This window comes from Rhodonellum psychrophilum GCM71 = DSM 17998 (assembly GCF_000381545.1).
GTDB classification, from domain to species: domain Bacteria; phylum Bacteroidota; class Bacteroidia; order Cytophagales; family Cyclobacteriaceae; genus Rhodonellum; species Rhodonellum psychrophilum.
Window position 1 is genome coordinate 57,672 of record NZ_KB906687.1, and the last position, 57,671, is coordinate 115,342.

Below are 57,671 nucleotides of genomic sequence, written 5' to 3' on the forward strand. Positions count from 1 at the left end.
TGGTGTGGAAAAAGCAATCAATAAACCAAAAAAAAGGCCTGTCAGCGTAAGGTATACCATCACCTTTTTCTCTTTAAGAACCATATTCAACAGTTCTAAATAATCCAGGTAGTCCTCCTTTTTTTTCTGATTTTTCATACTTTATCTCCTATATAATTTAGGGAAAGGTGTACAATGCGAACATTCATCGTACACCTTTCCCTAGAAAATTCAATAGCAATTGTTTTTCAATTTATAGCAACCATAATTGTTTCTTATTCATGAATACTGGTCAATTGACGCCAATTCCATAACTCTGAAATCCCAATTCCTTTAAGTATTCCCTGTCGTAGATGTTTCTTCCGTCAAAAACCACTTTATTGGTCAAAAGTTTACCTAAAACTTCCCAGCTTGGAATCCTGAATTCAGACCATTCGGTCACCAACAGCAAAGCATCGGCATCCACACAAGCATCGTAGGCATCCTTACAATAAGTCACCTTGTCCCCTACATAATGCGCCTTGGCTTCCTTCATGGCTACGGGGTCATAGGCTTTCACCTTTGCACCTGCCGCTATCAATTCTTCGATTATCACCACTGCGGGTGCTTCTCTCATGTCATCGGTATTGGGCTTGAAACTCAATCCCCACATTGCAAAAGTCATCCCCGACAAATCTTCCCCAAAATGCTTTTTGATCTTATTGACCAATACATGTTTTTGGGCTTCATTCACTTCTTCAACAGCCTGAAGTACTTTCAATTCGTATCCGTATTGTTTCCCAGTTTTCACGATGGCCTTTACATCTTTTGGGAAGCAAGAACCACCATACCCGACTCCCGGGTAGATGAATTTATTCCCAATTCTTTGATCCGTTCCAATCCCTTTTCTTACCATATTGACATTGGCGCCCACCAATTCACAAAGATTGGCTATGTCGTTCATAAAAGAAATTTTGGTAGCCAACATGGCATTGGATGCGTATTTGGTCATTTCTGCTGAAGGGATATCCATGTAGATCAAACGATCTCCGCTGAGCTGAAAAGGCTTATAGAGTCTTTTCATGATTTCTTCGGCTTTTTCATCGTCTACGCCAATCACTATTCTATCCGGTTTCAAAAAATCCTCAATGGCCGCTCCTTCTTTCAAAAATTCTGGATTGGAAGCCACTGCAAAGGGTAAATCCACCCCTCTTTTTTCGAGACTTGCTTTAATGGCAGCCCTTACTTTTTCACCTGTGGTCACCGGAACAGTGCTTTTGGTAGCCACTACGATGTAATCGGTCATGTGTCGGCCAATTTCCTCGGCCACTCCAAGTACAAATTTCAAATCTGCAGAACCATCCTCGCCTGGAGGTGTTCCTACGGCTATGAAAGCAACATCGGAACCTTGAATGGCTTCTGCCAAATTGGTGGAAAACTGCAATCTCCCACTTTTATAATTTCTGTTGACCAATCCTTCCAATCCCGGCTCGTAAATAGGCATGATCCCATTTCTCAAACCCTCAATTTTTTTTTGGTCGATATCAACACAAACTACTTCAATTCCGACATCCGAAAAACAAGCGCCTGATACCAACCCAACATATCCTGTTCCTACTACAGTTATTTTCATACCATTCGATATTTAAGACTTTTTTATTCTGTGAAACTATTTAAAAAAAACCATATTCCATTTTGTATTGACTGTTATTGCGTGAGATTCACTATCTGGGTGATGACCAATCCCAGCGTAGCCAATCCCGTACCTATAGAAACCCACTGCTGAGGACCTAGGGGCGTTCTTTCCGGCTTTTGAGGCACTATTATTTCTGCCCCCGGTTCAATCTGGGGATAAAATTTTACAAACATAAATCTTCTTGTCCTTTTTACATCACCATTGGCATATACCACGTAGGACTTGCTCCTTCTTGCCTCCTCGCTAAAACCTCCGGATTTTGAAATATAGGCTTTGAAACCCCTACCGGTCATGTACCTTGCTGTGGTCGGAAAAAGCACCTGCCCCCTCATTCTTACAGTCTGCAGTTCCTTGGGAATGCTGATGATATCCCCTTCTTGCAAAATCAAATCATTGGACGAGCCAGGATTGGCCAAAATAAATTCAAGGTTGATTCCTACCAGTTCCTGTTCTTTCAATTCAATCTTGATCCCTGAGGTTTCGTTTGTGGAAAGATCCTGCAACCTGTCCGCCCTAAAATCAGTAGAAATAATTTGTTGATCGATTTTCTTCTGCTCTTTCAATCTTTCCAATTCTTGCGCATCAAGCTTTTTTGAAATTCTTTCCAAAAGTATCTTCTCCGCCTCATTTATTTTGATATCCTCATTCTCCAGTCTCTCCCTGACAGCAGTGAGATTTTCTTCCTTTATTTCATTCTCCGTACTCCCCTTGTAATATTCGGTCCTTCTGATCAGGGTGGCACCTTTTGAATAGGCAAATTGATTGATTCCACCTGCCCTCTTGATAAGATCAGAAATTCGCTCATTGGCATTACTCAAGGCAAAATCTCCGGGAAAAAAGACCTCCCCCTCCACCTTAATTATTTTTTCCCTCTGAAATCCCGGGCTTCTCCTTATAAATACGTGATCAAAGGGCTGCAATAAATATTGACTGTCCTCAGGTTTAATTTTCAAGTTGGAATCAATTTGAAGGTTGATGATTTCTGCTACCTTTCCAGTAATGTCATTCCTGACTCTTCTTGCTATTTCAATGTAGGAATTGGAAGCAGACTCTTTAAAGCCCCCCGCTTTCATCACCAAATCCGCAACAGTCATGTTTTCGCCATAGGCAAATGCCCCTGTTTGGTTGACCTCTCCACTGATTTTAATATAGTAATCCTCTTTGAGATCATAGCGACTCGGTATGCTCAATACATCCTCTCTCCGCAATTGAATATCCTCAGCACTTCCTTCAATGATTCCCTGAATGTCAACGGACGTGGCCTCTAGGGTGAGGTCATCTTTGGTCCTATATAAAATCGCTCTATTCAAAAAAGCATCCCCCATCAAGCCTTCAGCTTTAGACACCAATTCCTTGACGCCCATACCTCCTTTGGGGATAGAGTATTCTCCGGGGCGATAGACCGCTCCTGAAATCTGGACCCTATTGTCAAATCGATTTAAAATCTCTCCCACAGTGAATTCGTCTCCATCTTTTGGATAAAACCCTCTGTATTTATCAGAGGAAATATCTTCCACCGACATTTGGTCTTTGGTGGTCCTTCTCACTGTAATGCGTTCTTTATAAGCCAAACTGGAAAACCCTCCGGAGAACCTCAGCAGATCTTCTATATTTTCACCCTGCTTGATTTCAAAAAGCCCTTCTCTTCTGACAGGCCCCTTTATTTCGACCCTGTGCTGGATGGGCTGGACGATCACCACATCATTGTCCTTCAGCATTACCTTGCTCGAATTTCCCTTTGTCAAAAAATCGTAAACATCCACCTCCGCTAAAAGTTTGTTGTTTCTGTACACTTGAATCTTTCGGAAAGAACCATTTTCATTGGGGCCGCCCGCGGCAAACAAGGCATTGAAAACCGAAGCAAAAGAAGGCAAAATATAGTTTCCAGGTTTGGACAATTCTCCCACCATTGAAACAGAAATAGACCTGATATTCCCCAGTCGGATGTCTACAAAGGTATTGGGATTGCTCCCTCCCATGCCCGAATAAATTCTGGTTAGGGACGTTTTTATTCTTGCGGTTGCTGCCTGAATCGTTGCGCCACCGACTTCAATTGGCCCCACGTTGGCGATCAAGATTTTCCCTTCGGGCCCAACCGTCGCATCATAGGACTCTTGAGATGCGCCATACACGTCGATCAACAATTGATCTCCCGCCCCAATAACATACGTCTGTGGAGTTGGGATATTGAGGCTTGGATTAAAAGTTAAATCCCTGTTATGAAACAATTTAAAGCCAAAAATTTTCTTTTGTGTGGGCGTCAAGTCATAATAGGGATCGGAATACCTCAAGGAGTCAAAGATTGACTGGTCCATATTGAAACCCTCCGCATTTCTGAGTTGAACACTTCCTGCTTGGGTTTCTTTCCCAGTTCTTTTCCCACTTCGCAATTCCTCAATTCTTCTCCTCAACTTGGTCACTTCTGAAATCGGCATGCCTCTTTCCGCTGCGGCTGCTGTGAGCTGCATTTCATTCATTCCAGAAGCTTCTGCCCTTTTGATCAATTGCTCTATTTGTGCATCTGAAAGGTTGTCCACTTTTAAATTCTGAATATCTGATAGGGACTGGCCCATAGACAATTGAAAAAATAAAATGAAAATCAAAGTGGTAAATAATTGTTTAAAGGTCATACTGGTTCTTATTCTAATGGATTCTTTCCATTATTTCACAAAATAAAAAAGAATTTCATCATTATTGTTTCGCGACGAGTTTTATTGTGTTTAAAATGTAATTACAGCTTCGCCCTTTCAGTCACAATATTGTGCCTATTAAAGTGGTCGAATTACAATAAAATCAATGTCAATTACAAAATTTAATACATTACTCTGGCTTTTTGAATAAAACCAGACCCTTTGGATCGGGATCTCCAGATTTGATACTGAACTCAACTTTTTTATGGATGATCGTCTCGATTTTAAGACTTAGGTTTTTTAAATATTCAATATTCAGGTTTTCCCCGAAAATATCGATCATAATCGTTCCCGAATCTTTCCCCATCGCATAATCTCCCGTAAGGACGACCAAGGACACATTTCCCAATCTTTCCAATACAGTCTCTACCAATTGGTCCAAGCCAATATATTTCCTGATGATATTCTGAATGTTGGAGTAATAAGGGTGAAGCGTGTTGACTTTGTATTCGATCTTGTTTTTTTCAGCCTGTTTAATCAAAAACCCTGCCTCAGTCAGATTATTCAATTCTTTCCGTATTGCATTGGTGGATTCACCAAATTCCTCCGCCAAGCCACGCAAATGACTATGATTGTTTTCGTTGATAAAAAATTTTATCAACAATCTCAATCTGGTTTTAGATGTGATCAATGAATCCAACATAAAATAGACGCTTCAAAATGAGCAACAAAAGTACTCGATACCTTATATAAAGCAAAATTTAATCAATGGTTTTTAATCTAAACTTATCTTAGAGGGCATATTGAATTAAAACAATAAAAATTTGTGCCTTTACATATTTTGCTGGATCACTGATGACCATGGTTTTGTGGTTAGTAACGTGGTCGTTTTTCCAATCTTTTGGAATGAATGGTTTTTTTGAACAGATTACCGGTAAGGGCACTGAATCCCCCCAACAAAAACCCGAGAATGGTGGTAACAAGCCACAACAGCTGGGGATTGGTCAGGCCCATGAGAGCAGCCATTTTATCGGGAAGTCCTGAATTGGTCTGGATGGAAATCATCAAAACCATCACCAGCCAAACTCCCCCAAACGCAATCCCACCTCCCAAAAAGGAGGTTCCTGAATTTCCTCCAACAAAAAACGAGAGCCCAGCAATCAAAATCATCAAGGCCCAAAAGGGTAGAAATTGTCCTAAAAAATAAACGATCAAAGCAGTAATCAGTAAAAGCAAGAAAAACTTGGCCATGTGTTATTTATTGAATGTAGTGGTAAACAATATATTTTCTTTGTGTTCAGGTTTTCGGAGATTGAAATCCACGTATTCTCCATTCGCCCATTTTTTCAAGAAATTGTCATAATACTTGCTTCCTGGATTTCCGGATTGTCCGCCAGGGTAGATCCCGAAAGCGGTTATTTCCTCCCCCATTTCGACGACAAATCGCCAGCTTGCACCATGTCGTTCCGAAGTAGCGTTTACAATGCCCCTCCCTCCACCTGTGTACACATTTTCGGCGCTGAAGGATTTGAAGTCCGGAACCAAATGTTGGATGGAGGTTCCTTTGAAACTGGCCCAATTGTATTCACCGTTTTCCTTTTCCCAAGCCTCGATTTCAGCGACCATTGCTTCAAAACTCTTTGTCGCCACGTCAGTGGCAACTTCCACATCTGGGGTTTCTGGATCATCAAAAAGCAGGTCAAGTGGTTCATTTTTCAATAATTTGGTGGTTTCGTAATTATTGGGCAAGACAATAGAAATCCCTTCCCTCTCCCATTTTGACCAGATTCCTTTGTGCAAATGTTCCCACCAAACCTGGAAAAGCGCTGGCTCGGTTTGGTTTGGATGTGTGTAGAAATTCCAGTTTTTCAATTGATCCAAATATTTATTTGCTTTAGGATTTTCTACATCTTGATTTTTTATTTCCAAAAGGTTTAGCATCACCGGCAATGCCTCGGAGGCATGGAGATAATAGTTGTCAAATTGAAGCGCTTTCATATCCTCCAACGTGATGTCGGACAGCTCCGTCAATCTTGAATTTATCCTTCTGTTTCTGTATTGTTCAAATCCGTTGTCAAAAACATAGTAGGGATAGGAAGGGTCCACAGAGTTTTGGTTCGCCGAGGAAACAAAACCCCTGATAGGATTGAGGGTGGAAGGATTTTGTTCGTTCGGGATAAAACCCTGCCATTCAAACCTGGGGTCGTTCCCATCCATCAGGAACTTGCCCTGTCCTTTCCATTTCAAGGGAAATTTGCCCTGGACCTTCATGGCGATATCTCCTGACTTTGAAGCGAAGACAAAATTTTGGGCAGGAGCGGTATAATGGCTCAGTGCTTTTTCGTAATCTGAGTGATCAATGGCTTTGTTCAGAAGCAAAAAGGTTTTTTGCTCATTGGATTCCATGTGAAGGGTCCATTTGAGGGCGAAATTCACGTCCAATCTCCCAGACCTGAAGGATTTATCATAAACCACAGGGCCATGGTGGGTGTATATCACCGAATCCATAAAGGGATTTTGCCCTTTTATTTTGATTTCTTCAATTCTTAGAGTACTGGCAATCCATTCATCCTTATAGAGATATTCCGTTCTTTTCTCATTTTTGAATTGGATGGCATACCAATCCCTTACATCTCTGGTGGCATTGGTTACTCCCCAAGCGATATTTTCATTGAAACCCGAAATCACACCCAAAGCCCCTGGTAATGTTGCCCCTTTTGTGCTTTGAGAGGGAGTGGTCAGTTGCATCGCAAACCATAGTGATGGAAGATTAAGTCCCAAATGCGGATCATTGGCTAATATCGGATGACCGATTTTTGTCTTTTTGCCGGAGACAGCCCAGTTATTGGAACCAATTCCCGGCTCGGGATTGGGCATTGTTTTCAAAAAAATACTGGCATCTGGATAAACCATGTCCTCAGGGACTTTTACTTCCAAAGGCACAAAATCCCATTTTCTATCCTGTTCGATCACAGGGTCATTGCTGTCAGGATATTCCGGAAAAAGCCTATTGATCAAATCTTCACCGATTAGCTCCCTCAGATTCGTGTATTGCAAATCTTGGTCACCTACCAACATATCCGTCATGTACTTCAAAAGCAAAATTGACTTATAAGCAGTCCATGGTTCTGGTCGGTAATTTAAGATTTTGTATTCCAATGGCATTCTTGCATCCGTCATTTGGGCAATATATTGATTCACCCCGTCAGCATATGCCTCTAAAAGCCTGAATGTGGCAATGTCTTTCTCTTGGATAAATTTCATCCCCAGATCGGCCCCATATGTCAAGCCCTTTCTCCTTGTCATTCTGTCCAATTCCAAAGCTCTCTCTCCCACGATTTCAGACAGCCGTCCAGCTGCGGCCATGGTCTGGAATTCCATTTGCCAAAGTCGGTGCTGTGCGGTGACATAACCTTGGGTCCTAAAAAGGTCTTCCTCATTTTGAGCGAAAATATGGGGAATCAAATTTTCATCATAAATCACTTCAACCGATTCCTTGAGGTTTACCAGCCTTATTTCAGAATCTGAAATTTCATCCTCACTGTATGCATTTTGCCAAAAACCGTGATGGGGATCCAATAATTTCCCCAACGGTGGAATGGATCCAAATTGAAAAGAAATGGCTACTGCCAAGCAGACCGTGATCAATAAGACCAAAATGAAGACCAAATACCTCATAATAAACGTTTGGAGATTTTCAAAGACAAATTGAAATTGCTGTCAATAACTAAAAAAATCTCGACAACTCAAATCTTTATAAAAAAATGCCCTTTCCTTGGTTGGGAAAGGGCTTGGCAATGATATCATGCTGCTATTGAATGGCAATTGGTAATTTTAATTTTTCCCATCTCACCACTATTCCCGGGGTTTCGATGGCGATGGTCAATTGCTCTTGGCTACTTTCTTCCCAGATAGGTTGAGATTCCACCCTTAACACATCATTCTCCAGCTTGTACTGAAAATGTCCATGTTCCAGATCCCACTCGGAATTGAAAATAACGGTCCATTTACCTGTAGCCTTTGGGATGGTGAAAAGCGAATATTTTCCAGCAGGAAGCTCTTTCCCTTCCACTAGTACATCTTTTGAGAATTCTACAAATGTGGCCTCATTTGCCCCTGTTCTCCAAACCTCATTGTAAGGTGCGATATCTCCCCAGACAACTCTTCCTTTTACGGAAGGCGCTCCATATTGAATTTTCAAATCCTTATCTCCAATTTTGCCTGCTATTTCCCTAAGTGGACTTGCTCTTTGCTCTTGGGAGGCTTTTTTTTCTGTATCCATTCCTTCCATTTCGGTACCGGCGGATTCAGTCTCGGTGCTTTTTTCACCACCACAGCCGAAGAAAACAAGCGACCCTGTCAACAAAAATGACAACATCAATGCATTTGGTTTTTTCATATGTTCAACTATTTATTTGCCCGAATATAAAAAAAAAATTGAAATCAATTCTTATATTCAATCCAAATCCTTGATTACACAAACACTCTCCCTAAAACTTCCTTCCACTTCCAAGAACCTTTAAATGGATATTTAAAGGAATGTTATAAAAAAAGCTTTCTATTCCCAAAAGGATGTTGTTAATTTTCCATCAAATTCAAAGTTTTAAAATAAATGCATTTACAAATGTTCAAAACAAATAAATTGAAACCAGGGGCGATTTTTTTCTTGATGTTGGGACTGTTCATGGCCTGCCAGTCCAAATCGGATCACAAGACAATGGAGACCTTTGACAATCCATTTTCAGGTCCAAATCCATGGCCAGAAATCCGGAAGGAGAGAATTCAAAAGCTTCTCCCAGCAGCCATGGAAGCTGCCGGTGTGGATGCGTGGATAATCGTTTGTCGGGAAAACAACAATGATCCGATAGCACACCATGTGGGGGGAGAGAATGCTGGAGGTACTGCCCTGTTCCTTTTTTATCTCGAAAATCAAAAAGCGAAATCAATAGTTTTTTCCCCTGTGGGAGAAATGACCGCTTTGGCAGAACTCAAAATCCATGATGAAGTCCTTCCCGTGGCGCGCGGTAATTCTGCGATTTTAGATGCAGGAAATTTCATCAAAAACAAAAAATTCAATAAAATTGCCATAAACAGCTCCGAGGAAAATGAGCTGGCTGACGGATTGAGTTATACACAAAGAAAGGAACTGGAAGCCACTTTGGGTACAGAATCTTCCAAATTGGTTTCTTCAGAAGAACTTCTTTATGAATGGCTGTCCATCAAACTCCCCGCAGAAGTGGAAATCATGACTAAAGCCGCCGAACTCACCTCCAAATGGCAGTATGAGGCCTACCAGCAAGTCGTCCCCGGAAAAACCACAGATGCAGACATCGCCAAATTCCTGAAAAAGAAAATGGAACAATACGGGGTAAAAGACGGTTGGTCCCCTGCTCAAAACCCAAGCGTGAATTCAGGAATTGACCGCGGACATTCACATGCTACTGACAAAGTAATCCAGCCTGGGGACATCATTCAGACGGATTTTGGTATCCGTGTCTATGATATGTGGGTGTCAGATATCCAACGATTCGCTTATGTGTTGAGACCTGAAGAAACCACTGCGCCAGATTCTGTTACGTTTTATTTTGAATCTTCAAAGGGAGGAAACAGAATCGCATTGGCAGCCATGAAACCCGGTGTATTGGGATATGAAGTGGATAAAGCACAAAGGGTATGGATGGCCGAAAGAGGCTCCGAACCTGTCATGTGGAGTACTGGCCATCCCGTGGGATATGTGGCACATGACATCGGTCCCAATTTGGGTGGCGGCCTATTACCGGACCCTTCCGTGAGACCCGCAGCCATGAAGCCCTTAAAAGAAGGAATGCTTTTTGCATTTGACGGATTCCATGCTTGGAAACTGCCAAATGGCGGCACCAAGACCATCTCCGTGGAAGAAACGGCGGTGGTAACCAAAGATGGAGCACGTTATTTGATCAATCCTCAAGAAGAATTGATTCTGATCAAATAAAATCAACCCTCCAAAACCGATTCCCCAAAAATGAACTGGTTTTGGAGGTTTTTCCTTTTGTTGGTGCTTGAGCCTAGATCCTTTTCAATCAAGGTGGTTTGGATTAGGCAGGTTTTAAATTTAATTTCGTAAAAAATTTAGGTACGCATGATGCGATTGATAACAGGTATAATATTTTTGCTCTCTTTGGGTTTATTTTTTAGCGTCAATATTTCCCCTGAATACTTCCCGTATGTGGGATTGCTAACCCTGCTGATTCCGCCATTGATCGTCGTCAACGCAGTTTTGTTTCTTTCCTTGTTGTTGGCAAAAAGAAAATTGGCCTTACTTCCCTTGATCGCCGTGATTATCGGGTGGAAATTCATTGGCATCACTTTTCAAATACGACCACAACAGGAAAATCCTCAGGGACTTTCGGTCTTGAGTTATAATCTTCATTTGCTTTCCTATACCAGAAATGGTGAAGACCCAAATATTGTCCGTCAAAACATCATCAAATGGTTGAAAGAGAACCCCTCTGACATCAAATGCTTCCAGGAGTTTTACCAGGACTTCACTACTCCATCCAGAAATGCCATCAAGCAACTGGCAAATGATAATGGATATGAATATTCCTATCAAACAATCGAGGGAATTCCTTCCAAAAGGTCTTATGGAATGGCCATCTTCAGTAGATATCCCATCATCAATGAAGGTCGGGTGTTCGAAACCAGAAGAAACAACGGAGTGATATTCGCAGATATCAAGGTCAATAAAGATACCATCCGCATCTACAATGCCCACCTCGAATCCATGAACATCCCTTCCGAGGGTTTGAATAACATTGAAGGGATCAAAGAAAACTACAGAGAAACACTCAGCAAACTAAAAAATGGACAAGTCATCAGAGCCACGCAATTGGGGGTTTTGATGGAACACATGGAAAACAGCCCATATATAAATCTTTTGATGGGCGATTTCAATGACGTTCCGTACAGCTACACCTATTTCAGCCTGAGGAAAATAATGCGAAACGCTTTTGAAGATGCCGGTAAGGGATTTGGATTTACTTACAATAAGGTTCTTTTTTTCCTTAGAATTGACAATATCTTTTATGACTCAGATCTACAAATCGAACATTTTAAAACCCATCGAGAGGTAGATTATTCAGATCATTATCCAATATCTGCAACTTTCTCCTGGCCAAATAAATTGAGTAAAGAAATTCAATTGGAGGATTGATTGATTTTTGAATCAAAAATTTTCTTCATGGGCAAAAGCAAGATCGGAAGCAACAACAAATCCGAAAGCAAAGCAAAAACAAGGGCCATACTGATCAGAAGACCTGCCAAATAGGTGACCCCAAAATCGCTGAAAATCAAAATTGAAAAACCGGAAACAAGGATGAGCGTGGTCAATATTATAGCCTTCCCTGTTTCCAAATACGTCCTTTTGATCGCATAGAGCAATGACTTCCCCTTTTTCAATTCACTCTGAAGTTTTGTCATAAAATGGATACTGTCATCGACAGCTATCCCAAAGGCCACCGTGAAAACGATGGCAGTGGTCAACTTGAGTTCAATCCCCAAAAGCCACATCACGCCACACATCCAAAGCAATGGTATCACATTGGGCAGGAGCACCAGTAAGGAGATTCTCCAGGACCTGAACAGAAAACCAATGACCAAACCGACCAAAACAAAAGCAATTCCCAAGCCCTTTGCCATCTGATAGGTGATCGTCTCATGACTTTTGTCTATAAGAATCGAGGTTCCGGTAAGTTTGACTTTCAGTAAATCGCTGTTGATTTCAGATTTCAAAAAATCTTCCAATTCTTTTTTTAAAATACTGCTCTTTAAACTTCCCTCATCGGAAGTTCTTGAAGACAAACGTCCCGATTTCCTGTCTTCAGACAATAATTTTAGGCCCGCCTTTTCCAACGCCATCTCCACATTGGACGATATCAGCAACATTTGACCCGGACTGGGCAAGCGGAATGCATTCACATTCCCACCATTTAGGGCTTTGTTTATGTTTTTGACAAGCGTAAGTGGGGAAATTATGGTTCTCACAGAAAATTTATCGTGCAAAAAGGTTTCCAACACCACAATCTCCTCCAAAACTTCCCGATCCAAAAGAGTTTTTGCCTTTTCGCCAACTTCAAGGGAAATCTCCAAAGGTTTGGATCCACCAAACTGGCGGTCAAAAAAATTAAACTCCTCCACCAATTTATGGTCTCGGGGAAGATTATCCAAGAGATAGCCATTGATTTGAAGCTGGGAAATGCCAATCAGAGAGAGGACCGAAACCAGCCCAAATCCGATCACCACCAATTTCCTGTTGGCAAGGGTCAGGAGTAAACTTATCCTAAGACCAATTCTCCAATTTTCAACCCACTTGTCCCTGGACACCGAAGAAAGGGGACCCAACAGATACAACAATCCAGGAGTGATCAAGACCACACTCAAAAACATCAGTAAAACCCCAAGGCCCGAAAATAGCCCAAACATCTTCAGACTCACGGCAGAGGTGGCATACAAAGAAAAAAAGCCAAGTGAAGTCGTTAAAAATGTCAAGAAAATTGCCAAGAAAAGACCAGAAAAAGTGGCGTGAATGGCTTTGTCTTTGGGTAAGCCATTCCGCAATTGGGTCAAGTAGAAAGTGAGATAATGCACCATTGCGCTCAATCCTACGACTAACAATATTGTGGGCTGCATAACTGACATGATGTCAAGTGGTTTTCCGAGCAACATCATGATGGCAATGGTCCAGGCAATTCCCGTCGCCAAGACAAAAACAGGCACAAGTATTCCCCACCATGTCCTAAAGATAAGGTATAAAACCACGATGATGAGGAGGAATGAAATCCCGAGAAAAAAAGCAAATTCGGCTTGGAGAAGGCTCACAAACTCCCCTTGCGCCTTGATTTTACCTGCTGAATAGTACGTTTCAATACCGGAATTTTCAAGTAATTGCTTGACCGAGCCATATAGCTGATCCCCCTCTTCTTTGGTGATCAACTGTTTGTTTTTTAAAATTATCAGCAAGTAGTCCCCTTCCTTACTAATTAAGTTTTCGGAAAATTGCGGATCTTTCAATACCCTTTCAGAAGTGGTGCTCAGCGTCAGTGCGTCGGACCAGTCCAGCACCTTTCTTTTCACTATCCCAAAAGGATTGATAATGGATTCTTCCAGATCTAAAATAGAGATGACCCTTTCTGCAAATTCAAGTTTTTTGAGTTCGGATTGAAACCGAGAGGCATTCTCCAAAAAACCCTTTTCAAAAATGCCGGAAGAATTGCCGAGGGCAATCAGTAAATAGTCATTGTCATTTTCAAACCGCTCCCTGAAATCCTGGTAAAAGGCAAGCTCAGGATCATCCGAAGGGAAAAAACTCTCAAAATCATAATCAAAAAGCAGTTGAGGCCTGAGAAGCAACAGCATCAGCGAAATAACCGCCGATAATCCCAATCCCCAAAAAGCCGACTTTTTTTCAAACATACTTTTTTGTGGAAATATACTGGAAAATAAAGAAATTGTTTTGCCACATCTACGACAATGCATTTCAATAGTGAAATTTGAAGCAATGTTTTAAGTCGGTATATCCTGAAAATCCCCAAAGTCGGAATTCCCTCTTTTCCAAATCGTACTTATTGACCAATATGTGAAAATCATCTTCCATTTGAACGCCAAACTTTTTATCTTTCGCCCTTCAAAAACCCAATCGCTATGAAGCAATACCATGATTTGATGCAGCACATTTTGGAAAATGGTGTGAAGAAAGAAGACCGTACCGGAACGGGGACAATCAGTGTCTTCGGATACCAGATGCGGTTCAACCTTCAAGATGGATTTCCGCTGATCACCACCAAAAAATGCCATCTGAGGTCCATCATCCATGAATTGCTGTGGTTTCTGAGCGGTGATACCAATATTCAGTACCTCACCGATAACAAGGTCTCGATTTGGAACGAGTGGGCAGATGAAAATGGGGATTTGGGTCCCGTTTACGGCTATCAGTGGAGACATTGGCCAGATGGAAAGGGAGGGGAAATCGACCAAATCAAAAACCTGATCCACCAAATCAAGACCAAACCCGATAGCAGAAGATTAATTGTCAGTGCTTGGAATGTTGCTGACGTCGACCAAATGGCACTTCCACCCTGCCATTTGTTGTTTCAGTTTTATGTGGCAGAGGGTAAACTTTCCTGTCAGCTTTACCAAAGAAGTGCGGACGTATTTCTTGGGGTCCCTTTTAACATCGCCTCTTATGCGCTATTCACGATGATGGTCGCCCAGGTTTGTGGTCTGGAAGCAGGTGAGTTTGTCCATACTTTTGGAGATGCCCACCTTTACAGCAACCATTTGGAGCAAACAAATCTACAACTCAGCCGGGAACCGAAGCCTTTGCCTACAATGAAAATAAATCCTGAGGTGAAAGACATTTTATCTTTCAAAATAGAAGATTTCGAGTTGACCAATTACGACCCGCATCCACATATCAAAGCCGCCGTTGCCGTGTAATCCTCAGTGGTTTTTAAAATTCAAAATCAAAAAAGCCAATGGATCCATTGGCTTTTTTGATTTTGATAACCTGAGTTAATCCAAGAAATACATTCACAATATCCAAATTTCAAAATTTAAACCCTCTTATGCATTCACAATTCAATTTCAGTCTCATTAAGAAACGGAATCCATATTTCGGGTTTAAGGCTGGCCAAATAAGCTTTCCAAAAAATCGATAGGACTTACCTCAAACACGGAATCTCCAATCCTCTCCAAATAACTTATTCCAGTTACATTGCTGGTGAATACTTTATCAGCTTCCAGGATCGCTTCAGGCCTAAATGCGTCCACAACAATGGGGATTTGAAGTGCATTCAACTTATTCAGGATGATTTTTCTCGCGACCCCTGCAATACCCCCACAGGCAAGGGATGGTGTATAAAACCGGTGATTTTTCAGCCAAAAAACATTGGCAGCACCAGCTTCTGAAACGAATCCATCGGTGGAGAGTAAAATCACTTCATCCATTTCTTTCTGCCGCCGTTCCCTGTTGGCCATTACATAAGTGAGCGCATTCAGGGTTTTGCAATGACTCCAAGGGGAAAAGGGTACCTGGATGGAATCGCTGATGTATCCATTTTTTTTGATTTTAACCGGAAGGGCGAAGGCCTGAATCTGGAGAATCTCAGAAATCATGTCGGTTTCAGGCGTGTATTTTCCCAAACCATTTCTAAACACATTCCATCGAATTCTTAAATCGGTGACCGTACCAAATTTTTCGGCAAGTCGTTTTTCCAATTCAGGAATGGAAGTGAGTGTGGAGCCGTCCAATCCCAAAGTCCCACAGCCTTCTGTCAACCTTTCCCAGTGCATTTCGGAAAACCGGATTTTCCCTCTCAAAAAAGCCATGGTCTCAAACAATCCATCCCCAAATAAAAATCCCCGATTCACCATCTGGGGAGTTTCTTCAATCCAAGGATTCCCATTTTCTTTAAACCAAACGATTGACTCAAAACCGAACATTGTATTGTTCATTATTGAACATAAATTAAATATGTATTCTTATCATGCATTTAAATTTACTTAAATTATCTAAATAATAGTCCTTAATTTGCAAATCAAGGGCTAAAAACTAATCTGTTGATATTAAAATTGTTACTTTAGCACCATAATTGAAATAATTTTAAGCTATGGGCGGAAAAAGCAGTGTATTTGATATGATAGGACCTATTATGATAGGACCCTCTTCTTCTCACACTGCTGGTGTAGTCAGGATAGCAAGGTCGGCCATAAGGGTTCTCGGGGGAAGGCCGGATCATGCCGAAATCACTTTCTACAATTCTTTTGCGAGAACTTATGAGGGCCATAGCAGTGACAGGGCCATTATCGGGGGATTGCTGGATTTCAAAACCGATGACCCAAGGATCAAACAAGCTTTGGACCTGGCCAAAGAGTTTGGTTTGACTTATAATTTTAAGTCAATTGGAAATGCCTCGGTCTATCACCCCAACACCATTAAATTATCCCTGACCAAAGGGGAACAGAAAGTAGAAATCATTGGCGAAAGTTTGGGCGGGGGACTGATCAATATCGCAGAATTGGATGGATTTTCGGCTAATTTTTCGGCACAGTCCCATACCTTGATCATCAAGGCCAAAGATGAGTCCGGTGCGATTGCCTTTATCTCCAGTGTGATTGCCCAAGAAAAAACAAACATCGCCACGATGTCGGTGTCCCGGAAAGGAAAACATGATGTGGCTTGTCATGTTATCGAAATGGATTCTGGTCTTAATCCCATCACGATCACTTACCTTAAAAGCTTGCCCTGGATCAAAGAATTGATTTACATTCCTGAAATTGATTTATAAAAATGAAGAAAAATTACTTTTATTGTACACTCTTATTTCTTTTTTTTGGCATCAAGTCCGAAGCGCAAGAAATAAATATCACAGCATTGGACCTCGAAACCTGCATCGAGGTAGCTTTGGAAAACAACCTTACGCTGAAGCGAAGTCAGATTAATTTAGGTATTTCTGAAGCCAATCTTTTGGAAAGTCAAGGTCAAAGGCTGCCTTCACTGAATACCGGGGCAAGCTCAGGTTACCGATGGGGAAGATCCATCAACCCTGTGACCAACCTTTTTGAAAACAACAGGATTGGTAACATTAACTTATTCGCCAATTCCAATCTAACGCTTTTTGCTGGCCAACAGATCAACAACAGTGTCAGGCAATCCAAAGTAAACATTGAAGCTGCCAAGTTCGATGTTTTGGCAACAGAAAACGACATTTCCCTGAACGTAATCAATCTGTTCATCAATGTGGTTTTTGGAAAAGAACAGTTGAAAATCGCTGAAAACCAATTGAATTCTACAAAGGAGCAGTTGTCGATCACTTCCAAATTGGTGGATGCGGGCTCACTTCCCTTGGCAAATAGATTGGATCTGGAATCGCAGAATGCGACCAATCAATTGGAAGTCATCAATGCGACGAATAACCTTAGGATCTCCAAACTGAACTTGGCCCAAGCCCTACAGATCCCCTTTGATGAAGACCTAGATGTCATCTCCCCGGAATTGGAGGCCGAGTCCTTCGATGTTCCAGAAAATAATGTGAATGAGATTTTCTCTGTTGCATTGGAAACCATGCCACAAATTAAGGCTGCCGAGTTAAACTTGGAAAGTGCAGAATATGGAATCAGAATTGCAAAGGGTGCTTTTTTACCTACATTAGGAATCGGTGCCAATATCTTCTCCAACTATGTAGATCAGGCAATTCCAGGATTTGATATCCCTTCTTTCAGTACCCAAATCGAAAATAATCTTTCACAGGCGGCAAACATCCAGCTCAATATCCCTTTATTTTCAAACTTTAGAAACAGAGCAGGATTACAGCGCGCCAGATTGCAAAAGAACCTAAGCGAAATCCAACAAACAGAGACCAAAAACTTATTGCGTCAGGACATTGAAACTGCTTACACCGGTGCATATGCCTCTAGGCAGTCTTACCAAGCCTCACAGGTAAGAGTTTCCTCTTTACAGGAATCGTTCCGTATTGCGCAACAGAGATTTGATGCCGGCGCTATCAATTCCGTGGATTTCCAGATTGCCCAAAACAATTTGTTCAATGCACAGGCAGATTTGATCACATCAAAATACACGTATATCTTTAGAGTAAAAGTTCTAGATTTTTACCTGGGTAATCCCCTTAATTTATAATTTACAATCATGGCTAAGAAAAAGTCCAACAAACTCATTTACATCCTTTTAGGGGTAGTAGTAATTGTCATCCTTTTTGCGGTTATCGGAAGATCAGCCGGTTGGATAGGTGGAGAAAAAGAGATCAGTGTAGAAACCGCAAAAGCGAAGAAAGCAAGTATCATCGAAAAAGTCAGTGCCTCGGGAGTGGTAGAACCAGAAACCGAAGTAAAAATGAGTCCAGATGTGGCGGGTGAAATCATCACCCTCAATGTAATGGAAGGCGATTCGGTGAAGGCCGGAGACCTTTTGGTGAAAATCCGACCAGACAATTTTATCTCTGCCTTGGACAGAAGCCGGGCAAACCTCAACCAACAAATGGCTAACATGGCGCAGGCCAAAGCCAACCTAAAGCGGTCTGAAGCTCAATTCACAAGAGCCGATTTGGAGTTCAAAAGAAACGATAAACTGCACAAGGACAAGGTTATTTCAGACTCGGATTTTGAACAAATCCAGTCAAATTTCCTTACTGCTCAAAACGACCTCGATGCTGCCCAGCAATCTGTTTTGGCGGCAGAATACATTGTGAAAAGTTCACAGGCAACCGTAAACGAGGCATCAGAAAATCTTCGACTTACCAATGTTTATGCTCCTATGAATGGTGTGGTTTCAAAACTTTTGGTTGAAAAAGGAGAAAGGGTAGTTGGAACACAACAGATGGCCGGAACAGAAATGTTGAGATTGGCTGACCTTACCAGAATGGAAGTACGGGTAAATGTCAATGAAAACGACATTATCAGAATAAGCTTGGGGGATACCACTGTCATTGATGTGGACTCCTATTCTTCTTCTGCCAAGAAATTCACGGGAATTGTAACATCCATAGCCAATTCGGCAAACACAAAAGCCAGCCAGGATGCTGTAACTGAGTTTGAGGTAAAAATCAGAATTCTTAATGAGTCCTACACAGACCTCATCACTGAAAAAAACAAATACCCGTTTAGACCAGGAATGACCGCTAGTGTCGATATCATTACACAGAAAAAGAACAATATACTTTCTGTCCCGCTTGCTGCAGTCACCACAAGAGAGGATCAAAAAACAGAGGCTGAGGGCGGTGTTACCAAATCAAAAGAATTGATTTTTGTGGTTGAAAACGGAAGAGCAAAGATGAAAGAAATCAAAACCGGAATTTCGGATTTTGACAACATTGAAGTGCTTGAAGGAATTGCGGAAGGCGAGGAAGTCATCTCAGGACCCTATTTTATTGTCAGCAAACAAATCAAAGACAATGATCCCATTAAGGTAGAAAAACCAAAGGAGGTTGAAAAGAAAGACTGATCACTGATCTAAAAAGTGGGATGAAGAGTTCAAAATCAATGTATTTTGTTGTCTTATCATTCAAAATCCAGCACAAAAAAAGAGTCCAAGACAATTGTCCTGGACTCTTTTTTTGTGCTGGATTTTGGCTTTCTATTCCTTTTTATTAAAAAAACACAAAGCTATGTTTCAAATAAACCTAAAAAAGGAAAATAAGTATCGCCAAATCCGTATTTCGGGCTTTTTAGATTCTAAATCGTCCCTGTTTTTCAGGACATGTCCAACATGGGGATTATAGAACAAATATCCACCAGCCCCCAAAGGGGATTCGGCATTCTATTGACCCCAAAGGCTAAGTTCTTTGTAAACCCTATGGACTGGCAATCCCATCACTGTGTAATAAGAACCTTCGATCTTATCAACCGCTACAAAACCAATCCACTCCTGTATGCCGTAAGCACCCGCTTTATCGAAGGGTTTGTATTTTTCGATGTAATATTGGATCTCAAGTTCCGTGATTGGCTTGAAATACACTTTTGCAATGTCCTGAAAAGTAAGAATTCTCTCCTTATCCATCAAAGTGACCCCGGTAATGACCTCATGGGTCCTGTTTGAGAGTGCTGTCAGCATCTCGAATGCTCCTTTCGCATCTGTGGGTTTACCCAAGATTTGGTTTCCCAGGACAACGATGGTGTCCGCTGCAATGACCAACTCGCCTTCCTGCAATTCTTCCGCAAAAGCCATGGCTTTTTTCTCCGACAAAAACCCAGCTACTTCCCCAACAGGCATTTCTGAAGGGAAATCTTCCTCGGTGTCCTTTGTTTTTATTTCAAACTCCAGCCCAAGCCCTCTTAAAAGCTCACTTCTTCGGGGTGATTTGGAGGCCAATATTATTTTTTTATCAATCAATGGTATCATTTTGAAATACTTGATAAGGAAATTTAAACTCAGATTCCTCAATGGATGCAAAAAGCAACCCTGAAAGAGATTTTGGATAGAAGTACGTGGATTTTTGGGGCATGGTTTGACCGCTTTTGCAGACGTCCAAAACTTGGGTCATGGCCACTTCCTTAGTGATCACGGAAAAAGAGGCCTCTCCTGAATTGACTTTACCCAAGCACCGTCTCAAATTTCTTTCGTATTCAATTTGATTGGAGTACCGCTGTTCTTCCAAAGGTATCCCAAGCACTTTATCCACCAGAAAATAATGAATGATCATCAAATCCAGTTCCCTTACGGTTGAAGGAAAGCGGTCTGGCATTTCATTTATTTTTTCGGGGATCAAGCGGATTTTATAGGCATTCTTTGAAAAAACCAAGCCAAAAGCCCATTTTTTCTGAAGGATCAATTCCTCAATTTCACCTACATCATTGAGCTTTTTGATAATAAACCAAGGGCGTAATTTTTCCAATATTTCAGTTTCCTCCATTTCAATCTGGGAAAAGATTCTGTGCGTAGGCAAAATCCTAAGATCTTTGGAATGGGCGTTGGTCAAGTACATCATGTGAAAATTATACCCTTCGCTACCCGAATGATCCGGATTGTTTGAGGCCATCTCTTTTCGATATGCTATGGCTCCTTCAAAACGGTGATGACCATCTGCGAGGATAATCTGCCTCTCTCCGATCAATTGTATAAATTCCTTGATAATTTCCGCATCATGGATCACACCTAAAACTTCCCTTACCCCTTGATAGTCATCAAAGTCATAAATGGGATCTTCTATGGCTTTGTCCATATAAGGTTCCAACTGGTGAAGTGGGTCCTCATACAAGCCATGGGTGGGACTCGCCTGAAACTGGGTGGCTTTGAGCAATTCTATCCTATCATTGACAGCTTTTGGGATGGTATCTTCGTGCCTGAGCACGATTTTCTCTTCCCAATCGCAGGCCTTGGTCTGGGCAATAAAACCCTTACGGCAACTTTCCTTTTCTTCACCAGGCAATCTGAAATACTGATAATACACATAAATACCAGGAAGCTGATCCTGGACGATTACCCCCTTTGTCTTCCAATCAAGAAGGACCTCTTTTGCATGCAAAGCGGGTTCTTCCCCCAATGGAACGGACAAGTGGATACTGTTATAGGGATTTTCATAAAGCGCCTCCCTTTGGAGTTTGGAAACCACATCAAACAAAGGAGATGTCAATTCCTCAATCCTGTCGGTAAACCTTTCATGGTATCTCCAACCTTTAATCGGTAATATCTCCGCCATCAGATCAATCTGTTTTTCCAATTCGAAGATTTCTGGACATCACCATTTTGGGAATTCACCATTCTAAGGCTTTTTTTCTTTTTTTCAAACCTATCCACAGCAAATGCCGCCAATAAGGAAAGTTCTTGATCGGAGAATATAGGATTGAGTTTTTCAGGTGTGAAATATTTTTCAACAAATTTAGTGTCGAAATCCCCGCTTTTGAATTTCTCATGCTGAAGCACAAAACTGCAAAAAGCCAAAGTCGTTTCTATTCCGGTGATTTTATATTCTTCGATCGCTCTGATCATTCTTTCAATCGCTTTCTCCCGACTCTCATCATGTGTGACGAGCTTTGCGATCATGGGATCGTAGTAGATCGGAATATCCATTCCCTGCTCAAAACCATCGTCAACCCGAATTCCAGGTCCCTGGGGACGGATATAGGTTTCAAGTCTTCCAATGTCTGGCAAGAAATTATTTCTTGGATCTTCGGCATACACCCTGACTTCTATCGCATGTCCATGGATATGGAGGTCTTCTTGGGTATAGGACAAAGGATACCCTTCGGCGATAAGGATCTGTTCTTTGACCAAGTCTTTGCCTGTGATCATCTCTGTCACTGGATGCTCGACCTGAAGACGGGTATTCATTTCAAGGAAATAGAATTTCAATTGTTCGTCAACAATGAACTCAACCGTCCCCGCACCATAATAATTACAGGATCTGGCCACTTGGACAGCAGCCTCTCCCATGGCTTTTCTCATTTCCGGAGAAACAACAGCAGAAGGTGCCTCCTCGATAATTTTCTGATGGCGCCTTTGGACAGAACACTCCCTTTCGAATAAGTGAACGATGTTCCCATGTTGATCTCCCAAAACCTGGATTTCAATATGTTTTGGAGAGGTGATGTATTTTTCGATAAATACGGCTCCGTCTCCGAAAGAAGACTGTGCTTCAGAAATGGCTCTGTTCATCTGGTCTTCGAATTCCCCTTCATTCTCGACTACACGCATTCCTTTCCCTCCACCGCCTGCGCTGGCTTTGATCAATATGGGATAACCGATTTCGAATGCACGTTCTTTGGCTGCTGGAATATCGGAAATCGCCTCGTCTGTGCCCGGCACCATGGGAATGTCATATTGGGAAACAGTGCTTTTTGCTGCCAATTTGCTCCCCATCACCTCAATGGATTCGGGAGATGGCCCAACGAAAATGATTCCTGCATTGGTCACTTTTCTGGCAAAATCCGCGTTTTCGGATAGAAATCCATACCCGGGATGAATGGCATCTACCTGGAGAGATTTGCATACCGCTATGATTTTGTCTCCCAAAAGGTAGGATTGCGCGGAAGCAGGTGGTCCCAGACAAACTGCTTCATCGGCGAATTTGACATGAGGGGCATCTCTATCGGCTTCACTGTAAACTGCAACCGTTTTAATTCCCATTTCCTTGGCCGTCCGCATGATCCTGAGGCTAATTTCACCACGGTTGGCCACCAAAAGTTTATTTATTTTTTTCATACTTGGGTTTATACCTTTCCTAAAACATTGTTTCGTACGAATTAAATAAAATTAACCCAGTATCCGAAAGAATTTCTGAAATGGACAGGGAATATTGCACCGTTGATCAAAAAGTATTACTTTTGGCTGTTTTAGTGGGAGATTTTAGTATTAAAAAAAATATAAAACATAAACGTTTTAAAGCTTTGGATTTATTCAAAAAATTGCAAACCAACCTTGGCCCATTGGGCAAGCATTCGGAATTATCAGAGGGATATTTCACTTTCCCTAAATTAGAGGGGGAAATTTCTCCAAGAATGAAGTTCAAGGGGAAAGAAGTATTGACTTGGAGTCTCAATAATTATCTTGGCCTTGCCAATCACCCCGAGGTGAGGAAAGCTGATGCTGATGCAGCCGCAAAATGGGGTGCTGCCTACCCAATGGGTGCCAGGATGATGTCTGGTCAAACAGATCTACATGAGCAACTCGAAACCGAATTGGCTGATTTTGTCGGAAAAGAAAAGTCTTACCTGCTCAATTACGGCTATCAAGGTATTATGTCAGTGATCGATTCCCTTCTTGACCGAAAGGACGTCGTCGTGTATGACAGTGAATGTCATGCTTGCATCATAGATGCCCTGAGGATGCATTTGGGCAAGCGCTATGTGTTTCCCCACAATGATATCGAAAGTTGCGAAAAGCAGCTGCAAAGAGCGACAAAACTAGCGGAAGAGACTGGCGGTGGGATTTTGGTCATCACCGAGGGTGTTTTTGGAATGACCGGAGATCAGGGCAAACTTGCCGAAATCGTAAAACTGAAAGAAAAATACGATTTTAGATTCTTGGTGGACGACGCACATGGCTTCGGTACCATGGGTAAAACGGGAGCAGGCACTGGCGAGGAACAAGAGATTCAGGATGGAATCGACCTTTATTTCTCCACCTTTGCAAAGTCAATGGCCTCTATTGGCGCCTTTATTGCAGGTGATGCCAATGTGATCCTTTATCTAAAGTACAACATGCGTTCGCAAATCTATGCAAAGTCGCTTCCCATGCTATTGGTGGAAGGTGCTTTGAAGAGACTTGAAATGCTCAGGACCCAGCCTGAATTGAAGGAAAACCTTTGGAAAATCGTAAGGGCTTTGAAGTCCGGATTGATCGAAAAGGGCTTCAGTATCGGAAAATCAAATTCTCCAGTGACTCCAGTCGTCTTAAATGGTACTGTGGGTGAAGCCGCAACCTTAAGTAAAGACCTGAGAGAAAATTACAACATATTTTGTTCTGTGGTGATTTACCCAGTAATCCCTAAGGGCATGATTATCTTAAGATTAATTCCGACCGCAGTTCATTCTTTGGAAGATGTTGCTGAAACTATTGTTGCTTTCGAAGCAGTAAAGGAAAAGTTGACCAGCGGATTTTATAGAACTTCAGAGCTTGCAGTGTCGTTTGGAGAATAAAAAAAATTGAAAAATGCCGTTATTCTGTTGTTTTATAAACATTTTAACTATATTCAACGGGAAATTAAACTTATCATCAACCTTAAAATTAATTTTTATTATGAGCAAATTCAGTGAAATTAAAGACCTTGTAATGGGCCTTGAAGATGACTTCGAGAAATTCTATGAGAAGAACAATCAAGCAGCCGGTACAAGAGTAAGAAAAGGAATGCAAGACCTTAAAAATTTGGCGCAGGAAATCCGTAAGGAAGTCCAGGACAAGAAAAATACCTAATAATAAAAAAAAAGGTGACCATCGGCCACCTTTTTTTTTATTATTTTTTGGGAATATCCACAGAAACTTCCTGTTTGTTGTTTTCCCTATTTATATCTGCCAATCTCATGCTCGGGTCTATTTCTACACTTTTGATATCCGAGATTGGTCTCCCAATACTGACTTCCGTTGAATAATCCGTCCAAGGCCACCTTTGGGTTAGGATTCTTTTTGGCTTACCGGCCTCTTCTGGCTTAGAACCCCTCTGAATCACCAATGGCATATACACCATCTCCTGACTTCCATCCTGATAGGTCACGACCACATCCAATGGCATTGGCATCAAGCCTATTCTTTCCAGTGTGATTTTGGTATTGTTCCCATCAGCTTCCACAGCTTTGACGCCGTAATCAATGGTTTTGGTAGATCCAATGAAATAATCATAAAACCAATCCAATTCCAGACCACTTTCCTTCTCCATTACGCGAACGACATCAATCCCGGTGGGATGCTTGAACTTCCATTCGTTCCAAAGTCGCAACATGGCTTTGTCAAAATTTTCTTTCCCGATCAAGTATGTCATTTGCTCTATGAAGACAGCTCCTTTTGTATAGGTGGCCGCACCGTAGGCGGAATTGAGGTTATAATGATCACCATGAGTCGTCAGTGGCTCCTCATTGCCTGACTTGGCCAATCGGAAATACGATCTATAATTGCCTTCCTGAACAAAACCAGGATCTTTTTCAAAAACCGCATCCATGACCACACTGGTACCCCAAGTCGTGAAACCTTCATCCAGCCAAGGTTCTGAAGATTCGTTGAAACCCAAAACCCCATAATACCAGCTATGGATCAATTCGTGAACAGTGACACCCACCAAGCTTCTTAAATTTCGGTTTCCTGTGATCAATGTTGCCATGGGATACTCCATCCCACCATCTCCACCTTGGATCACCGAATACTGATCATATGGGTATTTGCCCGAATGTTCACTCATGTACTGGATCGCAGCTGTGGTGTATCCTTTTAACTTGCTCCAGTTTTCTTCAGTTTTCTCACTTTTTACATAAAGAAAATGAACCATCGGACCATTTTCCATTTGCACTTTTTCGTGTGTGTATTTAGGATCTGCTGCCCATACAAAATCATGCACATTCGGGGCAATGAAATGCCATGTATGCGTAGCACCACTGACCGGCTTCACTTTTACACCCTTGTCCTCATAACCATACCCGATCTCATTTGCATTTTGTAGGTAGCCAGTTCCTCCAAGGATGTACGTTTTGTCAATTGTGATTTTCACATCAAAATCTCCGAAATTACCATAAAACTCTCGGCCGATATAAGGATTGGCATGCCAACCTCTTCTGTCGTATGCGGCCATTTTAGGATACCACTGTGCCATCGAGTAGCGAATCCCTTCCGCATTGTCCCTGCCCGATCGCCTAACCTGTAAAGGCGCCTGCCCCTCAAAATCCATATCAAAAACCACCGTACTCCCGGGAAGAATCGGATCCACCAGGTCGACCTCCAAAATGGTCTCCACGTGCTCAAATCTCACGGGTTTCCCGTTCATCTTCAAAGTAGTGATTTCTAAAGATCCAATTTCCTCGGGGCCAAGATTTTTGATCCTTTCGCCAACTCTTCTATCGGGATCAGCGATAGTCCTGGAACGCACATCCATCATGCTGTTGGGCTGGAAAGCATTGTTGAAGAGGTGATAAAAAACCCTTTCCAAGGTATCGGGAGAATTGTTGGTATAATGGAGCTTTTGGGTCCCCTTATACTGATTTTTGACCACGTCCATGGTCACATCCATTTCATAAATCACTTTTTGTTGCCATCTGTCCGCTTGTGCAGAAGCAGCAGTAAACAATCCTGTCAGGACAATCACCCATACAGGCATCCAAAATTTCTTGATCATAAATCCTTTTATTTGTGTTTTTAAAATTAAGACAAAAAACACCGCCAACCCAAACCGTTAATCAAATTAGAGGGAAGATCTCTTCAGGTATGCCAATTTCCAAAAAATACGGAGTCTAATATTTGATCGGATTGCTGTTCAACTGATGTTGCGCATTTCCAATTTTATTCAGTGCTGAAATAGTTTGCCCCATTTCATTCATTACCAATTCTATTTCTTTCAATAATTACCTGGTAATCATTCAGTTGTTCTCAATTTTTGAGTTCACCACATGGGCACTACACCTTATTTCCAATTCGTCTGATTTTCTTGCAGTTTCAACCCATTGGGAAACCCAATACCCAATTGGGGTTCAATGGGCATCTCCATTTTTATTGCGGTCATTGGCCTTGGTTTCCGCTGACTGGGAAACCCAGAAAAATCCAATCGAAATTTATCCCCAATTTTTTAGACAAAACATGGGTCCGTGCGCTCAAAAAGGCCATTATTCATTGATATTCAAAAAAGCAGGATTTGCTTTTTTGTGAAGTGAAAGGGAAATCTGGTAATAAAAAAACCAGCCAAATGGCTGGTTTTTTTATTACCTATTATCATAGTGTAATTCATAATACTTTTGATAATCACCCGAGGTGACGTTGTTCAGCCATTCCTCGTTTTCAAGGTACCAATCAATAGTTTTGGTAATTCCTTCCTCGAATTGAAGACTGGGTTCCCAACCCAGTTCTCTTTGGATTTTGGTGGCGTCGATGGCATATCGGTGATCATGACCTGCACGATCCGTTACATAGGTGATCAATTTTTCGGAACTCCCTGCTTCTCGTCCAAGTTTCTCGTCCATCTTCTGGCAGAGCAACTTTACGATATCGATGTTTTTCCATTCATTGAATCCACCCACGTTGTAGGTTTCGCCGGGTTTCCCTTCGTGAAACACCATATCAATCGCCCTTGCATGATCCACCACATAAAGCCAATCCCTGATATTCTCTCCTTTACCATAAACGGGAAGTGGTCTGTTGTTTTTGATATTGTGGATGCAAAGAGGGATCAATTTTTCCGGAAATTGATTGGCGCCGTAATTGTTGGAGCAGTTGGTGATGACAGTTTTCAATTTGTAAGTATTGGCATAGGCCCTTACAAAATGATCCGAAGATGCCTTTGAAGCAGAATATGGGGACTGGGGATCATAAGGCGTCGTTTCGGTAAAAAAGCCACCGTCTTCGAGTGAGCCGTATACTTCATCCGTGGAAACATGGTAGAATAAATGATCATCATAGTTTTTCCAATAAGCTTTGGCCACATTGAGAAGATTGACCGTACCGATCACATTTGTCCTTACAAATGCCAAAGGGTCCGTGATTGACCTGTCCACATGGGACTCGGCGGCCAAGTGGATGACATCCGTGACATTATGTTTTTCGAAAACGAACTTTAAATCCTCCTCTTTCAGGATATCTACCCTTTCAAATCGGTAATTGGGTGCATTTTCGACTTCTTTTAGATTTTCGAGATTACCCGCATAGGTCAGTAAGTCCAAATTGATAATGTTGTAATCCGGATATTTTTCAACAAAAAGTCTGACAACGTGGCAACCGATAAAACCTGCGCCACCTGTGATTAAAATTGATTTTTTCATTGTTTAATTGTTAAACCCACAGATTTTTTTGATTTATTTAAAACATGCACTTGGAAGAGATTGAATGTTTTTTTAACCAATTTCAATCTTCCGGTGAAGCCAAATGGATTTTCTGGATGAATTTATTTTATTCCCCTGATTTGTTGTAGAATTTGTTGTACCACTCCACAAATGCAGTAACACCATCTTCGACCGAGGTTGCTGGTTTGTAGCCGGTATCCCTCACCAAATCAGACACATCCGCAAAGGTCGCTGGCACATCCCCTTGCTGTAAAGGCAACATGTTTTTTTCCGCAACTTTCCCTACTGCCTTTTCCAAAGCCCCAATGTAATCCATCAATTCGACTGGATTCGAGTTTCCGATGTTGTAGATTTTATAAGGTGTGTAAGAACTTCCCGGATCTGGATTTTGACCTGTCCAATCTGGATTTGGTTTGGCTGGTCTGTCCGCTACCCTGATAATCCCCTCGACGATGTCATCGATGAAGGTAAAGTCCCTTTTCATTTTTCCATGGTTGAAAACCTGGATAGCTTCTCCTTTGTTCATCGCTTCTATGAATAAAAACAGAGCCATATCGGGTCTTCCCCAAGGTCCATAAACCGTAAAAAAACGAAGTCCCGTCGTGGGAATCTGGAAGAGATGACTATAAGTATGGGCCATCAATTCGTTGGATTTTTTGGTGGCGGCATACAAGCTTACCGGATGATCTACATTGTGTGAGGTAGAAAATGGCATATTGGTGTTTGCCCCGTACACGGAGCTGGATGATGCATACACAAGATGTGTAAGAGGATATTTCCTGCAAGCCTCCAAGATATTGAGGAATCCCTGAATATTGGCAGCGATGTAGGCATCTGGATTGGTGAGGGAATACCTCACACCAGCTTGGGCAGCAAGATGAATCACTACATCGATCTTTCCGTTTTCAAAAATATCCATAAGGACCTCCTTGTTGGCAAGATCCATTTGGACAAAAGTGTATCCTGAAAAAACAGTGGATTTAACAGGTTTGTTGAATGCCAATTCAGACCGGTCGATCCCTGCAATTTCCAAGCGTTTGTACTTAAGATCCACATCGTAGTAATCGTTGATAATATCCAAACCAATCACTTCCTCACCTCTTTTGAGCAACTGTTGTGCTACGTGAAAACCGATAAATCCGGCTGTGCCGGTCACAAGATATTTCATTTTTTATCTGATATTAAAGTCTTAATTTTTTAAAGCAAAGTAATCAAATTCACGGAAAATTTGAAACCTAATCCAATGCATCTGCATTTAGGCGTTGATAATTTTCCAAAATTAGTTGGTGTATTCTTGGCCTGGAGTATTTGTGTGTTACTTCCAGATAAAGATTATCTGCAAGTACCTGTAAATCATCTCTTTTGACAAATGAAAATTCCAATGCTTCTTTTAGGATTTCAACGTTTTTGGCCGGAAAAATCAATCCAGTCTCTCTTTGGGTGACCACATCAATATTCCCGATAATGTCGGAACAAATCACAGGCAATTGCATCGCAGCCGCTTCCAATAAAACATTGGGGAAGCCTTCACGGTGGGATGCATGGACCAACACATCAGACAAAGCCATATAATGCGCCACGTGATCGGTCCATTCTACATGAACAATTCGAGGATGGTCTTGAATCTTTCTCACTATTTCTTCATCCAAGGGATTGAGTTGTTGTTCAAAACTTCCCAAAAGAACCAATTTAGACTGATTTACGATTTTAGAATCCAAAAAAGCAGTCACTAATTGTTCAATGCCTTTGTCCCGCACCAATCTACCCACAGCAAGTATAATGAAATCATTCTCTCCTGGCATGATGCGCATAGTCGCTGCAATGAGATGGTTTTCGGCTAGCGCTCCCCTATTGAATTTCTCCAAATCCACACCATTGGAAGAACCCTCTCCTATCACCTTGATTTTTTGGGAATCCAAAAGTTTTTCCTCCAAAATAAACTTCATCAGCGATTGCGAATTCGACCAAACTTCGGTGGCCCAATGAAAAGTAAGTTTTTCCATTGCGATGAGAATCTTTTTTCTCTGCTTGTCCGCCACCATATAGGGCATTCCCGCTACGGTATGCACCCTTATCTTCACACCTGCAAACTTGGCTGCAATCATTGACAACAAGCCTGCTTTTGGGGTATGGGAATGAACAATATCAGGTTTTTCTTTTTTGAACAACCAGTACAGTAACCATAAACAATAGATATCTTGAAAAATAGTGATTTTTCTGGTGAAGGGAATTACTTGATGCGGACAACCTTCTCGTTTGACCACCTCATTGACTTCTCTTCCGTCAGCACTGACCATCAAAACGTCAAACCCGGACTCCTTCATAAACTTCATCTGTCCTGCCAACAAAAGTTTCAATGACAGTGGGACAGTTGTGACCCGAATTAATTTTGGCATTAATTTTTTTTATTTTTAAAAGTCAAAGATAACTTTTTATTGTTTCGATTGGGCTTCCTATTTGAAAAAAGCCAGAATAAAGTAACTTGAAAACAAGCAGAATTGGCTTTTTTATCCTTTCATAATTCCTTTTTGAGGATGCATGTTTTCAAGCAAACACCAAATACCTTGCCCATTTTCCCTCCCTAAACCTTAAAAAATTTAATTTAGATTGAGGATAGTTATTGGGAAAGCCCCCTTTGCCTGAAACAATTGGCAACCTGACTTATTTTTAAAACTTAATCCAAATCAAGAAGCAATTTTCTGCCATTTATTCAAAAAATCAGCAATCTTATTTACCTTTAGACAATTGTAAATCCCTTTTATTAAAAATTCACCATGTTGAAGGACATAAAAATCGCCATCATTGGATGTGGAAATCTTGGGACCTCCATTGTGAACGGCCTATTGGAGCAAGCTGATTTTCAACCACAAAACCTCCATGTTACCAAAAGGAATCCCGAGAACCTGTTATATCTCCAAGACAAGGGAGTTAGGGTTCATTCTGACAACCTGATTGCTGCCCAGGAAGCTGATTTGGTGATTTTGGGGGTCAAACCTTATAATGTATCCGCAATCCTAAGGGAAATAAAACCAGCATTGGATCCTAATAAACAAGTCATTATTTCCTTGGCAACGGGCATCACTTTGGACGAGATGTATACCGTTTTGGATCCTCAAACGACTGTTTTCAGAGCGATGCCGAATATTGCAGCGGATATACAGGAATCTGTCACCTGCATATGTGGACGCAACCAGTCCGAATCAAGTGAAGAAAAAGTGAAGCAACTTTTCAACAGCATTGGTTTTTCCATCACCATCGATGAAGGGTTGATGGAAGCGGCAACCATCCTCGGCGCCTGCGGGATTGCCTATGTCTTGCGTTTCATGCGGGCGATGATCCAAGGGGGGATACAGATCGGATTCGATGCCAAAACCGCCAGTAAGATCGTCAACCAAACCGTAAAAGGTGCCGCTGAGCTGATGATTCAGAAACAGATTCATCCCGAAGAAGCCATAGACAAAGTCACCACACCAAAGGGATGTACCATTGTCGGCCTCAATGAAATGGAGCATCAAGGTTTCAGTGCAGCCATGGTTAGGGGGATTCTGGTTTCATTTGAAAAAATCGAAAAAAAATAAGGGGAAAAGCTTGAAGATAATCCCAAAGGGGAATCTTAACAATCGACACGTTGCAGGGCTTTGACTATCTACCTGTGGAGACCCTCCAGAAGATATTCTATACTAAAACACCCTTCATTTAAGGCCATATTTAGCCAAAAATGAAGGGTGTTTTCCAATTCAGAGGAAACCAGCTCCATGATTGAACCTGGATCTATATCCCCCAGTATCCTTAAGGGAAAATCCCCAAGTCGGTATAACTGATGGCAATTCTTTCGAGTGCAAGGATAAAACCTGCTGTCCTCAAACTTTTAATGTTTTTGTCTTTGCGGGTTTTGTTCATGCTGTGGTAAGCCGCAACCATGGTGTCTTCCAGTCCAGAAATAACCAAATCCCTTTCTGAGGCACCTGAAATCAAACCTTCCTTTTCGTCATCCGTGAAACTTTCCCCTGTGGCATTTTCTATGGTAGACATCAGTTTCCTGTATTTCTCCATGTCATACCTTTTTTCCAATTTACCGAAAGAAACCCTTGAGAGATTCTTTAGCCATTCGAAATAAGAAACGGTTACACCGCCAGCATTGAGATACATGTCGGGAATGACCATTACCCCATTTTCCAAAAGGATATTGGAAGCTTCTTGTGTGACAGGTCCGTTGGCCGCTTCGCCGACGATTTTTGCCTGGATTTTAGATGCATTTTCTTTGGTAATCTGATTTTCCAAAGCTGCTGGCACCAAAATATCACATGGATAAATCAGGAGTTCTTTGCTTTCTTTTATAAATTCTCCTCTGGAATACCCCTTAAAACCCTTGTTTTTTGTTTGGTATTCTTTGAGGGATTTCACATCGATTCCTGCCTCATCCCATATCCCCCCATTCCATTCTGCGACACCGACTATTTTGGCACCTGCTTCCCGCAAATACAGCGCTGAATGGTATCCTACGTTTCCAAAACCCTGGATGATGATATTTTTACCCTTTAGCCCCGTTGTCAATCCTAGCTCTTTCATGTCTTCCTCCACTCCAACGGCTTCTCGGATACCGATATATACCCCCATACCGGTGGCTTCGTTTCTTCCCTCAATTCCATGTTGGGAAAGTGGTTTACCGGTCACGCAGCCTTTGGCATTGATCAATTCCGGATTGAAAGCTTCGAAAGTATCGACGATCCAAGCCATTTCCCTAGCACCTGTTCCATAATCGGGTGCGGGCACGTCAATGGCAGGACCTATAAATTTCTTTTTGATCAATTCCGAGGTATATCTTCTGGTGATCCGCTCCAATTGGTTGGCATTGTATTTCAAGGGGTCCATGCGTACCCCTCCTTTTGCTCCACCAAAAGGGATATTGACCAGCGCACATTTATAGGTCATCAAGGCTGCCAATCCTTTGACTTCATCCTCATTGACATGCTCACTGTATCGGATTCCTCCTTTTACAGGAAGTTTGTGATGGGAATGTTGAATCCGATAACCTGTAAGGGTTTCATAGGTTCCGTCATCATTGCGAAGTGGGAAATTAAACTTGTAAATGCTATTGCATTGCTTGATTTGATTCAAAAGGCCGGGGTGTAAATCCATGTGTCTGGCAGCCTCATCCACAAAACCACATACATCATCAAATAAGCTATACTCGGTTTTTTTGGTCATAAAAATATTCGTTTAGATTAAACGTGAATTTACTAATCATTCTCTTCAATACGAATTTTATGGTAGATTGATATTTTTTTTAACCCCTTCCAATTGGCCTTCAATCAAAAAAAATATGGACATGTAGATCAGAAGTATTTATTCACCCATTCCAACAACCAAAAAACAGAATATTATTTTGTGTTTTGGGCCGAATATCGTGTTAAAACTTAAACCAAAAAAATGAAAATCAATATATACCCTCCTTGATTAGTTTTACTGGCGTATAATTCTTCCATCCTCCATCTCGATGATTCTGTCTGTTGCTGCGGCGAAATCTTGATCATGTGTGACAATCAAGAGCGTCTGATGAAACTCCTGGGTCAATTCCTTGAAAATACTGAATACGATATCTCCATTTTTTTTATCCAAATTTCCAGAAGGTTCGTCTCCCATAATGATCAAAGGGTCATTGATCAGTGCCCGAGTGATGGCTACACGCTGCTTCTCCCCGCCCGAAAGTTGATTGGCCTTTTTCAATGCATGCCCTTGCATCCCAAAAATCTTCAGCTTTTCCATCGCCCGATGTTCCAATTCCTCTCTGGAATATTTCCCAAGTTTCAGCCCGGGGATCATCACGTTTTCCAACACGGAAAATTCATTCAACAAATAATGGAATTGAAAAACAAACCCTATCTTTTCATTTCTGATTTTCGAATGGTATTTTTGAGACTTGGTGTTCATCTCTTCCCGATCGATAAAAAGTGCCCCCTCATAATCCGTATCCATGGTGGAAAGAATATAGAGCAATGTGGACTTCCCACAGCCCGACTTCCCAACCACAGACACGAATTCTCCCTTTGAAATCTGAAAAGTCACCTCCTTTAAGACCTGCGTTTTTTCGGGACTGAAGAAATACTTATTGATTCCTTTGGCTTCAAGTACGATCTCTCCTTTCATGATTATTTGCCTCTGATGATGTCTACGGGATCGACTGAACTGGCTTTTCTTGCGGGAAAATAACCTGCAAAATAAGTAGTCACCAAGCCAAAAACCCCGCCGATTAGGTAATATTTTGGATTAAAATCAACAGGAAAAGTCTTAATGGTCGGCAACGCTTCTGTTTCAAAAGGAATCCTTTCGATGCCCAAACCTGCCAAAAACCCCAAGATCAAACCTGCGCCTCCCCCTACAAAGCCTATAGTCAAGGCAATCGCGATAAATATATTGTTCACATCCCTCCCCGAAAAACCGATTGCCTTTAGAATGGCTATCGTATCCATTTTCTCATATATCATCATGTTCAGGATATTGTAAATCCCAAATCCAGAGACGATCAACAGGGTGATTCCAACTGCATAGCTGATCAATGTCCTGATCCTTGTGCCTGTTTCAAATTGCGCATTGACAGTCTGGATATCATCCGCATCGATGCCAAAAACATCTCGATATTCCCTGGCCATGGAAGGAGCTAAAGCCAAGTCCTTTAGCTTCACCTGAACATCCGTAATATAGGAAGCTGTTTCGCCCAACATTTTTTGGGTCGTTGCGATGGAAGCATAACTTTGGACATTATCCAGATCTCCCAATCCTGATTGATAGTAGCCAACCACCTTTAATTGTATTCTGTTGCCTTGGGCGGTAGTGGCTTGGATGACATCTCCGATTTCGGCCATCATTCTATCGGCAGCTCCTTTCCCCAAAATAATGCTGTTTGCCGTGTTTTTTAGATCAATGTAATTTCCTGCCGTGACGTAATCCTGAAAGAAGAAAAGATCGGCTTCAGCTTCGACGTCAATTCCATTGATTACACCTGTAATGTTGATGGTGCCAACATTGTAAAAAACCTGTGCTGATATTTTTGGGGCTACCCCCAAAACCCGGGGATCCTCCTGGAGCGTCTTGACAATGGCTTCATTGTTATGGATACTGATGCGACTGGCACTGGGTTTTATCGACCGAATAATATTATAGTAATCCCCAAATTCCTCGGATTGGTCTATGGGTTGATTCGGGTTGGGTTTGACTTCATTGTAAAACCGGATATGGGGAGTTCTATTCAATATCAACCCGTCAAGCATGGTATTCAATCCATTCATAAACCCCAGCAATGCCACGAACATGGTAAGACTGAAGGTCACCCCTACTGCAGCTACCGTAGTTTGCTTCAACCTCGCCAACATCAGCGATTTTGCGATTTCCAATGTAAGAGAAATTTTCATTTTTCCACCTTGATTACTTGGTCATTCTCTCCCAAACCTTCCAGGATTTCCGCCTTCTGAAAATCCCTGAGCCCCAATACCACCGCAACGGTATCCCCATCTGACTTGATCGCGTAACGGTCCCGATAAATATAACTCCTGGGCAGCGTGAGTGCATTTTCTTTGGATTGGATCAATATATTTGCCTCAAGGGTAAGGTTCGGGTAAAGCACCGCTGGCTTTCTGACGAATTTCCCCTCAACTGTGAAACTTTTGCTGTTTTGATCCATAAGGGGATTGATTTGACTGATCATTGCCTCAAATGTTTCCCCACGGTAACTGTCCATACTGACAAGGATCTTTTGGCCGACTGCCACTTTCACGATATCATATTCATCCACCTGCATTTCGATAACAAATTCCCGATCACTCCCAATCACCGCCAAAGGGGTTTGAATCCCCACCATTTCCCCCTTTTCTCGGAGTAGGGCATAAATTCTACCCTTGACCTTGCTTCTCAAAATAAAATCACTTTCAAGCACTTTGGATATTGCCAAGTTTTTTGATGCGTTTTTATCATTGAAATCAATCTGCCTCTCTTGGTCCTCGTATCTTAGCAATGAAGATTGATATGCGGTTTGGCTATTGTCAAATGCTAACTTTCGTTGCTCTAGCTCTATCAAAGACCCAATGCCCCTTTCATGAAGCCGCTGCTGTCGAACCCACAGAAGCGAATCATTCTGCAGCCTGTTTTTGGCGAGTTGGATATTGATTTCCAAATCCTTCAATTTAGATTGGTTGGTTTTTCGATCTGCAAATAGCCTTGCCAATTCGGCATTTTCCCGATTTAGCTTGGCTGATTCGTTATAAATGGCAAGGATTGGAGTACCAACATCCACGCTATCCCCTTCCCGCACGAATATTTCTTGGATCAATCCACTTGCATTGGCATAAGCCTGATATTGGTTTTGGCTTCGAACAATTCCAGATGCATAAACGGATTCAGAAATATGTTCTCTCTTGGGATTGGTTTTCTGGGAGGAATTTCCACAGGACGATAAGAGAAAAATCAACAAAAAACAGGAAACTAGTGTCGGTTTCATGGGTTTTTAGTTTTACCAAAAATAATCTTAACCGTCACTAAAGTACAAGTTTTTCATGTCTAAATTGGCATTCCTCCAGAAAAATAACAGCAAGATATTGCCGATCAAAACAAATTAAACCCATCACAAAAGCAAAAATTAATTTCTGCTTTTGTGATGGGTTGAGGAATATGGATTGAAGAATTAAAGAATCAAAACGATTATTTTGAGGTATCCTTGATGAAATCCGCAAGATCTTTTTTGAATTTGACAAGTGAAGGCAAGTGGGTATACATCATGTGTCCCGCTTCATAATACGTCATGGTGATATTGTCCCTGATTTCAGGTCTCAGACCCAGATGGTCAATGGAGTTTTCCACCCCATAAAATACCGTCGCCAAATCATAATACCCGTTCATGATCAATACTTTTACATTTGGATCCTTGTTCATTGCCGAAGCCATATCGATACCGGTGTTGATGGCTGTCTGGGTACCCCAACCCATATTTCCGGCATGGCTCCAATCCCATTTGAATCCCGGTGAGGAATAGGCTGAGGTCTTGTAATTCAATTTTTTGCTTACGCCAAGTTCCCGGTGGAAGTAATCCAGAAAACCCGTGGTATATGCCGAAGAGATCGCATCGCTTTGTGGATCGGTCGTACTTGATTGATTGAGTAAGTTTTCATTGATCCCAACAAACCTTGAATCCAAGCGACCAACGGTCTTCCCTTCTTCCCGCATCAATTCATTGAAAAACTCCTCTGCTTTCACCCTGAGGTCTGCCTTCATCCAATACTCTTTGCTCAGACCGGTGTATTGCCCGAGCTTTTGTGCCATTTTGGCTTTATCCTCCAAAGAGAGTCTGCTGCCTCTGTAGAGTGCCGGCATGTACTCCTCTTCCGTAAATTTTCTCAATTCCTCGACAAAAGATTCCAAATCCGGATTTTTGTTTTCCAGTTTGTCATGGTACCAAGCCGTGGTGGCATAAGATGGAAAATGAACAAGGTAAGGGGTATCATCTCCAACAGGAAATGTCAGTGTCCTCAAATCAAAAACGGAAGACACCATCACTACGCCATTCAGCGCAATGCCTTTGTCCAACAAACTACTCATCACCCCGGCATTCCGGAAAGTACCATAACTTTCCCCTAACAAATACTTGGGAGATTGGAATCTGTCATATTCCTTTAGGAACTGGACAATAAAGAGAGAAATAGACCTGATGTCTTGATCCACTCCCCAGAAATCCTCGCCTTTTGCTTTGCCTATGGGAATACTCAATCCTGTACCCACTGGATCGATCATGACGACATCAGCCATATCAAGGATGGAGTATTCGTTGTTCACCACAGTATAGGGAGCGGCTTTGGTATAATCCGGATCATTGACAACGACCCTTTTGGGCCCCATTACTCCCATGTGTAACCAGTACGAAGAGGATCCAGGGCCTCCATTGTAAGAAAATATGATTGGCCGTTTGGAAGGCCCCTCCTCTTTGAAATAACTGGTAAAACCAAATAAGGCAATGGGCTCATTGTTTTCATCCCGAAGTTGTAGGGTTCCAGCCTTGGTTTTCAGGCTATGCGTTGTGCCCTCTATTTTCACATTTTGGATGGAAGAAAAAATTTCTCCTTGGGGAATGGTTTCCGGTGTTTTTTCTTGGGCAAATGAAAATGTAAATGTCAGGCAAATCGCCAGTATCGATAAAGAAATTTGTTTTTTCATGATGCAGTGTTTCTGTTTTGCGTCTTCATATTATCAATTCATGCCCATAGACGGCACATGTTTATAAACTTTCCCTTCTTTCATTACAAAAACCACATCTTTCATGACCTTGATGTCCTTTTCAGGATCTCCTGAGACGGCGATGATATCCGCAAATTTCCCTGATTCCAAGACACCAATTTTGTTTTCCATGCCCAATAGTTCCGCGCCACGTAGGGTTGCGGTTTGGATGGCTTCCAGGTTTGGCATGCCTACCTCCGTCATGTAAATAAATTCTCTGTAGTTTTCCCCATGAGGAAAAACACCGGCATCTGTTCCAAAAGCGATTTTCACACCTCTCTTATAAGCCTTTCCGAACGTAGTTTGAATTTGGGCTCCGATGGCTTCGGCCTTTGCTTTGACCGGAGCGGGATAGTAGCCCGGTATTCTGGCATATTCAGCCACGGACATCCCTGCGGTGATGGTAGGCACATACCAAGTACCTGCTTTTATCATCATGTCCATCGTTTTTTCTGACATCAATGTACCGTGTTCGATGGAGTGAATCCCTCCAATCACGGATCGCTGCATGCCCTCATCACCATGTGCATGAGCAGCGACATGGATCCCAAAATCCCTGGCGGTCTCTATCACAGCATTCAATTCATCTTGTTGGAATTGAGGAGCGGAACCATCTTTGGCCACACTCAATACTCCACCCGTGGCGGTTATCTTGATGACATCTGAGCCGTTTTTTACTTGTTGGCGAACTGCTTTCCTTGCGTCTGCAACGCCATTGATCACCCCGACTTCCGGCCCGGGGTCACCCATCAAGTCTCTCCTGACACCATTGGTGGGATCCGCGTGGCCGCCGGTGGGTGCGATTGATTTTCCTGCGGTGATGATCCTGGGACCGTCCACTTTTCCGGCAGCAATCGCATCCCTAAGGGAGATATTTACCCCTGATCCACCCATGTCTCTGACAGTGGTAAAACCAGCCATGAGGGTAGTCTTGGCATAGACCAGGGAATTGAAGGCCACGTCCGCTTCGTTGTTGGTAAATCTTTCCATGTACTGGCGAGGGCCTGTCTGTCCTTCCACATGAATATGCATGTCCATCAGCCCCGGCATTACTGTAGCGGATTTCAGGTCAATGATTTGATCTTCATCCGTTCCCTTTTGATATCCTTTAGCGACCGAAACGATCATCTCCCCCTCCACAACGATCGTCATTTCGGACAAGGTTTTGTTATTCCTGACATCTATCAACTTCCCAGCCTGTATATAGGTTTTTTGGGCAAACAAGTTTCCGCAGACTAATGCCAAAACAGCAGTTCCGTAAAATATTCTTTTCATTTTTATTTGGTTTTTATTGACGAAACAATCTATTAAAAAAAAACGATGAATGCGGCACGGAATGGCTTGGATCAAAAACAATGATGACTTTTGAGTTGATTTTTTTTCTTGGCATCTGCAAAACGAAAAACCCAATCCCACTATCGGAAACAATTGGATCCATCCTGGAAATCACATCCCCGATTGATTTTGTCAAGCTCCTACTTTTTGAACTGATCAGAAAGGGAGTTTTGAATTTTACAATCACTAATTAAACCCGTACTGTACATTCCCATTTCTCTTCCAGCCTACAATTCCTAATAATCATGGAGTTGTCTGTGATTTTTGTTTTCACACTATCAGTAATATGTATTACTCCCTACTTGGTTTAACCCGTTTTATGCAAGACGAACTCAATTCAAGATTTTAATTGAATCATAATCAATTAGGTGTTGATTATTTTTGACTTCACCTTATAGGTGTCAGAAAATAGTCTCATAATATTCTGATTTTCTTGCAGTTTAACTCCTTTTGAACCAAATGCATATTACGTTACAGGTTAAGTCCTGCGTCCCAATATTATCTCCCAAAACACATCCTATCCATTTTAAACGTTTATAAACGACTATAAGCGAAAAGCAACCGACTCTCTGGTTTTTGGCTCCCCATCTTTGTTCCGTTGCTTGAATGAAAGAAGCAAGTTTCCAATTCATCTATAACCATAATTTAAAAAAACATGAACAAATTGAGAAACCGGGTACAATTGATCGGGAGATTGGGTGCCAAAGCAGATGTAAAACATCTTGAAAGTGGAAAGATCGTGGCAAACTTTAATTTGGCCACCAATGAGGTGTATTACAATGCCAAGGGAGAGAAAGTGGAGGAGACCACTTGGCACCAACTGGTGGCTTGGGGAAAAACGGCCGAAACCATAGAAAAATACACCGACAAGGGATCAGAAATCGCCATCGATGGGAAATTGACCAATCGCTCTTATACAGATAAGGATGGGGTGAAAAAATATGTAACCGAAGTAAATGTTGATGAGGTGCTTCTCCTTGGAGAAAAGGTGGTAAGTGTCTAATTTATAATAAAAAAGGGTGTTTGTTGATGAAGGCAGACACCTTTTTTGGATCTTTTCCCCAAATCACAGCAAGGAGTAAATCTCTTTTTGATTCACGGTTTCTTGTCCTTCATCAGTCCTTATTTTGAGTTTATATATACGATTGGCATCCAAAAGATTTCTAGGTTTTTTAACAATTGAAGGCAATTATGAGTATTTTTGACCTCGCAAAAAACCTATTAAACAATGAAAAAAATAGCAGTTTTTACATCTGGAGGTGATGCTCCCGGTATGAATGCCTGTATTCGCGCCGTGGTCAGAACCTCGATTTTTTACGGACTGGAGATCTATGGAATCAGCTATGGTTTCGATGGCATGATTAAGGGTGGGTTCAAAAGAATGCAATCCAATTCCGTCAGCAATATCGTCCAAAGAGGTGGAACAATCCTCAAATCTGCAAGAAGTGAAGAGTTCATGACCAAAGAAGGTCGTCAAAAAGCTTATGATCAATTAAAGGAGCATGAGATAGAGGGGGTCGTGGCCATAGGAGGAGACGGCACGTTTACCGGTGCAAAGGTGTTTTTTGAAGAATTCGGAATCCCCATCATTGGTTGCCCTGGCACCATTGACAATGACATCTATGGCACGGATTATACCATCGGTTTTGACACAGCAGTCAACACAGCGCTGGAAGCCATCGACAAAATCAGGGACACGGCTGCGGCCCATGACCGGATTTTCTTTGTCGAAGTGATGGGTCGAGACAGTGGCTATATAGCCGTAGAGTGTGGCATCGGCGGTGGAGCAGAATTTGTATTTGTCCCTGAAACCGAAACGGATCTGAAAAAAGTGGTGAAATCTCTAAAAAGCCTGAGAAAGTCCAAATCGTCCAGTCTTATCGTGGTTGCTGAAGGCGATGAAGAAGGCACTGCCGAGTACATCATGGAAAAAGTGAAAGGAAAGCTAAACGATGCCGATAAAGAATTCAAAGTAACCACACTGGGTCATATCCAAAGAGGCGGGAACCCTACGGCCAGAGACAGGGTATTGGCTTCCCGTTGCGGAATGGCGGCAGTTGACGGTCTCATTGCGGGTAAATCCAACTGCATGGCGGGAGTTGTCAATGGAGATGTCATCTACACCCCTTTCGAGGATTGTATTGGCAAAACCAAACCACTAAAAGAAGACCATTTGAAACTGATTGAAATACTTAGTATATAAAAAATGGGGTTTATACCGATATTCATTACTCTTGGTGGTGCAGTGATGCTTTTTATGATGGTGGTCAACATGACCTTGAAAACCAAAAAAAACCAGGTGTTCAACCTGCAGGCCAAGGTTCTGGAGGAATTGCAAAAAATCGGGGAGCAAGGAAAGATGAACTTGAAGCTTGACCCCAATGATACAACAGCGCTGAAAGCCGTCTATATCCAAGTAAAAAACAATTTGGGAGAAAAGGATAAAGCAATTTTTGAAAAGGAAATCAAAAAACCTTTCCAAACCGCCAAACTCATCAAATCCCAATACAACGAACTCCTGAAAAGAAAACCCTATAGCATTGTAGCCAGGTTACTGGGCTACAATGCTATATGATTTCGGATTAAATTTTGGATTTCCAGATATTGGTCTGGGTGAAACCAATGTATTTGTTCATCCTTTTTGAACCAGGTCAATTGCCTTTTGGCATACCTTCTTGAATTTCTCTTTAAAAGCCTGACCGCTTCTTCTTTGTCGTATTCCCCTTCGATATACCCAAAAATCTCGGAATATCCCACAGTTTGCAGGGCATTGAGGTGCCTGAAGGGATAAAGTCCTTCTGCCTCCTCAAAAAGCCCTTTTTCAATCATTTGATCCATTCTCAAATTGATCCTGGTATAAAGTTCCTCCCTGTCTCTTTTCAATCCTATTTTGATAATTCCAAAAGGCCTAGGTTGTATTTTCTTTTCCCGAAAAGCACTGAAAGGCTTGCCCGTTCCCCTAAAAACTTCCAAAGCCCTCATTAATCGCTGGGGATTTTGAAGATCAACGGTTCGATAATACTCCGGATCACAGTTCAAAAGTTCTCTTTGAAGAGGTTCGATGCCTTCCGATTCAAAACTTTGGATCAATTCCCTGCGGATGTTTGGATCTACCGCATCAATATCATCAAATCCTTTACAAATGGCATCGACATATAGTCCTGAACCTCCCGTCATCACGACCAAATCGTGGCTTTCAAATAAGGTCTCCAAAAGAAAAAGTGTATCCCGCTCAAATTTTTTCACATCATACTCCTCGTGGATGGAGAGGGTATTGATAAAATGATGTCGGGCCATTTTCAGCTCTTCAGCAGAAGGCTTCGCTGTTCCCAATTCCATTTCTCTAAAAAATTGCCTACTATCTGAAGATATAATTTCAGTTTTGAAATTTTTAGCTAAATTAAGGCATAATTCAGTTTTCCCGACAGCCGTGGGACCTACGATTACCAATAGATGTTTATTTTTCTTCACTAAAATTAGGTCAAAATCCTACTTATTGAATGGCCTCAAAAATACCAATAAAACATGACGAAAAACAAAAAGGTATTGATCGTGGACGATAATGCTTTGAATAGAAAAGTTTTCGAACACATCATTGGGCAAGTTTATTTTTATGAGACCGCCGAAAATGGGGTCGAAGCGATAGAGAAGGTAAAGGAAGGAGATTTTGACCTTATCCTGATGGATATTCAAATGCCTTTACTTGACGGCATTAGTGCTTTGAAAATAATAAAAGCGGAACAACTCACCAACAGTCCAGTCATTGCCATATCCGCCTATGCAAGCACAGCAGACCGCGACTATTTTCTTTCTGCTGGATTCGATGATTTTATTGCAAAACCGATAACACCAAGACAACTTTTGGAAACCATCGAAAACAATATCTTAAAAAACGGCTTTACTTTTGAAGACAGCCAAGGATTTGACGAGGACCTCATTTTGGATGAAACCGTAATCAACCAATTGATGAAGTACAATACCCTAGAAAACATCAAAACCGTTTACCAAGATTTTTTGGACGAATCCTTTCGTTTGCTTACAGAAATCGACTTGTTAATAAAGGAAGAAAATTATCCAGAAATAGGGGAAAAAATACACATTATGAAAGGAAATTCAGGTACTTTGGGAGCGATGAAGATTTTTAATTTCACCAAAGCATTTGAGAAAAACATAAAAACCACCAATTTTGACAATATCTTTAGGGAATATTTAATTTTGGAAGGGCTCATCACTAGTTTTCAAGAACACCTCCAAGCAAAAAAAATGATTTGATCCATGACGGAAAGTAAGAAAATATTGGTCGCTGAAGACAGTTCAGTGATTATCAACCTCACCAAGAATGTGTTGCTGTTTGAAAACTATTCCATTGCAGCAGTAAAAAACGGAAAGCAGGTTTTGGAAAAACTGGCCAATGAAGATTTTGATTTGATCCTGATGGACATCAACATGCCAGTGATGGATGGAATCGAATGCACAAAAGCCATTCGGGAACTTGAAGATCCAAAAAAGGCAAGCGTCCCCATTGTGGCAATCACCGGGAATTATAAAAACTATACACTGGATGATTTCAAAAAAGCAGGCTTGAATGATTATGTCCAAAAACCTTTGGATTACGATTATTTATTGGCCACAGTAAGAAAACATCTTGAAAAGTAATATTTCTCCATGACCATAAAGTTCACAAAACATTTTCTGGAAAAACTCGAAAACCTTTTCGCAGCTTCGGATTATATTTTGAGGTACGAAAAGGGAAGTTTCAAATCCGGGTATTGTATTCTAAATGATAGCAAAATCGTCATCATCAACAGGTATTATACCCTTGAGGGAAAAATCAACACCTTATTGGAAATCGTGAAAGAACTGAATTTCAATCCAAAGGATTTTGTGGACAAAAAAAACCAAGATCTTCTTTCAGAACTCCAACAAACCGAATTGAAACTTTGAAGGTAACATTTTTAGGGACAGGAACTTCCCAAGGCGTCCCAGTGATCGGCTGTGATTGCCCGGTTTGCAGCTCTTTGGATTTTAGAGATAAAAGGTTCAGAACAGCCATTCACCTTGACATTGATGGGAAAAGTATTGTCATAGACACTGGCCCGGATTTCAGACAACAAATGCTTCGGGAAAAAATCAGCAGCCTGGACGCCATTCTTTACACCCATCAACACAAAGACCATACAGCAGGATTGGACGATATACGTCCATATAATTTTTCTCAGAAAAAGGACATCCCCATCTACGGCACCAAGGAGGTATTGGAACAGATAAAAATGGAATTCTCCTACATCTTTCAGGAAGTAAAATACCCTGGAGTTCCAGCTGTCATTCCCAATGAAATCACCAAATCTCCATTTGTGGCGGAGGGAATATCGGTGATCCCTATAGAAGTACTCCATTACAGATTGCCTGTATTGGGATTTCGATTCAAGGATTTCACCTATATCACGGATGCTAGTTTTATTTCGGAGAAAGAGATGCGAAAAATAAAAGGGACCAAAGTATTGGTTCTCAATGCCCTTCAGAAAGAATACCATATTTCCCACTTCACACTGGAAAAAGCCATCGAAATGGTAAATATCATCAAACCGGAGAGGGCATTTTTCACCCACATTAGTCACAAACTCGGAAACCATAAAGAAGTCGAAGACAATCTTCCCGAAAACATCAAGCTTGCGTTTGATGGGCTAAAAATCCATATTGACTGATGCACTTCAATTTTCACTTTCTCAAATTTCTATGTCCAGCCCTCGAAGAGCGGTATCAGGGAATGGAAATCACCTCTTGCTTTTCACAAAACAAGAATGAGCTGATCATTGCCTGCAAAAAGGAGGAAGAAGGTTTTTATATTCGTGCGAATCTTTTGCCTTCGATTTCATGCTTGGGATTCCCAGATGATTTCAAAAGAGGCAAAAGAAATACCATTTCTTTATTCCCAGATCTCATCGGTCAGGTGATCCATTCCGTTCAGGTTGTGAATTTCGAAAGAGCTTTTATTATCGAACTTGAGAGTGGAGACAAGCTTTTGTTCAAACTTCACGGCACCCGTAGCAATGTTCTTTTTTACAAAATCGGGGAAGACCTCCCTAGTATTTTGTTCAGAAACGATTTGAGAGTGGACAGGGAGATTTCACTTTCCGAATTCCCGAAAAACTTTGATTTGGGAAATTCGAGATTTGAAAGTTTAGAGGGAAATGCCTCCCAGTTTTTGCCGACATTGGGAAAAATCCCAAGGGAATGGCTACAGTCACATGGCTATATCGATGCCGATCTTGAAGTGAAGTGGGCATTGATGCAGGAATTATTGGACATGTTGGAAAGTCCTTTGTTTACGATCACCAAACGTGGAAAAGAGCATGTTTTAAGTTTATTACCGGAAGAAAACCCGATTTTCCAGACCGAAGATCCCATCCACGCATGCAATGCACTTTTTGGTTATTTGGTGGTTGTCCAAGCCTTTGATAAGGAAAAAAGCCATTGGCAAAAAATCTTTGAAGACCAGAGAAAAAAATCCATTGGGTACATTCAAAAAACCTCTCAAAAACTGGAGGATTTGATCAATGAAATCAGCCCTGCCCAGATCGCAGATGTGATCATGGCGAACCTTCACCAAATCGCTCCCAATCAAGAGGAAGTGCAGCTTTTCAATTTCTACACAGAAAAAGAGGAAACCATCAGGCTGAAAAGGGGGCAATCCCCGCAGAAGTTTGCAGAAAATCTATATCGCAAATCCAAAAACCGAAAAATAGAAATCAACCAACTTCATGAAAATCTGGAAGGGAAGCAATCCCTGGTAGAAAATCTTGACCTGATGCTTTCCGAAATCAGTCCAATCAAAGAGTTCCGGGGACTGAGGGATTTCATAAAGAAACACAATCTGGTTGCACAGGAAAAAGAAAGCCAAGAACAAGTCCCTTTTAAACGATTCGATGTAGAGGGTTTTGAGGTCTTGGTCGGCAAGTCTGCTAAAGGAAATGATGAAATGCTCCGCAATTATGCCTGGAAAGAGGACCTTTGGCTGCATGCGAAAGATGTTTCTGGTTCTCATGTGCTCATAAAATTCAAATCGGGTATCCAATTCCCGAAATCGGTTATCGAGAGAGCAGCTGAACTGGCTGCCTATTACTCCAAAAACAAGAATGAGAGCTTGTCTGCGGTTATTTATACCCCTTCAAAGTATGTGAGGAAGGTAAAAGGTTCCGCACCTGGAGCTGTGATGGTGGCCAAGGAAAACATTCTCCTTGTTCCACCTAAAGGACCTTCCTAAATTTTTGTTTTATTAAATCCGAATTATGCCCACGCAATTCTAATTCGGACTCGAGTTGCTTAAACCCCTGGTATGCAATACCATTTCTAAAAGGGTGGGTACAAAAAATCGGGACATGTTTTTTAAACATGTCCCGATTTCAATTTTAATTCAAACTATTGTGCTTTTATCAATCGACAACATGTACTTTCAACATGTTGGTTTTCCCTTTTGATTTCAATGGCATACTGGCTGTATTGATGATGATATCACCAGCATTGACATGTCCATTGTTTTTCAGTGTTTTTTCGATATCGGCAAAAGTCTCGTCGGTGGACACATTGCTTTCATAGTAAAAGGATCTCACTCCCCACACCAAACTCATCTGGGTTATCAATTGCTTGTTTCGGGTGAAAACAAAAATACTGGCCAAAGGTCGATGGGAAGCGATTCTGAAGCCCGTAAAACCTGAAGTGGTGATTCCCACGATTGCTTTTGCCTTTACGTTTCTGGAAAGTCTTGAAGCCATCAACAGCAAATTGTTACTTAGAAATGTCTCATCATCTTCCTCAATTTTGTAGAGGTTGTGGTAGACATCCGCATTGTTTTCTACGTAGGAAATAATGCTGCTCATGGCCTTCACTGAATTTACGGGATAATTGCCAGATGCAGTCTCTGCAGAGAGCATCACGGCATCTGCGCCATCCAATACTGCTGTGGCGACGTCATTGGTTTCAGCTCTTGTAGGCCTTGGATTCACGATCATACTCTCCAGCATCTGGGTAGCGATAATCACCGGCTTGCAAGCGATTTTGCATTTCTCCACCATTTTCTTCTGCCAAAGAGGGACCATTTCCATGGGTACTTCCACACCCAGGTCACCTCTTGCGACCATGATGGCGTCTGTTGCCTCTATGATCGCATCAATGTTATCCAGTGCCTCTGGCTTTTCTATTTTTGCAACGATTTTACAAACCTTGCCAGCTTTTTTAATCCTTTCTCTCAAATCCAGGATATCCTCTGCAGAACGTACAAAAGAAAGGGCAATCCAATCCACATCATTTTCCAACCCGAAGATCAAGTCTTCCAGATCTTTTTCCGTAAGGGAAGGTGCGGATACTTTTGTGTTGGGCAGGTTTATGCCTTTTCTGGATTTTAAGATCCCTCCATGAATGACTGTACAATTCACGTTTTTGCCATCTGTACTGACCACGACCAATTCAAGATTACCATCATCGATCAAGATACGGTCACCTGTGGAAACGTCGTTTGGAAGGTTTTGATAAACGGTGCTGACCAATTCAGCAGTTCCGATCACGGGATCGTTTGTAATGGTAATGGAATTTCCAGGGAGGATTTCCACTCCATTGTTTTCGACCTCGCCCACCCTAATTTTGGGTCCTTGAAGATCTTGAAGAATCCCCAGATGGAGATTGTTTTCCTTATTGATTTTTCGGATTAGTTTGATGACCTCCGAATGACCTTTGTGATTGCCGTGAGAAAAATTCAGGCGAAAAACATTGGCTCCAGCTTTTGCCAAATTGATAAGTACTTCTTCGTTGTTAGAGGCAGGACCAACAGTAGCTAGAATCTTTGTTTTATTAAAGACGGTTACGCTCATGAGTAAATATTTTGTTAATAGGTTAAAAGATTTTCTTTTGATTTGATTTTGGACAAGTCCAGCTTCACCACATTTTGGATGAATAAGCTCGTGGAAAGTTGCTCAATATAAGCATTAATATTCAATTGGGAGGTCAAGTCCTGCAGCAGCAGGAAGTAATCCATGATTTTAAGTTCTGGAATTAGAAATAACGCATTTCCACCATCACTATAGGATCGGTTTTTCAACAACTGAATAAACCCATGTTCTTTCTCAAGAATAAATTGGGATATTTTCAATTGTGGCTGATTTGTAAATTCCAACTCATAGTCTTTTGCTTTAACCAAGTTGATTCCCAAAGAATCATTGATTACCCAAGCCATTTTGTAATCCTTTAGTGGAGCCACAAAACCTAAAAGTTCAAAGTCAAATTCGGGTTCTACGAATAGTTTTGTTTTCTTCATTCAGGAAGAATTTTTCATGGACAAAGTTAAAAATAATCTTAGAACTTCTATCTTGCGAGAGAATATCTTGATTTAGTTGCCCAGTATTTTTGGCAATAAGGTTTTAAATATATTTCTTTGCACAGTGTTTAAATTAAACTGATCACAAAATGTCTGAAATTGCACAAAAAGTAAAAGCCATTATCGTTGATAAATTAGGCGTTGAGGAATCCGAAGTTACTCCCGAAGCTAGCTTCACAAACGATCTTGGTGCCGACTCTCTGGACACAGTAGAGCTCATCATGGAATTCGAAAAAGAATTCAACATTTCCATCCCAGATGATCAAGCTGAGCAAATTGGCACAGTTGGTCAGGCGATTAGCTATCTGGAAGCAAACGTAAAATAAGTAATCACTCAAAATTCATTTATGAATTTAAGAAGAGTTGTAGTAACAGGTATTGGTGCCCTTACACCCATAGGCAATACCGTCCCGGAATTCTGGGAAGGTCTTACTAATGGTGTGAGCGGTGCTGCACCTATTACTAAATTCGATGCCTCCCTATTCAAGACACAATTCGCTTGCGAAGTGAAAAACTTCGATGCGGAAAAATTTCTGGATAGGAAAGAGGCGAGGAAGATGGATCCTTTCACTCAATTCGCAATGATTGCAGTGGCAGAAGCCATGAATGATTCCGGTTTGGATCTAGAAAAAATTAATCTCTACCGTGCAGGTGTTATCTGGGGTTCCGGAATAGGTGGACTAAAAACATTTCAAGAGGAGGTTGTCGATTTCGCGAGAGGAGATGGTACTCCCCGCTTCAACCCATTCTTCATTCCAAAAATGATTGCGGACATCAGTGCTGGGTTCCTTTCCATAAAATATGGATTCAAAGGCCCCAATTTTGTAACCGTTTCGGCTTGCGCCTCCGGTACCAATGCATTGATCGATGCCTTCAACTACATCAGATTGGGAAAGGCGGACATCTTTATCAGCGGTGGCTCAGAAGCTACTATTACTGAGGCTGGTGTCGGTGGATTCAATGCCATGAAAGCGCTTTCCCAGAGAAATGATTCTCCTCAAACTGCTTCGAGACCTTTTGACAAGGATCGTGAAGGTTTTGTTTTGGGAGAAGGTGCTGGAGCACTTATACTTGAAGAATATGAGCATGCCAAGTCCCGGGGAGCAAAGATTTACGCTGAACTCGTAGGTGGCGGCATGACAGCCGATGCTTACCACATTACCGCCCCCCACCCGCAGGGTGAAGGAGCCACAAACGTGATGAAATTGGCATTGGAAGATGCCGGAATGAATCCAGAAGATATCGACTACGTCAATGTCCATGGTACTTCCACACCTTTGGGTGATATCAGTGAAGTTAAAGCGATCCAAAATGTCTTTGGGGAACATGCCTATAAACTCAATATCAGCAGTACCAAATCCATGACAGGTCATTTGTTGGGTGCTGCCGGTGCGATAGAAGCAATTGCTTCCATCCTTGCGATACAAAACAGCCTCATTCCGCCTACCATCAACCATTTCACGGATGATGAAGGATTGGATAGCAAATTAAATTTGACATTCAACAAAGCTCAAAAAAGAGAAGTGCGTGCTGCTTTAAGCAATACTTTTGGATTTGGTGGTCATAATTGCTCCATTATTTTCAAAAAAATAACAGAGTAAAATTGAAACTTTCCAGATTGCTCAGATTTCAAGCATTTCTTTTCAATACAGATGAAAAAAGGCTTGCTGCCTCCATAAAACATATGGTAGGCAGCAAGCCTTTTAATTTATCCCTTTATAAACTTGCCATCAAGCACGTATCCGTAGCAGAGGAATTCAAGAATGGCCTAAGAATTTCGAACGAAAGACTGGAATATTTGGGTGACGCTATTTTAGGTGCGGTAGTCGCTGAATTTTTATTCAATAAATTTCCATTTCGCGATGAAGGTTTTCTCACAGAAACCCGTTCAAGAATGGTCAACCGAGAAGCCCTAAACCAAATCGCGGTTAAAATCGGCCTCTCCAAAATCTTGGAAGCAGAGCTGAAGGGGAAAAATCTCAGTGCCCATAAATCCATTTTTGGGGATACCCTCGAAGCAATGGTGGGAGCTGTATATTTGGATAGAGGATATAAATTTTGCAAAAAATTCATTCACCAAAGAATCCTGATCCATTTTGATGTGGATGACATCATTGCCACCACCACAAATTTCAAAAGTAAAATAATCGAGTGGTCTCAAAAGGAAAGCAAAGAAGTCGATTTCAAACTGGTTTCCGTGACAGGAAACACAAGATTCAAGGAGTTTTTGGTTGAACTTTGGGTGGGAGGTGAAGTTTGCACTTCCGGAAAAGGGGCTACCAAGAAAAAAGCCGAACAGGAGGCTGCCAAAAATGCTTGTGAAAAACTTAAAATCGCTTTTTAGAACACTATCTTTGGGATCGCTGTTTTAAAGATACGATTTCGTTTTTATGTCAAAATTAAAAATAGCTTGCGCCACTGTCAACCAAACCCCTTTGGATTGGACAGGGAATTTCAACAGAATTGTCGATGCCATCCAAGAAGCAAGAGAACTAGGGGTGGAACTCCTTTGCTTTCCTGAACTCACATTGACAGGATATGGAAGTGAGGATTTGTTTCTCAGTCATTGGTATCCCCAAAAAGCCCTTCTTCAGCTCGAGAAACTTGTTGCCCACTGTGACCAAATCACCGTGGCTGTTGGATTGCCGATAAGGATTGCCGAAACTGTCTACAATTGTATGGCTGTGATAGAAAACGGTCAACTCCTGGGAATCGTAGCAAAACAATTCATGGCCATCGATGGTGTGCATTATGAATTCAGATGGTTTACGCCTTGGGTAGCGAGAGAAATCATTCCTTTTGAATTTTCAGGAGGTCAAATTCCACTTGGAGATGTTATTTTTGAAAAAAAAGGCGTTTCCTACGGATTTGAAATCTGTGAAGATGCCTGGAGAGGGGATGCCCGTCCGGGATACCGACTCCAGGATCGAAAGGTCGATGTGATTTTCAACCCCAGCGCCAGTCATTTTGCGATGGGAAAAAGTGAAATTCGGGAGAACCTCGTCAAAAAGAGCTCTACTCTTTTGAATGCAACCTATTTTTACACCAATTTATTGGGAAATGAATCCGGGCGAATGATTTTTGACGGAGAGATATTGGCTGCCAGAGCTGGTGAATTGATCCTGAAGAATGAATTGCTTTCCTTTTTGGATTATCAAGTCATGGGTTTTGAATTTGAAAAAGAAAATTTTGAAATCACCCCTGTCCCCACTCTTCATGACAAAAACAATGAATTTGTAAAAGCCACCTCCTTGGCACTTTTTGATTATTTGAGAAAAAGCAAAAGCAAGGGATTTGTTCTTTCCTTGAGTGGAGGGGCGGATTCCTCTTCCATCGCAGTTTTGATAGCAGAAATGGTGAGACGCGGAATCGAAGAATTGGGCGTAAGTTCTTTTTTGAAAAAAATAGGTTTGCCATTCAATCCACAAACTTCCGATCCCAAAACAGAAATTGTCGGAGAACTACTGACTACTGCATACCAAGCTTCTGAAAACTCTTCCTATTCGACCTTTCAGAGTGCCAAAACACTTTCCAAAAGCATTGGTGCCAAGTTTTATAATTGGGAGATTTCCGATGAGGTAAAATCCTATACCGAGAAAATCGAAACTGCTCTGGGTAGAAAACTGACCTGGAAAGACGATGATATTACCTTGCAAAATATTCAGGCCCGATCCCGTTCCCCGATCATTTGGATGTTGGCCAATATCAACAATGCTTTGCTCATCAATACTTCCAACAGAAGTGAAGGAGGCGTAGGTTATACCACGATGGATGGCGACACGAGCGGAAGCATATCCCCGATTGCTGGCGTAGACAAATTTTTCCTGATGAATTGGCTGAAATGGGCCGAAGAAAACCTGGGCTATCACGGCTTGAAAAGTGTGAATGCCCTCACGCCCACAGCTGAACTCCGACCAAATGAAAATCACCAAACGGATGAAACTGATTTGATGCCATATGCAGTGATCGTCGAAATCGAGCGGCTTGCTATTCGGGACAGAAAGTCACCAATGGATGTTTACCTGATTCTGAAGGAAAACTTAGGTATCGAAGATGGTTTGCTGAAAACATACATCAAGAAGTTTTTCAGGCTTTGGTCCAGGAATCAATGGAAGAGAGAGAGATTGGCGCCGTCGTTTCATTTGGATGAATTCAATATTGATCCAAAAACATGGTACAGATTCCCCATATTATCAGGGGGTTTTGAAGAAGAATTGAAAGAATTGGACAATTTTTAATGTCACTCCTTGTCGAATTAAATTCTGAAGACATGCTGTTAATTTCAATGAGAGGTATTAGGTTTACATGCGGTTTTTGAATTGTTAAATTCATTTCCATAAAAGAAAAAACAATGACAGATGTTATATTGAGTTATGTGGTTTGGAGCCCAGATGCTTCGGTGATTCCGGGGTTTGAAAGACTCAGGTGGTACAGTTTACTGTTTGCTTTGGGGTTTATTATTTCCCAACAGGTAATGGTCTACATTTTTCGTAAAGAAGGCCAAGATGAGCGTTTGGTAGACAAGTTGACCATATACATGGTACTTGCCACGATCATCGGGGCAAGATTGGGTCATGTTTTGTTTTATGAACCCGAAAAATACCTCAGCAATCCCTTAGACATATTGAAGGTGTGGGAAGGTGGCTTGGCGAGTCATGGAGCGGCGGTAGCCATCATGCTTGCTCTGTATTTATATTCCAGGAAAATCCCAACGCAAAGTTACTTCTGGATTATGGACAGAATCGTCATTGTAGTAGCCATGACAGGTGCCATGATCAGAATGGGGAACTTGATGAATTCAGAAATCGGAGGTAAACCAAACGGTAACGACAGTGGTTTTGTCTATGCAAGGGATACCGAAGAAATCTTGACTACTTTAAAAATCCCCGTTTTGGAAGTGGATGCTTACAAACCCAAAAATAGGGCATCCGAATTGCAGGGGAATGGAATTGTTCCCGTTAATTTTGACATTAAAATCGAGAAGGGCGGATATCAGGAAGCTGACTTGAGAAACACCTTGGAAACGGATGTGAAATATGTACTCACAAGGTTCCAAAGCTCACTTAAATATCTAGCGGAAGATCCGAATACACCACTGAATTATGATTTGTTGGACAAGGGAGATCATTATCTTGCCACGGTGCGGACCTTTGGTGTATCTCGTTACCCAACCCAAATTTATGAAGCCATCACCTATCTTCTGATTTTTATAGGTCTTTTTTGGATCTGGTTTCGATATGACTCAAGGGTTCCCGATGGATTGTTGCTCGGACTTTTCTTTATTTCTGTATTTGGAATGCGATTTGTATGGGAATATTTCAAAGAAAACCAAGTGGATTTTGAAGAAGGACTTTCTCTAAATATGGGCCAATATCTGAGTATTCCCTTGGTGATTGCTGGAATTGTTTTTACAATTCTTGCACTAAAAAAAGGGTTAAAACCAAAAGAAAATCAAGGAACAGGATCGTGACCATGCCCACCCCAGGGATTGCAACTTGCAATCCTTTTTAAGCCCATCCACCCTCCGGTAAAAACACCATGTTTGAGAATTGCCTCCTTCATGTATTGGCTACAAGTAGGTGTGTACCTACAAGAAGTCGGTAAGAGCGGGGATATCGTATATTGATAAACCAAAACGGGAAATATGGCTATTTTTCGGAGAAGTGTTTTCAAGGGTGATAAATTTCAATGATAAAGAAAATCCATTCAATAAAGTTCCATAAATTTAGTGTAGAAAGGCGAGTGGCTGTGATTTCTGTTTATAAAAAATTCTTGGTATTTATTGTTTCGGCTTGGATGATAATTCCAGTGGCTGACACCTATGCCCAAATAAAAGAAGATACTGTCAATACTACAATCCTCGATATTCCGCAAAAAGTATTGATCAACAATATTTTCATCGTAGGGAACGAAAAAACACGCAAAAACATCATTCTCAGAGAATTGAATTTGAAGCAAGGTCTTGTCTATGACTGGGAGGAACTTTTGGGAATGATAAAGGCAGACCAACAAAAAATCTATAATCTTCAATTGTTCAACAATGTCGAGATCACCCCGCTTCTTACTGAAGTTGGACAGATTGAAATATTGGTTTCGGTCACTGAAAGATGGTATATCATTCCTTCCATTATTTTTAATTTGGCAGACAGAAACTTTGCCGAATGGTGGACCAACCAAAACAGGGATTTTTCCAGAGTAGATTATGGTCTCCGCTTGGCCCATAACAACGTCGGCGGGCGAAACGAAAAAATGAAAATCAGCGCACAGTTGGGGTTCACCAAGGCCTTTGATGTCCTATACAGCATTCCTTATATTGACAAGAACCAACAACATGGCCTTGCTGTTCAGTTCAATTATTTCACCAACAAAACTGTCGCCTTAAGGTCTTTGGAAAACAAGCAGGTATTTTTTCAAAATGAAACCCAAGATGCTTTGAGGAAGAATACTGCAGCATTTCTTCGGTATACCTACCGTGGAAGTTTTTACAACTTTCATTTTGCCACTTTTGGATTTAACCATACGTGGGTAAAAGACGAAGTTCTCGAACAAAACCCAAACTACTTCTTGAATGAGCAGAACGACCTGAGGTATTTTTTGGCGAGCTATAATTTCAGGCACGATAGAAGAGACAATAATGCATACGCCACAGATGGGGAGTCCCTCAATATCGGAATTACCAAATATGGCCTTTTCAGCGGTGATGGGATCAACGAAACCGAGCTTTCCTTGAATGTAAACAAATACCAAAAATTCAACAATAAATTCCACTATGCTGCGGGTTTGTCATTGAATGCTTTTATGAGTCCGAAGCAACCCTATACATTGGTCAGAGGGATCGGTTACAAACCCAATTTCATCAGGGGGTATGAGCTCAACGTAATCGAAGGACAACAGACAGTTGTCCAAAAAAATAGCTTGAGATTCACGATATTCGACTTGGGATATGATATTTCCAACATTATGCCCGTCGAAGAATTTTCTTATTTCCCCGTAAAGCTCTATTTCAGCGCCAATTTTGATCACGGATATGTCAAGGACAGGAATTTTATTCCCGAAAATGGGCGCTTGACCAACCAGTACCTTTACGGATATGGAGCAGGCTTTGATTTGGTGACTTTTTATGATTTGGTCCTGAGATTTGAATATTCCATCAACAGCCAAAAAGAAGGGACGTTTTTCATCAACTTCCTTGCACCCTTTTAAAAGCCAGTCGAATTTAAACGTTTAACTTTCAGTAGAAGCTTTTCTTTTTTTACCTTAAGGCTTATTTTTAGGTGCGTTCATTTTTGTGTCACCTAATTTTTTTTCCAAATGTCAATTCGGCAATTTGCATATGTACTTTTATTTTTCTTTCCGTTAGGGGCATTTTCCCAAAACGGAACTGAGACCTTCCCCCGAGGGGCTCGAAGTATGGGAATGGGGAACACCCATGTCACTCTTTTTGATGCTTGGAGCATCTTCAACAACATCGGCGGTCTGAGCAGGTTGACAGAATCGCAGGTCTTCGTAGGCTATGACCACTTGCTCAATCTCAACGAACTGACGACTCTGTCTGCAGGAGCGGCATTCAAAAATGATTTGGGTGCTTGGGGACTGGGAATTTCCAGCTTCGGGGGAGCCCAATTCAACCAGCAAAACATAGGATTGGGATTTTCCAATCAAATGGGCATCACCAGTATCGGAATCAAAATCAATTACTTTCAAACCAATATCGAAGGATTTGGAAGAGGCGCTGCTCCGGTTATTGAGCTGGGAGGAGTAGCGGAACTTGGGCCTCAATTGTTTTTTGGTGCACATATCTACAATCCTACCCGATCCAAATTGGGGAAAAATGCTCCCGATCGACTGCCAACTGTAGTCAAGGCAGGGTTTTCTTATCGCCCTTCTGCCAAGATCATGGTCAACATGGAAGCTGAAAAGGAAATTCTTTTGGATCCAATGCTGAAAGTTGGGCTGGAATATAACCTAATGGATAGATTTTGGGCCAGAGCAGGCGTGAATTCCAATCCTCACAATCTCTTTTTTGGTATTGGCTTCAAGCCAAAAAAATTCCATTTGGATTATGCAATGACCCAAAACAATGCCTTGGGCAACACCCATCATTTCTCGTTTACCTATGCATTCACTAAACAATGAAGGCGCAATATCCCCTTATGGTTTTGTTCCAATTGCTCTGTTTACAGGCTTTTGCCCAAAACTACCGGAAAGGAGAAATCGATATTGAGCAGTTTATGGAGGAACTTTTTTCACTTCCCGAGACAGATGACAATTATGAAGATCTTTATGAAAGCCTGTTGCAGCTCTATCTCAATCCAATCAACCTGAATAAAACAAATCCAGAGGAACTGAAATCCGTGTACGTGCTCTCTCCTATTCAATTGACCGCTTTTTTTGACTATAGAAAGAATTTCGGCGACCTGATTTCCATCTATGAATTACAGGCCATTCCCGGATTCGATTTGGCCACGATCTA

Annotated in this window: 51 protein-coding genes (2 of these 51 cut by a window edge); 25 read left to right on the top strand and 26 right to left on the bottom strand. The window is 41.6% G+C overall.

Annotation, left to right across the window (positions count from 1 at the left end):
* From F824_RS0118760 to F824_RS0118790, 7 genes are all read right to left on the bottom strand, one after another.
* Window positions 1-138, bottom strand: the beginning of a protein-coding gene (locus F824_RS0118760) for a GNVR domain-containing protein (protein ID WP_019599475.1). The gene continues 975 nt to the left of window position 1, outside the view; only the first 138 of its 1,113 coding nucleotides appear in the window; the start codon lies at window positions 136-138; its stop codon lies off the left edge, out of view.
* A 133-nt stretch (window positions 139-271) separates the two neighbouring features.
* On the bottom strand, window positions 272-1,591 hold the full coding sequence (locus F824_RS0118765) for a UDP-glucose dehydrogenase family protein (RefSeq protein WP_019599476.1): 1,320 nt from the start codon (window positions 1,589-1,591) through the stop codon (window positions 272-274).
* A 74-nt stretch (window positions 1,592-1,665) separates the two neighbouring features.
* Window positions 1,666-4,284, bottom strand: coding sequence for an SLBB domain-containing protein (locus F824_RS0118770; RefSeq protein ID WP_019599477.1), 2,619 nt, complete (start codon window positions 4,282-4,284; stop codon window positions 1,666-1,668).
* Window positions 4,285-4,474: 190 nt separating this feature from the next.
* Window positions 4,475-4,948: an ArsR family transcriptional regulator gene (locus tag F824_RS0118775; RefSeq protein ID WP_236613171.1), complete on the bottom strand. Its 474-nt coding sequence runs from the start codon at window positions 4,946-4,948 to the stop codon at window positions 4,475-4,477.
* Between the two features lie 209 nt (window positions 4,949-5,157).
* Window positions 5,158-5,535: a hypothetical protein gene (locus F824_RS0118780; RefSeq protein ID WP_019599479.1), complete on the bottom strand. Its 378-nt coding sequence runs from the start codon at window positions 5,533-5,535 to the stop codon at window positions 5,158-5,160.
* Between the two features lie 3 nt (window positions 5,536-5,538).
* Window positions 5,539-7,962, bottom strand: a complete 2,424-nt coding sequence (locus F824_RS0118785; RefSeq protein ID WP_019599480.1) for a penicillin acylase family protein — start codon at window positions 7,960-7,962, stop codon at window positions 5,539-5,541.
* Between the two features lie 133 nt (window positions 7,963-8,095).
* On the bottom strand, window positions 8,096-8,683 hold the full coding sequence (locus F824_RS0118790) for a DUF2911 domain-containing protein (protein WP_019599481.1): 588 nt from the start codon (window positions 8,681-8,683) through the stop codon (window positions 8,096-8,098).
* Window positions 8,684-8,908: 225 nt separating this feature from the next.
* Between F824_RS0118790 and F824_RS0118800 the strand changes: the two genes are divergently transcribed.
* Both F824_RS0118800 and F824_RS0118810 read left to right on the top strand, forming a co-directional pair.
* On the top strand, window positions 8,909-10,255 hold the full coding sequence (locus F824_RS0118800; RefSeq protein WP_236613170.1) for a M24 family peptidase: 1,347 nt from the start codon (window positions 8,909-8,911) through the stop codon (window positions 10,253-10,255).
* Between the two features lie 150 nt (window positions 10,256-10,405).
* Complete coding sequence (locus tag F824_RS0118810; RefSeq protein ID WP_019599486.1) at window positions 10,406-11,476, top strand: endonuclease/exonuclease/phosphatase family protein; 1,071 nt, start codon at window positions 10,406-10,408, stop codon at window positions 11,474-11,476.
* On the opposite strand, the gene F824_RS0118815 is transcribed toward F824_RS0118810, so the two are convergent.
* A complete protein-coding gene (locus F824_RS0118815; RefSeq protein WP_019599487.1) occupies window positions 11,461-13,734 on the bottom strand; it encodes an efflux RND transporter permease subunit in 2,274 nt (757 codons plus the stop codon). The two genes, F824_RS0118810 and F824_RS0118815, sit on opposite strands and share 16 nt — an antisense overlap.
* Before the next feature lie 228 nt (window positions 13,735-13,962).
* Here F824_RS0118815 and F824_RS0118825 point away from each other — a divergent pair, with 228 nt between their 5' ends.
* On the top strand, window positions 13,963-14,757 hold the full coding sequence (locus F824_RS0118825) for a thymidylate synthase (protein WP_019599489.1): 795 nt from the start codon (window positions 13,963-13,965) through the stop codon (window positions 14,755-14,757).
* A gap of 183 nt (window positions 14,758-14,940) precedes the next feature.
* On the opposite strand, the gene F824_RS0118835 is transcribed toward F824_RS0118825, so the two are convergent.
* Complete coding sequence (locus F824_RS0118835; protein WP_031327015.1) at window positions 14,941-15,774, bottom strand: aminotransferase class IV; 834 nt, start codon at window positions 15,772-15,774, stop codon at window positions 14,941-14,943.
* 155 nt (window positions 15,775-15,929) lie between these two features.
* Between F824_RS0118835 and sdaAB the strand changes: the two genes are divergently transcribed.
* The 3 genes from sdaAB to F824_RS0118850 are packed head-to-tail and all read left to right on the top strand — an operon-like array spanning window position 15,930 to window position 19,276.
* Window positions 15,930-16,607 carry an L-serine ammonia-lyase, iron-sulfur-dependent subunit beta gene (gene sdaAB / locus F824_RS0118840; RefSeq protein ID WP_019599492.1) on the top strand — a complete coding sequence of 226 codons (678 nt, stop codon included), beginning with the start codon at window positions 15,930-15,932 and terminating at the stop codon, window positions 16,605-16,607.
* A gap of 2 nt (window positions 16,608-16,609) precedes the next feature.
* Window positions 16,610-17,956 carry a TolC family protein gene (locus tag F824_RS0118845; protein ID WP_019599493.1) on the top strand — a complete coding sequence of 449 codons (1,347 nt, stop codon included), beginning with the start codon at window positions 16,610-16,612 and terminating at the stop codon, window positions 17,954-17,956.
* 9 nt (window positions 17,957-17,965) lie between these two features.
* Window positions 17,966-19,276, top strand: a complete 1,311-nt coding sequence (locus F824_RS0118850; RefSeq protein ID WP_019599494.1) for an efflux RND transporter periplasmic adaptor subunit — start codon at window positions 17,966-17,968, stop codon at window positions 19,274-19,276.
* 315 nt (window positions 19,277-19,591) lie between these two features.
* On the opposite strand, the gene F824_RS0118860 is transcribed toward F824_RS0118850, so the two are convergent.
* Genes F824_RS0118860 through accC form a run of 3 tightly spaced genes read right to left on the bottom strand, consistent with a single transcriptional unit; the run spans window position 19,592 to window position 22,972 of the window.
* A complete protein-coding gene (locus tag F824_RS0118860) occupies window positions 19,592-20,173 on the bottom strand; it encodes a Maf family nucleotide pyrophosphatase (RefSeq protein WP_019599496.1) in 582 nt (193 codons plus the stop codon).
* Window positions 20,157-21,470: a DUF1015 domain-containing protein gene (locus tag F824_RS0118865; RefSeq protein ID WP_019599497.1), complete on the bottom strand. Its 1,314-nt coding sequence runs from the start codon at window positions 21,468-21,470 to the stop codon at window positions 20,157-20,159. Before F824_RS0118865 ends, F824_RS0118860 begins: the two co-directional genes overlap by 17 nt.
* Window positions 21,470-22,972 (bottom strand): acetyl-CoA carboxylase biotin carboxylase subunit, encoded by a 1,503-nt coding sequence (accC, locus tag F824_RS0118870; RefSeq protein ID WP_019599498.1) that lies wholly within the window; start codon window positions 22,970-22,972, stop codon window positions 21,470-21,472. Before accC ends, F824_RS0118865 begins: the two co-directional genes overlap by 1 nt.
* 185 nt (window positions 22,973-23,157) lie before the next feature.
* Between accC and F824_RS0118875 the strand changes: the two genes are divergently transcribed.
* Together F824_RS0118875 and F824_RS26230 are read left to right on the top strand one after the other, a co-directional pair.
* Window positions 23,158-24,408, top strand: a complete 1,251-nt coding sequence (locus F824_RS0118875; RefSeq protein ID WP_026333808.1) for an aminotransferase class I/II-fold pyridoxal phosphate-dependent enzyme — start codon at window positions 23,158-23,160, stop codon at window positions 24,406-24,408.
* 100 nt (window positions 24,409-24,508) lie between these two features.
* A complete protein-coding gene (locus tag F824_RS26230; RefSeq protein ID WP_019599500.1) occupies window positions 24,509-24,682 on the top strand; it encodes a histone H1-like protein in 174 nt (57 codons plus the stop codon).
* A 40-nt stretch (window positions 24,683-24,722) separates the two neighbouring features.
* Here the strand turns inward: F824_RS26230 and F824_RS0118885 are convergent, their stop codons facing one another.
* The 4 genes from F824_RS0118885 to F824_RS0118920 all read right to left on the bottom strand — a co-directional run bounded on the left by F824_RS0118885 (window position 24,723) and on the right by F824_RS0118920 (window position 30,635).
* Window positions 24,723-26,585, bottom strand: a complete 1,863-nt coding sequence (locus F824_RS0118885) for a M1 family metallopeptidase (RefSeq protein WP_019599501.1) — start codon at window positions 26,583-26,585, stop codon at window positions 24,723-24,725.
* 580 nt (window positions 26,586-27,165) lie between these two features.
* Window positions 27,166-28,218, bottom strand: coding sequence for a dTDP-glucose 4,6-dehydratase (gene rfbB, locus F824_RS0118905; RefSeq protein ID WP_019599505.1), 1,053 nt, complete (start codon window positions 28,216-28,218; stop codon window positions 27,166-27,168).
* Between the two features lie 127 nt (window positions 28,219-28,345).
* Window positions 28,346-29,407, bottom strand: coding sequence for an NAD-dependent epimerase (locus tag F824_RS0118915; protein WP_019599507.1), 1,062 nt, complete (start codon window positions 29,405-29,407; stop codon window positions 28,346-28,348).
* A 67-nt stretch (window positions 29,408-29,474) separates the two neighbouring features.
* On the bottom strand, window positions 29,475-30,635 hold the full coding sequence (locus F824_RS0118920) for a glycosyltransferase family 4 protein (protein WP_019599508.1): 1,161 nt from the start codon (window positions 30,633-30,635) through the stop codon (window positions 29,475-29,477).
* A 378-nt stretch (window positions 30,636-31,013) separates the two neighbouring features.
* Here F824_RS0118920 and proC point away from each other — a divergent pair, with 378 nt between their 5' ends.
* Complete coding sequence (gene proC / locus F824_RS0118925; protein WP_019599509.1) at window positions 31,014-31,817, top strand: pyrroline-5-carboxylate reductase; 804 nt, start codon at window positions 31,014-31,016, stop codon at window positions 31,815-31,817.
* A gap of 211 nt (window positions 31,818-32,028) precedes the next feature.
* On the opposite strand, the gene F824_RS0118930 is transcribed toward proC, so the two are convergent.
* The 6 genes from F824_RS0118930 to F824_RS0118960 all read right to left on the bottom strand — a co-directional run bounded on the left by F824_RS0118930 (window position 32,029) and on the right by F824_RS0118960 (window position 39,771).
* Entirely contained in the window at window positions 32,029-33,447 is a 1,419-nt protein-coding gene (locus F824_RS0118930; protein WP_019599510.1) for a Glu/Leu/Phe/Val family dehydrogenase, read from the bottom strand.
* A 255-nt stretch (window positions 33,448-33,702) separates the two neighbouring features.
* Window positions 33,703-34,386: an ABC transporter ATP-binding protein gene (locus F824_RS0118940; protein WP_019599512.1), complete on the bottom strand. Its 684-nt coding sequence runs from the start codon at window positions 34,384-34,386 to the stop codon at window positions 33,703-33,705.
* A gap of 2 nt (window positions 34,387-34,388) precedes the next feature.
* Window positions 34,389-35,648: an ABC transporter permease gene (locus F824_RS0118945; RefSeq protein WP_019599513.1), complete on the bottom strand. Its 1,260-nt coding sequence runs from the start codon at window positions 35,646-35,648 to the stop codon at window positions 34,389-34,391.
* Window positions 35,645-36,730 (bottom strand): efflux RND transporter periplasmic adaptor subunit, encoded by a 1,086-nt coding sequence (locus tag F824_RS0118950; RefSeq protein WP_019599514.1) that lies wholly within the window; start codon window positions 36,728-36,730, stop codon window positions 35,645-35,647. The genes F824_RS0118945 and F824_RS0118950 overlap by 4 nt, the downstream gene beginning before the upstream one ends.
* Before the next feature lie 200 nt (window positions 36,731-36,930).
* Window positions 36,931-38,436, bottom strand: a complete 1,506-nt coding sequence (locus tag F824_RS0118955; RefSeq protein ID WP_019599515.1) for a S10 family peptidase — start codon at window positions 38,434-38,436, stop codon at window positions 36,931-36,933.
* A gap of 33 nt (window positions 38,437-38,469) precedes the next feature.
* Window positions 38,470-39,771, bottom strand: coding sequence for a metal-dependent hydrolase family protein (locus tag F824_RS0118960; RefSeq protein WP_019599516.1), 1,302 nt, complete (start codon window positions 39,769-39,771; stop codon window positions 38,470-38,472).
* 715 nt (window positions 39,772-40,486) lie between these two features.
* On the opposite strand from F824_RS0118960, the gene F824_RS0118975 reads away from it, so the two are divergent.
* From F824_RS0118975 to F824_RS0118985, 3 genes are all read left to right on the top strand, one after another.
* Window positions 40,487-40,834, top strand: coding sequence for a single-stranded DNA-binding protein (locus tag F824_RS0118975; protein ID WP_019599519.1), 348 nt, complete (start codon window positions 40,487-40,489; stop codon window positions 40,832-40,834).
* A gap of 225 nt (window positions 40,835-41,059) precedes the next feature.
* Complete coding sequence (pfkA, locus tag F824_RS0118980) at window positions 41,060-42,034, top strand: 6-phosphofructokinase (RefSeq protein ID WP_019599520.1); 975 nt, start codon at window positions 41,060-41,062, stop codon at window positions 42,032-42,034.
* Between the two features lie 3 nt (window positions 42,035-42,037).
* The gene (locus F824_RS0118985; protein WP_019599521.1) at window positions 42,038-42,406 is read left to right on the top strand and encodes a hypothetical protein; all 369 of its coding nucleotides are present in this window, start codon (window positions 42,038-42,040) and stop codon (window positions 42,404-42,406) included.
* Here F824_RS0118985 and miaA read toward each other — a convergent pair.
* Window positions 42,391-43,302 carry a tRNA (adenosine(37)-N6)-dimethylallyltransferase MiaA gene (gene miaA / locus F824_RS0118990; RefSeq protein WP_081625018.1) on the bottom strand — a complete coding sequence of 304 codons (912 nt, stop codon included), beginning with the start codon at window positions 43,300-43,302 and terminating at the stop codon, window positions 42,391-42,393. The two genes, F824_RS0118985 and miaA, sit on opposite strands and share 16 nt — an antisense overlap.
* Window positions 43,303-43,356: 54 nt before the next feature.
* On the opposite strand from miaA, the gene F824_RS0118995 reads away from it, so the two are divergent.
* Genes F824_RS0118995 through F824_RS0119015 form a run of 5 tightly spaced genes read left to right on the top strand, consistent with a single transcriptional unit; the run spans window position 43,357 to window position 47,095 of the window.
* Entirely contained in the window at window positions 43,357-44,103 is a 747-nt protein-coding gene (locus F824_RS0118995) for a response regulator (RefSeq protein ID WP_019599523.1), read from the top strand.
* Between the two features lie 3 nt (window positions 44,104-44,106).
* On the top strand, window positions 44,107-44,487 hold the full coding sequence (locus F824_RS0119000) for a response regulator (RefSeq protein ID WP_019599524.1): 381 nt from the start codon (window positions 44,107-44,109) through the stop codon (window positions 44,485-44,487).
* Window positions 44,488-44,496: 9 nt separating this feature from the next.
* Window positions 44,497-44,775: a hypothetical protein gene (locus tag F824_RS0119005; RefSeq protein ID WP_019599525.1), complete on the top strand. Its 279-nt coding sequence runs from the start codon at window positions 44,497-44,499 to the stop codon at window positions 44,773-44,775.
* Complete coding sequence (locus tag F824_RS0119010) at window positions 44,772-45,536, top strand: MBL fold metallo-hydrolase (RefSeq protein ID WP_022582164.1); 765 nt, start codon at window positions 44,772-44,774, stop codon at window positions 45,534-45,536. Before F824_RS0119005 ends, F824_RS0119010 begins: the two co-directional genes overlap by 4 nt.
* Window positions 45,536-47,095, top strand: a complete 1,560-nt coding sequence (locus tag F824_RS0119015) for an NFACT RNA binding domain-containing protein (protein WP_019599528.1) — start codon at window positions 45,536-45,538, stop codon at window positions 47,093-47,095. Before F824_RS0119010 ends, F824_RS0119015 begins: the two co-directional genes overlap by 1 nt.
* A gap of 169 nt (window positions 47,096-47,264) precedes the next feature.
* Here the strand turns inward: F824_RS0119015 and pyk are convergent, their stop codons facing one another.
* Window positions 47,265-48,695: a pyruvate kinase gene (gene pyk / locus F824_RS0119020; RefSeq protein ID WP_019599529.1), complete on the bottom strand. Its 1,431-nt coding sequence runs from the start codon at window positions 48,693-48,695 to the stop codon at window positions 47,265-47,267.
* Between the two features lie 14 nt (window positions 48,696-48,709).
* The gene (locus tag F824_RS0119025; RefSeq protein WP_019599530.1) at window positions 48,710-49,138 is read right to left on the bottom strand and encodes an IPExxxVDY family protein; all 429 of its coding nucleotides are present in this window, start codon (window positions 49,136-49,138) and stop codon (window positions 48,710-48,712) included.
* 149 nt (window positions 49,139-49,287) lie between these two features.
* Between F824_RS0119025 and F824_RS0119030 the strand changes: the two genes are divergently transcribed.
* The 5 genes from F824_RS0119030 to F824_RS0119050 all read left to right on the top strand — a co-directional run bounded on the left by F824_RS0119030 (window position 49,288) and on the right by F824_RS0119050 (window position 54,668).
* Window positions 49,288-49,524, top strand: coding sequence for an acyl carrier protein (locus F824_RS0119030; protein WP_008629501.1), 237 nt, complete (start codon window positions 49,288-49,290; stop codon window positions 49,522-49,524).
* Between the two features lie 21 nt (window positions 49,525-49,545).
* Entirely contained in the window at window positions 49,546-50,799 is a 1,254-nt protein-coding gene (fabF, locus tag F824_RS0119035; protein ID WP_019599531.1) for a beta-ketoacyl-ACP synthase II, read from the top strand.
* 2 nt (window positions 50,800-50,801) lie between these two features.
* Complete coding sequence (rnc, locus tag F824_RS0119040; RefSeq protein WP_026333809.1) at window positions 50,802-51,542, top strand: ribonuclease III; 741 nt, start codon at window positions 50,802-50,804, stop codon at window positions 51,540-51,542.
* A 46-nt stretch (window positions 51,543-51,588) separates the two neighbouring features.
* Complete coding sequence (gene nadE / locus F824_RS0119045) at window positions 51,589-53,436, top strand: NAD(+) synthase (RefSeq protein WP_019599533.1); 1,848 nt, start codon at window positions 51,589-51,591, stop codon at window positions 53,434-53,436.
* Between the two features lie 113 nt (window positions 53,437-53,549).
* Window positions 53,550-54,668, top strand: a complete 1,119-nt coding sequence (locus F824_RS0119050; RefSeq protein ID WP_019599534.1) for a prolipoprotein diacylglyceryl transferase — start codon at window positions 53,550-53,552, stop codon at window positions 54,666-54,668.
* Here the strand turns inward: F824_RS0119050 and yidD are convergent.
* Entirely contained in the window at window positions 54,650-54,871 is a 222-nt protein-coding gene (yidD, locus tag F824_RS27275) for a membrane protein insertion efficiency factor YidD (RefSeq protein WP_081625019.1), read from the bottom strand. The genes F824_RS0119050 and yidD overlap by 19 nt on opposite strands.
* Before the next feature lie 15 nt (window positions 54,872-54,886).
* Between yidD and F824_RS0119055 the strand changes: the two genes are divergently transcribed.
* The 3 genes from F824_RS0119055 to F824_RS0119065 form a co-directional block, all read left to right on the top strand.
* Window positions 54,887-56,401, top strand: a complete 1,515-nt coding sequence (locus tag F824_RS0119055; RefSeq protein WP_019599535.1) for a POTRA domain-containing protein — start codon at window positions 54,887-54,889, stop codon at window positions 56,399-56,401.
* A 213-nt stretch (window positions 56,402-56,614) separates the two neighbouring features.
* Window positions 56,615-57,334 (top strand): PorV/PorQ family protein, encoded by a 720-nt coding sequence (locus F824_RS0119060; protein ID WP_316928736.1) that lies wholly within the window; start codon window positions 56,615-56,617, stop codon window positions 57,332-57,334.
* A protein-coding gene (locus F824_RS0119065) for a ComEA family DNA-binding protein (protein WP_019599537.1) crosses the window boundary here: on the top strand, window positions 57,331-57,671 show its beginning. 1,762 nt of this gene lie beyond the right edge of the window; 341 of the gene's 2,103 nt are visible here — the first part of the coding sequence; its start codon is at window positions 57,331-57,333; its stop codon lies beyond the right edge, outside the window. The genes F824_RS0119060 and F824_RS0119065 overlap by 4 nt, the downstream gene beginning before the upstream one ends.

Excerpts from the sequence above, each read along its gene's own strand:
- pfkA (WP_019599520.1), top strand. The coding sequence starts at position 41,060 with ATGAAAAAAATAGCAGTTTTTACATCTGGAGGTGATGCTCCCGGTATG.
- F824_RS26230 (WP_019599500.1), top strand. The coding sequence starts at position 24,509 with ATGAGCAAATTCAGTGAAATTAAAGACCTTGTAATGGGCCTTGAAGAT.
- F824_RS0118815 (WP_019599487.1), bottom strand. The coding sequence starts at position 13,734 with ATGTTTGAAAAAAAGTCGGCTTTTTGGGGATTGGGATTATCGGCGGTT.
- F824_RS0118800 (WP_236613170.1), top strand. The coding sequence starts at position 8,909 with ATGTTCAAAACAAATAAATTGAAACCAGGGGCGATTTTTTTCTTGATG.
- F824_RS0118780 (WP_019599479.1), bottom strand. The coding sequence starts at position 5,535 with ATGGCCAAGTTTTTCTTGCTTTTACTGATTACTGCTTTGATCGTTTAT.
- F824_RS0118835 (WP_031327015.1), bottom strand. The coding sequence starts at position 15,774 with ATGAACAATACAATGTTCGGTTTTGAGTCAATCGTTTGGTTTAAAGAA.
- F824_RS0119055 (WP_019599535.1), top strand. The coding sequence starts at position 54,887 with ATGATAAAGAAAATCCATTCAATAAAGTTCCATAAATTTAGTGTAGAA.
- fabF (WP_019599531.1), top strand. The coding sequence starts at position 49,546 with ATGAATTTAAGAAGAGTTGTAGTAACAGGTATTGGTGCCCTTACACCC.
- F824_RS0118960 (WP_019599516.1), bottom strand. The coding sequence starts at position 39,771 with ATGAAAAGAATATTTTACGGAACTGCTGTTTTGGCATTAGTCTGCGGA.
- F824_RS0118950 (WP_019599514.1), bottom strand. The coding sequence starts at position 36,730 with ATGAAACCGACACTAGTTTCCTGTTTTTTGTTGATTTTTCTCTTATCG.
- F824_RS0118850 (WP_019599494.1), top strand. The coding sequence starts at position 17,966 with ATGGCTAAGAAAAAGTCCAACAAACTCATTTACATCCTTTTAGGGGTA.
- F824_RS0118930 (WP_019599510.1), bottom strand. The coding sequence starts at position 33,447 with ATGACCAAAAAAACCGAGTATAGCTTATTTGATGATGTATGTGGTTTT.
- proC (WP_019599509.1), top strand. The coding sequence starts at position 31,014 with ATGTTGAAGGACATAAAAATCGCCATCATTGGATGTGGAAATCTTGGG.
- F824_RS0118825 (WP_019599489.1), top strand. The coding sequence starts at position 13,963 with ATGAAGCAATACCATGATTTGATGCAGCACATTTTGGAAAATGGTGTG.
- F824_RS0118845 (WP_019599493.1), top strand. The coding sequence starts at position 16,610 with ATGAAGAAAAATTACTTTTATTGTACACTCTTATTTCTTTTTTTTGGC.
- F824_RS0119000 (WP_019599524.1), top strand. The coding sequence starts at position 44,107 with ATGACGGAAAGTAAGAAAATATTGGTCGCTGAAGACAGTTCAGTGATT.
- F824_RS0118860 (WP_019599496.1), bottom strand. The coding sequence starts at position 20,173 with ATGATACCATTGATTGATAAAAAAATAATATTGGCCTCCAAATCACCC.
- nadE (WP_019599533.1), top strand. The coding sequence starts at position 51,589 with ATGTCAAAATTAAAAATAGCTTGCGCCACTGTCAACCAAACCCCTTTG.
- F824_RS0118995 (WP_019599523.1), top strand. The coding sequence starts at position 43,357 with ATGACGAAAAACAAAAAGGTATTGATCGTGGACGATAATGCTTTGAAT.
- sdaAB (WP_019599492.1), top strand. The coding sequence starts at position 15,930 with ATGGGCGGAAAAAGCAGTGTATTTGATATGATAGGACCTATTATGATA.
- F824_RS0118810 (WP_019599486.1), top strand. The coding sequence starts at position 10,406 with ATGCGATTGATAACAGGTATAATATTTTTGCTCTCTTTGGGTTTATTT.
- F824_RS0119015 (WP_019599528.1), top strand. The coding sequence starts at position 45,536 with ATGCACTTCAATTTTCACTTTCTCAAATTTCTATGTCCAGCCCTCGAA.
- rfbB (WP_019599505.1), bottom strand. The coding sequence starts at position 28,218 with ATGAAAAAATCAATTTTAATCACAGGTGGCGCAGGTTTTATCGGTTGC.
- F824_RS0118865 (WP_019599497.1), bottom strand. The coding sequence starts at position 21,470 with ATGGCGGAGATATTACCGATTAAAGGTTGGAGATACCATGAAAGGTTT.
- F824_RS0119050 (WP_019599534.1), top strand. The coding sequence starts at position 53,550 with ATGACAGATGTTATATTGAGTTATGTGGTTTGGAGCCCAGATGCTTCG.
- pyk (WP_019599529.1), bottom strand. The coding sequence starts at position 48,695 with ATGAGCGTAACCGTCTTTAATAAAACAAAGATTCTAGCTACTGTTGGT.
- F824_RS0118785 (WP_019599480.1), bottom strand. The coding sequence starts at position 7,962 with ATGAGGTATTTGGTCTTCATTTTGGTCTTATTGATCACGGTCTGCTTG.
- F824_RS0118770 (WP_019599477.1), bottom strand. The coding sequence starts at position 4,284 with ATGACCTTTAAACAATTATTTACCACTTTGATTTTCATTTTATTTTTT.
- F824_RS0118920 (WP_019599508.1), bottom strand. The coding sequence starts at position 30,635 with ATGCCAAAATTAATTCGGGTCACAACTGTCCCACTGTCATTGAAACTT.
- F824_RS0118790 (WP_019599481.1), bottom strand. The coding sequence starts at position 8,683 with ATGAAAAAACCAAATGCATTGATGTTGTCATTTTTGTTGACAGGGTCG.
- F824_RS0119005 (WP_019599525.1), top strand. The coding sequence starts at position 44,497 with ATGACCATAAAGTTCACAAAACATTTTCTGGAAAAACTCGAAAACCTT.
- F824_RS0118885 (WP_019599501.1), bottom strand. The coding sequence starts at position 26,585 with ATGATCAAGAAATTTTGGATGCCTGTATGGGTGATTGTCCTGACAGGA.
- F824_RS0118915 (WP_019599507.1), bottom strand. The coding sequence starts at position 29,407 with ATGAAATATCTTGTGACCGGCACAGCCGGATTTATCGGTTTTCACGTA.
- F824_RS0118765 (WP_019599476.1), bottom strand. The coding sequence starts at position 1,591 with ATGAAAATAACTGTAGTAGGAACAGGATATGTTGGGTTGGTATCAGGC.
- F824_RS0118945 (WP_019599513.1), bottom strand. The coding sequence starts at position 35,648 with ATGAAAATTTCTCTTACATTGGAAATCGCAAAATCGCTGATGTTGGCG.
- F824_RS0119025 (WP_019599530.1), bottom strand. The coding sequence starts at position 49,138 with ATGAAGAAAACAAAACTATTCGTAGAACCCGAATTTGACTTTGAACTT.
- accC (WP_019599498.1), bottom strand. The coding sequence starts at position 22,972 with ATGAAAAAAATAAATAAACTTTTGGTGGCCAACCGTGGTGAAATTAGC.
- F824_RS0119060 (WP_316928736.1), top strand. The coding sequence starts at position 56,615 with ATGGGGAACACCCATGTCACTCTTTTTGATGCTTGGAGCATCTTCAAC.
- F824_RS0118985 (WP_019599521.1), top strand. The coding sequence starts at position 42,038 with ATGGGGTTTATACCGATATTCATTACTCTTGGTGGTGCAGTGATGCTT.
- F824_RS0118940 (WP_019599512.1), bottom strand. The coding sequence starts at position 34,386 with ATGAAAGGAGAGATCGTACTTGAAGCCAAAGGAATCAATAAGTATTTC.
- F824_RS0118955 (WP_019599515.1), bottom strand. The coding sequence starts at position 38,436 with ATGAAAAAACAAATTTCTTTATCGATACTGGCGATTTGCCTGACATTT.
- F824_RS0119030 (WP_008629501.1), top strand. The coding sequence starts at position 49,288 with ATGTCTGAAATTGCACAAAAAGTAAAAGCCATTATCGTTGATAAATTA.
- F824_RS0118975 (WP_019599519.1), top strand. The coding sequence starts at position 40,487 with ATGAACAAATTGAGAAACCGGGTACAATTGATCGGGAGATTGGGTGCC.